The 57,671-nt window shown below is 68.5% G+C and carries 50 protein-coding genes (1 of these 50 running past the window's edge); 18 read left to right on the top strand and 32 right to left on the bottom strand.

Annotated features, from left to right (window positions below; genetic code table 11):
* Positions 1–439, top strand: the 3' portion of a protein-coding gene (fliP, locus tag J7495_RS11265) for a flagellar type III secretion system pore protein FliP (RefSeq protein WP_294056597.1). Its footprint begins 347 nt before the window's first position; the window shows 439 of its 786 coding nt (coding positions 348–786); its start codon lies off the left edge, out of view; the stop codon is at positions 437–439.
* 135 nt (positions 440–574) lie between these two features.
* Here the strand turns inward: fliP and J7495_RS11260 are convergent, their stop codons facing one another.
* The 15 genes from J7495_RS11260 to J7495_RS11190 form a co-directional block, all read right to left on the bottom strand.
* Positions 575–1,201, bottom strand: a complete 627-nt coding sequence (locus tag J7495_RS11260; RefSeq protein ID WP_294056596.1) for a PilZ domain-containing protein — start codon at positions 1,199–1,201, stop codon at positions 575–577.
* Between the two features lie 102 nt (positions 1,202–1,303).
* Complete coding sequence (locus J7495_RS11255; RefSeq protein ID WP_366811066.1) at positions 1,304–1,738, bottom strand: hypothetical protein; 435 nt, start codon at positions 1,736–1,738, stop codon at positions 1,304–1,306.
* A 25-nt stretch (positions 1,739–1,763) separates the two neighbouring features.
* Positions 1,764–2,618, bottom strand: a complete 855-nt coding sequence (locus tag J7495_RS11250; protein WP_294056594.1) for a flagellar motor protein MotB — start codon at positions 2,616–2,618, stop codon at positions 1,764–1,766.
* Between the two features lies 1 nt (position 2,619).
* A complete protein-coding gene (locus tag J7495_RS11245; protein WP_366811046.1) occupies positions 2,620–2,925 on the bottom strand; it encodes a hypothetical protein in 306 nt (101 codons plus the stop codon).
* Positions 2,926–2,954: 29 nt separating this feature from the next.
* Positions 2,955–3,482 carry a chemotaxis protein CheD gene (locus J7495_RS11240; protein WP_294056592.1) on the bottom strand — a complete coding sequence of 176 codons (528 nt, stop codon included), beginning with the start codon at positions 3,480–3,482 and terminating at the stop codon, positions 2,955–2,957.
* Positions 3,482–3,871: a response regulator gene (locus J7495_RS11235; protein WP_294056591.1), complete on the bottom strand. Its 390-nt coding sequence runs from the start codon at positions 3,869–3,871 to the stop codon at positions 3,482–3,484. The genes J7495_RS11240 and J7495_RS11235 overlap by 1 nt, the downstream gene beginning before the upstream one ends.
* On the bottom strand, positions 3,871–4,929 hold the full coding sequence (locus J7495_RS11230; RefSeq protein WP_294056590.1) for a chemotaxis response regulator protein-glutamate methylesterase: 1,059 nt from the start codon (positions 4,927–4,929) through the stop codon (positions 3,871–3,873). The genes J7495_RS11235 and J7495_RS11230 overlap by 1 nt, the downstream gene beginning before the upstream one ends.
* Positions 4,926–5,819: a protein-glutamate O-methyltransferase CheR gene (locus J7495_RS11225; protein WP_294056589.1), complete on the bottom strand. Its 894-nt coding sequence runs from the start codon at positions 5,817–5,819 to the stop codon at positions 4,926–4,928. Before J7495_RS11225 ends, J7495_RS11230 begins: the two co-directional genes overlap by 4 nt.
* Complete coding sequence (locus J7495_RS11220; protein WP_294056588.1) at positions 5,816–6,310, bottom strand: chemotaxis protein CheW; 495 nt, start codon at positions 6,308–6,310, stop codon at positions 5,816–5,818. The genes J7495_RS11225 and J7495_RS11220 overlap by 4 nt, the downstream gene beginning before the upstream one ends.
* Positions 6,307–8,520, bottom strand: a complete 2,214-nt coding sequence (locus J7495_RS11215) for a chemotaxis protein CheA (protein WP_294056587.1) — start codon at positions 8,518–8,520, stop codon at positions 6,307–6,309. Before J7495_RS11215 ends, J7495_RS11220 begins: the two co-directional genes overlap by 4 nt.
* Positions 8,517–8,882: a response regulator gene (locus J7495_RS11210; protein ID WP_294056586.1), complete on the bottom strand. Its 366-nt coding sequence runs from the start codon at positions 8,880–8,882 to the stop codon at positions 8,517–8,519. Before J7495_RS11210 ends, J7495_RS11215 begins: the two co-directional genes overlap by 4 nt.
* Positions 8,879–9,196, bottom strand: coding sequence for an STAS domain-containing protein (locus tag J7495_RS11205; protein ID WP_294056585.1), 318 nt, complete (start codon positions 9,194–9,196; stop codon positions 8,879–8,881). Before J7495_RS11205 ends, J7495_RS11210 begins: the two co-directional genes overlap by 4 nt.
* Positions 9,171–10,055, bottom strand: a complete 885-nt coding sequence (gene motA / locus J7495_RS11200) for a flagellar motor stator protein MotA (RefSeq protein ID WP_294056584.1) — start codon at positions 10,053–10,055, stop codon at positions 9,171–9,173. Before motA ends, J7495_RS11205 begins: the two co-directional genes overlap by 26 nt.
* Before the next feature lie 82 nt (positions 10,056–10,137).
* Positions 10,138–10,953, bottom strand: a complete 816-nt coding sequence (locus tag J7495_RS11195) for a class I SAM-dependent methyltransferase (protein WP_294056583.1) — start codon at positions 10,951–10,953, stop codon at positions 10,138–10,140.
* On the bottom strand, positions 10,953–13,373 hold the full coding sequence (locus J7495_RS11190) for an HAD family hydrolase (RefSeq protein WP_294056582.1): 2,421 nt from the start codon (positions 13,371–13,373) through the stop codon (positions 10,953–10,955). Before J7495_RS11190 ends, J7495_RS11195 begins: the two co-directional genes overlap by 1 nt.
* A gap of 114 nt (positions 13,374–13,487) precedes the next feature.
* Between J7495_RS11190 and flaF the strand changes: the two genes are divergently transcribed.
* On the top strand, positions 13,488–13,850 hold the full coding sequence (gene flaF, locus J7495_RS11185; protein ID WP_294056581.1) for a flagellar biosynthesis regulator FlaF: 363 nt from the start codon (positions 13,488–13,490) through the stop codon (positions 13,848–13,850).
* A 252-nt stretch (positions 13,851–14,102) separates the two neighbouring features.
* Here the strand turns inward: flaF and J7495_RS11180 are convergent, their stop codons facing one another.
* Positions 14,103–15,983: a methyl-accepting chemotaxis protein gene (locus J7495_RS11180; protein ID WP_294056580.1), complete on the bottom strand. Its 1,881-nt coding sequence runs from the start codon at positions 15,981–15,983 to the stop codon at positions 14,103–14,105.
* A 260-nt stretch (positions 15,984–16,243) separates the two neighbouring features.
* Positions 16,244–17,662 carry a methyl-accepting chemotaxis protein gene (locus tag J7495_RS11175; RefSeq protein ID WP_294056579.1) on the bottom strand — a complete coding sequence of 473 codons (1,419 nt, stop codon included), beginning with the start codon at positions 17,660–17,662 and terminating at the stop codon, positions 16,244–16,246.
* A gap of 291 nt (positions 17,663–17,953) precedes the next feature.
* Here J7495_RS11175 and J7495_RS11170 point away from each other — a divergent pair, with 291 nt between their 5' ends.
* Genes J7495_RS11170 through J7495_RS11160 form a run of 3 tightly spaced genes read left to right on the top strand, consistent with a single transcriptional unit; the run spans position 17,954 to position 20,682 of the window.
* Positions 17,954–19,612 carry a PAS domain S-box protein gene (locus J7495_RS11170; RefSeq protein WP_294056578.1) on the top strand — a complete coding sequence of 553 codons (1,659 nt, stop codon included), beginning with the start codon at positions 17,954–17,956 and terminating at the stop codon, positions 19,610–19,612.
* The gene (locus J7495_RS11165; RefSeq protein WP_294056577.1) at positions 19,609–19,977 is read left to right on the top strand and encodes a response regulator; all 369 of its coding nucleotides are present in this window, start codon (positions 19,609–19,611) and stop codon (positions 19,975–19,977) included. The genes J7495_RS11170 and J7495_RS11165 overlap by 4 nt, the downstream gene beginning before the upstream one ends.
* Before the next feature lie 51 nt (positions 19,978–20,028).
* Positions 20,029–20,682 carry a peptidylprolyl isomerase gene (locus J7495_RS11160; RefSeq protein ID WP_294056576.1) on the top strand — a complete coding sequence of 218 codons (654 nt, stop codon included), beginning with the start codon at positions 20,029–20,031 and terminating at the stop codon, positions 20,680–20,682.
* Here the strand turns inward: J7495_RS11160 and J7495_RS11155 are convergent.
* The 4 genes from J7495_RS11155 to J7495_RS11140 all read right to left on the bottom strand — a co-directional run bounded on the left by J7495_RS11155 (position 20,679) and on the right by J7495_RS11140 (position 24,351).
* Positions 20,679–21,626 carry a hypothetical protein gene (locus tag J7495_RS11155; RefSeq protein ID WP_294056575.1) on the bottom strand — a complete coding sequence of 316 codons (948 nt, stop codon included), beginning with the start codon at positions 21,624–21,626 and terminating at the stop codon, positions 20,679–20,681. The genes J7495_RS11160 and J7495_RS11155 overlap by 4 nt on opposite strands.
* A gap of 159 nt (positions 21,627–21,785) precedes the next feature.
* Complete coding sequence (locus J7495_RS11150) at positions 21,786–22,367, bottom strand: PadR family transcriptional regulator (RefSeq protein ID WP_366811040.1); 582 nt, start codon at positions 22,365–22,367, stop codon at positions 21,786–21,788.
* A 152-nt stretch (positions 22,368–22,519) separates the two neighbouring features.
* The gene (locus tag J7495_RS11145) at positions 22,520–23,227 is read right to left on the bottom strand and encodes a LytTR family DNA-binding domain-containing protein (protein ID WP_294056574.1); all 708 of its coding nucleotides are present in this window, start codon (positions 23,225–23,227) and stop codon (positions 22,520–22,522) included.
* The gene (locus J7495_RS11140; protein WP_294056573.1) at positions 23,224–24,351 is read right to left on the bottom strand and encodes a histidine kinase; all 1,128 of its coding nucleotides are present in this window, start codon (positions 24,349–24,351) and stop codon (positions 23,224–23,226) included. Before J7495_RS11140 ends, J7495_RS11145 begins: the two co-directional genes overlap by 4 nt.
* Before the next feature lie 106 nt (positions 24,352–24,457).
* Between J7495_RS11140 and J7495_RS11135 the strand changes: the two genes are divergently transcribed.
* Positions 24,458–25,144 carry a hypothetical protein gene (locus J7495_RS11135; RefSeq protein WP_294056572.1) on the top strand — a complete coding sequence of 229 codons (687 nt, stop codon included), beginning with the start codon at positions 24,458–24,460 and terminating at the stop codon, positions 25,142–25,144.
* Between the two features lie 169 nt (positions 25,145–25,313).
* Positions 25,314–25,820 (top strand): rhodanese-like domain-containing protein, encoded by a 507-nt coding sequence (locus tag J7495_RS11130; protein ID WP_294056571.1) that lies wholly within the window; start codon positions 25,314–25,316, stop codon positions 25,818–25,820.
* An 80-nt stretch (positions 25,821–25,900) separates the two neighbouring features.
* Here J7495_RS11130 and J7495_RS11125 read toward each other — a convergent pair whose 3' ends face one another.
* The 5 genes from J7495_RS11125 to hutI form a co-directional block, all read right to left on the bottom strand.
* Positions 25,901–26,743, bottom strand: coding sequence for an AraC family transcriptional regulator (locus tag J7495_RS11125; RefSeq protein WP_294056570.1), 843 nt, complete (start codon positions 26,741–26,743; stop codon positions 25,901–25,903).
* A gap of 143 nt (positions 26,744–26,886) precedes the next feature.
* Positions 26,887–28,542: a urocanate hydratase gene (hutU, locus tag J7495_RS11120; RefSeq protein ID WP_294056569.1), complete on the bottom strand. Its 1,656-nt coding sequence runs from the start codon at positions 28,540–28,542 to the stop codon at positions 26,887–26,889.
* Positions 28,543–28,671: 129 nt separating this feature from the next.
* Positions 28,672–29,466 carry an N-formylglutamate deformylase gene (gene hutG, locus J7495_RS11115; RefSeq protein WP_294056568.1) on the bottom strand — a complete coding sequence of 265 codons (795 nt, stop codon included), beginning with the start codon at positions 29,464–29,466 and terminating at the stop codon, positions 28,672–28,674.
* 124 nt (positions 29,467–29,590) lie between these two features.
* Entirely contained in the window at positions 29,591–31,096 is a 1,506-nt protein-coding gene (hutH, locus tag J7495_RS11110) for a histidine ammonia-lyase (RefSeq protein ID WP_294056567.1), read from the bottom strand.
* Complete coding sequence (hutI, locus tag J7495_RS11105) at positions 31,093–32,286, bottom strand: imidazolonepropionase (protein ID WP_294056566.1); 1,194 nt, start codon at positions 32,284–32,286, stop codon at positions 31,093–31,095. The genes hutH and hutI overlap by 4 nt, the downstream gene beginning before the upstream one ends.
* 187 nt (positions 32,287–32,473) lie before the next feature.
* Here hutI and J7495_RS11100 point away from each other — a divergent pair, with 187 nt between their 5' ends.
* The 3 genes from J7495_RS11100 (at position 32,474) to J7495_RS11090 (ending at position 34,931) form a co-directional block, all read left to right on the top strand.
* A complete protein-coding gene (locus J7495_RS11100; protein ID WP_294056565.1) occupies positions 32,474–33,814 on the top strand; it encodes a formimidoylglutamate deiminase in 1,341 nt (446 codons plus the stop codon).
* On the top strand, positions 33,811–34,509 hold the full coding sequence (gene hutC, locus J7495_RS11095) for a histidine utilization repressor (protein ID WP_294056564.1): 699 nt from the start codon (positions 33,811–33,813) through the stop codon (positions 34,507–34,509). The genes J7495_RS11100 and hutC overlap by 4 nt, the downstream gene beginning before the upstream one ends.
* A 110-nt stretch (positions 34,510–34,619) precedes the next feature.
* The gene (locus J7495_RS11090) at positions 34,620–34,931 is read left to right on the top strand and encodes a metalloregulator ArsR/SmtB family transcription factor (protein WP_294056563.1); all 312 of its coding nucleotides are present in this window, start codon (positions 34,620–34,622) and stop codon (positions 34,929–34,931) included.
* A gap of 159 nt (positions 34,932–35,090) precedes the next feature.
* Here the strand turns inward: J7495_RS11090 and J7495_RS11085 are convergent, their stop codons facing one another.
* From J7495_RS11085 to J7495_RS11070, 4 genes are all read right to left on the bottom strand, one after another.
* Positions 35,091–36,002, bottom strand: coding sequence for a 1-phosphofructokinase family hexose kinase (locus tag J7495_RS11085; protein ID WP_294056562.1), 912 nt, complete (start codon positions 36,000–36,002; stop codon positions 35,091–35,093).
* A 4-nt stretch (positions 36,003–36,006) separates the two neighbouring features.
* The gene (locus J7495_RS11080; protein ID WP_294056561.1) at positions 36,007–37,023 is read right to left on the bottom strand and encodes a bifunctional aminoglycoside phosphotransferase/ATP-binding protein; all 1,017 of its coding nucleotides are present in this window, start codon (positions 37,021–37,023) and stop codon (positions 36,007–36,009) included.
* An 87-nt stretch (positions 37,024–37,110) separates the two neighbouring features.
* A complete protein-coding gene (locus tag J7495_RS11075) occupies positions 37,111–38,148 on the bottom strand; it encodes a cupin-like domain-containing protein (RefSeq protein WP_294056560.1) in 1,038 nt (345 codons plus the stop codon).
* A 93-nt stretch (positions 38,149–38,241) separates the two neighbouring features.
* Positions 38,242–41,589 (bottom strand): TonB-dependent receptor, encoded by a 3,348-nt coding sequence (locus J7495_RS11070; RefSeq protein WP_294056559.1) that lies wholly within the window; start codon positions 41,587–41,589, stop codon positions 38,242–38,244.
* Positions 41,590–42,095: 506 nt separating this feature from the next.
* On the opposite strand from J7495_RS11070, the gene J7495_RS11065 reads away from it, so the two are divergent.
* The 5 genes from J7495_RS11065 to J7495_RS11045 are packed head-to-tail and all read left to right on the top strand — an operon-like array spanning position 42,096 to position 49,213.
* A complete protein-coding gene (locus J7495_RS11065) occupies positions 42,096–43,610 on the top strand; it encodes a tryptophan halogenase family protein (RefSeq protein WP_294056558.1) in 1,515 nt (504 codons plus the stop codon).
* Complete coding sequence (locus tag J7495_RS11060; RefSeq protein ID WP_294056557.1) at positions 43,607–45,115, top strand: tryptophan halogenase family protein; 1,509 nt, start codon at positions 43,607–43,609, stop codon at positions 45,113–45,115. Before J7495_RS11065 ends, J7495_RS11060 begins: the two co-directional genes overlap by 4 nt.
* Complete coding sequence (locus J7495_RS11055) at positions 45,112–46,662, top strand: tryptophan halogenase family protein (protein ID WP_294056556.1); 1,551 nt, start codon at positions 45,112–45,114, stop codon at positions 46,660–46,662. Before J7495_RS11060 ends, J7495_RS11055 begins: the two co-directional genes overlap by 4 nt.
* Positions 46,659–48,194: a tryptophan halogenase family protein gene (locus J7495_RS11050; protein ID WP_294056555.1), complete on the top strand. Its 1,536-nt coding sequence runs from the start codon at positions 46,659–46,661 to the stop codon at positions 48,192–48,194. Before J7495_RS11055 ends, J7495_RS11050 begins: the two co-directional genes overlap by 4 nt.
* Entirely contained in the window at positions 48,191–49,213 is a 1,023-nt protein-coding gene (locus J7495_RS11045; RefSeq protein WP_294056554.1) for a cupin-like domain-containing protein, read from the top strand. Before J7495_RS11050 ends, J7495_RS11045 begins: the two co-directional genes overlap by 4 nt.
* 52 nt (positions 49,214–49,265) lie before the next feature.
* Here J7495_RS11045 and J7495_RS11040 read toward each other — a convergent pair whose 3' ends face one another.
* Positions 49,266–50,420: an endo-1,4-beta-xylanase gene (locus J7495_RS11040; RefSeq protein ID WP_294056553.1), complete on the bottom strand. Its 1,155-nt coding sequence runs from the start codon at positions 50,418–50,420 to the stop codon at positions 49,266–49,268.
* Positions 50,414–51,625 carry a D-mannonate dehydratase ManD gene (manD, locus tag J7495_RS11035; RefSeq protein WP_294056552.1) on the bottom strand — a complete coding sequence of 404 codons (1,212 nt, stop codon included), beginning with the start codon at positions 51,623–51,625 and terminating at the stop codon, positions 50,414–50,416. The genes J7495_RS11040 and manD overlap by 7 nt, the downstream gene beginning before the upstream one ends.
* A gap of 153 nt (positions 51,626–51,778) precedes the next feature.
* Here manD and J7495_RS11030 point away from each other — a divergent pair, with 153 nt between their 5' ends.
* From J7495_RS11030 to J7495_RS11020, 3 genes are all read left to right on the top strand, one after another.
* Positions 51,779–53,935 carry an alpha-glucuronidase family glycosyl hydrolase gene (locus tag J7495_RS11030; protein ID WP_294056551.1) on the top strand — a complete coding sequence of 719 codons (2,157 nt, stop codon included), beginning with the start codon at positions 51,779–51,781 and terminating at the stop codon, positions 53,933–53,935.
* Entirely contained in the window at positions 53,932–55,611 is a 1,680-nt protein-coding gene (locus J7495_RS11025; protein ID WP_294056550.1) for a glycoside hydrolase family 43 protein, read from the top strand. Before J7495_RS11030 ends, J7495_RS11025 begins: the two co-directional genes overlap by 4 nt.
* Positions 55,612–55,751: 140 nt before the next feature.
* On the top strand, positions 55,752–57,617 hold the full coding sequence (locus J7495_RS11020; protein WP_294056549.1) for a glycoside hydrolase family 9 protein: 1,866 nt from the start codon (positions 55,752–55,754) through the stop codon (positions 57,615–57,617).
* The last annotated feature ends 54 nt before the right edge of the window (positions 57,618–57,671 follow it).

Below are 57,671 nucleotides of genomic sequence, written 5' to 3'. Positions count from 1 at the left end.
GATGGCGCCCACCTTCGAGAAGGCGTGGCACCAGGGGATCGAGCCCTATACCCAGGGCAAGATCACCGAGACCAAGGCGTTCGACCTGACCGCCGGCCCGTTCCGCGACTTCATGCTGCGGCAGGTGCGCGACAGCGACCTCAAGCTGTTCGCCGATCTCGCCGGCAAGAAGATCCCGAGCCGCGCCGAGACGCCGCTCTCGACGCTGACCCCGGCGTTCATGATCTCCGAGCTGCGCCGCGCGTTCGAGATCGGCTTCCTGCTGCTGCTGCCGTTCCTGGTGATCGACCTGGCGGTGTCGGCGATCCTGATGGCGATGGGCATGATGATGCTGCCGCCACCGACGATATCGCTGCCGATGAAGATCATCTTCTTCGTGCTGGTCGACGGCTGGGCGCTGGTCGCGGGCTCGCTGGTCAAGAGCTTCGGGACGGGCTGAGGCCCGTTCCCTTTCCATCCTCACAAACCGTCATCCCGGCGAAAGCCGGGACCCAGGGTCACGAGCGACATCGCCTGCTGCCCTGGGTCCCGGCTTTCGCCGGGATGACGTGTTTTCAGTGGTTTGCGGCCGGCCTCAGCGCCGGCGCTTGCCGTGGCCGTCGAGCCAGGCGGAGAGGTCGCCGAAGGTGAGCTTGTCGAGGAAGGAGAGGCCGATGCTCTCGCCGTCGGTCCAGCGGACGACGCAGGGGCGCTTGCCGAGCTGGGGCACCGCCAGCGAGACGTGACGGCCCGGCTCGAGCTGCTGGTCGCAGACGACGCGCGCGCCGCCCTGCGAGATATTCTCGAGCGTCGCCGGGAACAGCCGGCCGAGCACGCCCACCATCGCTTCCGAATCGGCATCGAAGCGGGGCGCACGCGCCGAGCCGGCGTCGTTCACGCCGCCGCCGCTCGAGATGCTGTGGAGCAGCCCCTCGACGTCGATCATGTCGTCGAACTGGACGCCGGCGCGGCCGTCGTTCGTCCAGGCGATGCGGCCGTTGAGCGGGCAGGCGCCGCGCACCTCGACGGTGATGCGATCGTTCTCCCGCAGCGCGGTGCGGACCTCGATCAGCATGCCGGTCGCCGACATGTTGCGGATCCGGCAAGGCGTGTCGACATGGCCGGGGCGAACCAGACGGCCGAGCAGCAGCGTCGTCACCGTGCGTTCGGCACGGGGCGGCACCTGCTCGATCGTTTCGGTACGTGGGGCCCAGTGTTCCATCGCTACGCCTCGTTTACTGGTCGGTTCGCCGATAACGTATGTTATCGGAGATCGATCCTTACCGAGGCGCCGAGACGCGCCTCCGTATAGATGCGGAGTGGCTCAGGACGGGACGGCGGCGGTGAGCGCGACACGCTTCACCATGCCGGCGCCGAACGCTTCCGAAGACGATGCTTCGACCACGCGGCGGAAGCCGTCGAGGTTGGGCAGCATCCCGTCGGGACCGCTGGCGAGCGGGGTGGCGAAGGTGCGCATGTTGACCGCGTGGAGCAGCATCGGGATGCGCGCCTTCACATAGTCCATCTTGTCCTCGTCCACCTGGAGCTGGACGTCGACCTTGACGTAGCCCGAGAGGCGGCCGTCGGCGCCGACCAGCGGCGCGAGCACGCTGCCCACCGGCACGAACTTGGGCTCGGGCGGCGGCTTGGGCGCTTCGGCGGCCGCGGCGGGCTTGGCGCCGAGCAGCAGGATCGCCGCGCAGCCCGCGCCGCCGCCGAGGCCGAGCCCCGCGAGCAGCACGATGACGAGCATGAACATCTTCTTCACGGGCTACGGTCCTGCGTCAGAATTGGAAGCTCGAGTCCGTCGGCAGCGACGGCGCCTCGGCCTTGAGCACGATCGTGATGCGGCGGTTCTCGGGACGTGCCGGCTGGTCGGGATAGACCGGCTGGGTCGCGCCCAGCGCCACCGTCTCGGCGAAGCGGCTCTCGGGAAGGCCGTCGCCGATCAGCGCGGTGCGCGCGGCCATCGCGCGCTCGCCCGACAGGCGCCAATTGGCGTCGCCGTTGCTGCCGAGGCTGTCGACATGCCCCTCGATCGAGAGCGGCGCGCCCGACTTGGCGAGCTTGGTGGCGATCTTGGCGAGCAGCGCCCGCGCATAGGGATTGAGCTCGGCGGTGCCGCTCTTGAACATCGCCTGCTGGTCGGTGTCCATCAGCGTGATGCGCAGGCCGTCGCGCGCCGGCTTCACGTCATAGTTGCGCGACGTCTGGTCGGGCGCGGCGCTGTCGAGCACGACCTGGAGCTCGGAGGCCATCACGCGCTGCGAGGCATCGGGGATGTTCGCGGTGCCGCCGCGCGAAGTGCCCTGGGTGGCGGCCTCGAGCGCGGGCTGGCCGGTGGTGCGCTTGTCGTCGGCATGTTCGCGGCGCGAATGGCCCATGCCCGAATCGGTGCCCGCCTGCGTGCCTTCGGCGCCGGTGCCGCTCTGCACGGTCGGCGAGAAATATTGCGCAAGGCCCTTCAGCCGCTGCTTGTCCGGATTGGCGATCAGCCAGAGCAGCATGAAGAATGCCATCATCGCGGTCACGAAGTCGGCATAGGCCACCTTCCACGCACCGCCGTGGTGGCCGGCGGCTACCTTCTTGACGCGCTTGATGACGATCGGGCGTTCGCTGTTCCCTCCCCCCATCGACATGTCAGCTGCCCTTCAGTGCCAGGCGGAGGCGATCCTGCACCGCGCCCAGGCGGACATGGCCGATCGCGCTCAGCGAATCCTCGCCGCCGGCGATGCGCTCAAGCAGGTTCACGCACTCCTCGGCGTGCTGGATCAGATAGTCGAAGGTCTGCAGTTGCTCGATGTAGCTCGCGGCGAAATGCTCGTCGCACACCAGCACCATCGACAGCACTTCCAGCTTGTCGCGCATCTCGCGGATCTCGCCCGCGATGACCGTGTGGAGCATCGACGCGAACGGGTCGTACCCCGGAAGCGGCTCAGCGGACACGGGCTGGGAGGGGATGGGCAGGCACGACATCAGAACAGCTCCAGTTCGCCGCCCGGTACGCTGGCGGGGATGATCGGGATGATCGGCTTCTCGGCCACGCGATCGGTGACGTGCGTGCAGCGGCTCCGCCCCTCATGGGGGAGGAACTCCACCTTGCGCGCGCTGGTCCCGCCCAGGTCGCAATGGCCGATCGCGATGCCTTCGGTCTCCATGAAGCGCCTCGCGAACGCCGCGTTGGAGGAGCCGATGGCGCCGAGGCCCGAGACGATGTTGGCGCCGCCATAGAGGTGGGCGCGCAGCCGGCTGCGGACCGCGCCCTTGCCCATCATCGCATTGATGAGCAGCTCCATGGCATGCACGCCGTAGCGTTGCAGATCGGTGCCCGAAAGTTTCGCCGAGGAATCCGGTTCGCCGAGGAGGAAATGGTTCATTCCCCCGATCCTGGCGACGGGATCGTAGAAGCACGCGGCCACGCAGCTGCCCAGCAGCGTCGTGATCATCACGTCCGGCTCTGCGATCGCCGCGAATTCTCCCTGGACGATGGGCACCCGGCGCATCAGGTGAGCTCGCCGAACACGCGTTCGATCTTCTCCTTCAGCGCCGCGGGCGCGAAGGGCTTCACGACATAGTTGTTGACGCCCAGCGCCGCCGCCTTCTGCACGATCTCGCGATCGCTCGAGCCGGTGAGCATGATGAACACGGTCTTGCCGATCACCGGATCGGCGCGGACCTGCTCGAGGAACTGGAGCCCGTCCATCTCGGGCATGTTGAAGTCCGAGATGATCAGGTGGACACGATCGGTCCTGACCGAGCTCAGCGCCTCGGGCGCGGTCGGTTTGTCCCGGATGTCCTTGAAGCCCAGGTCCTGCAGCGCGCGACGGATCATCGCTCGCATGGAGGCCTGGTCATCGACGACCATCACTTTGATTTGCGCGGCGGCAGGCATCAGACGCTCCCAAGCTTTCTCGCGCGGCAGGCACTCAGAATCGCTTCGGGCATGCCCAGAAGGCCGACCTCGCGCTCCACCCCGCCAACTTCCTTCGCGGCGCGGGGCATGCCCCAGACGACGCAACTATCCTGCGACTGGCCGAGGGTGTGCGCGCCTGCATTGCGCAGCGCGAGCATCCCATCGGCACCGTCGCGACCCATTCCCGTCAGGATCGCCGCGATCACCGAAGAGGCGACCGGGACGAGGGACCTGAACAGGACATCGACCGACGGGCGATGCCCGGTGATCATGTCTCCTGCCCGAAGGCGAATGCGGCCGTCGGAAACACCGCCCGACAGCTCCATGTGACGTTCGCCCCCAGGAGCAATATAGACGGTTCCCGGCGTAACCGGCGTGCCGTCCTGCGCTTCCACGACCTGGACGCGGCATTCGCCGTTCAGCCGCTCCGCGAAGCTCTTGGTGAACGCCGCCGGCATGTGCTGGACGATGAGCACCGGCGGGCAATCCGCGGGCAGCGCGGGGAGCAGCGAGAACAACGCTTCGACCCCGCCGGTGGATGCACCGATCGCGATCAGCCGGCCCTCGCCGCCGCCGCCGCCCACCGCGGGCTGCGGCGCGATGCGCACGGGGCCCGCGCGCGCGGCCGAGCGAGCGGCGGTCTTGACCTTCTCGCAGAGCAGGTTCGCGTCGCGCTCGATGTCCTCGGGCGTGCCGCTCGGCTTGGTGACATAGTCCACCGCGCCGAGGCGGAGCGCCTCGATCGTCACCGCCGCGCCGCGCGCGGTCAGCGTCGAGCACATCACGACCGGCATGGGCCTGAGCCGCATGATCCGCTCGAGGAACGAAAGCCCGTCCATCCCCGGCATCTCGACGTCGAGCGTCAGCACGTCCGGGTTGAGCGCCTTGATCATCTCGCGCGCCTCGAACGGGTCGGGCGCGGCGCCGATCACTTCGATGCCCGGGTCCGCCGAAAGCATGCGCTTCAGCGTCGCGCGCATCGACGCGCTATCGTCGACGATCAGGGTGCGGACGGGTCGATTGGCATGCATGTTCATGCGTCACCCCGCTTCTGGTAGATCGTGTGCCCGCACGAGCGCATCGCCTGCGCCGCGCGGCCGACCATCCGTTCGGAATGGCCGATGTAGAGGAAGGCCGACGGCGCGAGCTGGGCGACGAAGCGCTGCTCGAGCTCCTCCTTCGCATCGTCGTTGAAATAGATCATGACGTTGCGGCAGAAGATCACGTCATAGGCGGCCTTGAGCGGCCAGGGCTCGAACAGGTTGAGCACCTTGGCGGTGACCATCGAGCGCGCTTCCTCGGCCATCAGGAACCCGTCGCGCTCGGGGCGCATCCAGGTGCGGCGGTATTCCTCGGGCACACCTTCGGCGGTATTCGCGGCGTAGAAGCCCCGGCGCACCGATTCGACCACATGCGGCGCGATGTCGGTGGCGAGCAGCCGCACGTCGGCGCCCCGCAGCCACATCGACGAGGTCCGGTCGGGGCCCAGCAGGCACATCGCGATCGTGTAGACTTCCTCGCCCGAGGAGCAGCCGGCCGACCAGATGCGGATCGGCTGGCCCGCGCTGGCGCGGCGCTTCAGCTCGGGCATCACCGTCTCGCGGAAATGGTCGAAATGGTGCGGCTCGCGGAAGAAGTGGGTATGGTTGGTGGTGAGCGACACCACCATCGCCGAGCGCTCCACCGGATCGCTCTCGACCAGCGCGACATAGTCGCGGTAGCTCGAAAGCCCATGCTCGCGCAGCCGGCGGGCGAGGCGCGACTGGACCAGCGTGGTCTTGGCCTCGCTCAGCGCGATGCGCGCGTCCGACATCATGATCGCGGCGATCGCGGCGAAGTCGTTGCGGGTCAGCTCCGCGCTGTGGCTCGGGCCGAGGGCCGTGCCGCCCCCAGCTCGAGCCGAGGCGGCGCTGTCCATGTAGGTCATGCAGCGAGGTCCAGGTGCTTGGTGAGGCTCAGCGCGTCGAGGTCGAGCAGGAGCACCATCGTGCCCTTGTCCTCGCGCGTGCCGTCCTTGGCGCGCGTGGTGATGCGGACGAGACCGCAGATCACGCTCTGCTCGATCGTCTCGACTTCGGGCGCCGGCTGCACTTCGCTCGAGCCGATTGCGACGATGTCGTTGACTTCGTCGACGAGGAAGCCCGCCTGCTTGCCGGTGATGTTCACCACCAGCACGCACGAGCGTGGGTGGATCGCGCTCGGCTCCCAGCCCAGCCGCTCGGCGAGGCCGACGACGGGGATCACGTTGCCGCGCAGGTTGGTGACGCCCTTGATGAAGGTCGGCACGTTGGGGAGGGGGGTCGGCTCTTCCCACTCGCGGATCTCGATGAGCGCGCTCATGTCGATCCCGAAGGTCTGCTTGCCCAGCGAAAACGTCACGATCTTGCGATCGGTCGCGGTGTCCTTGTCAGTGCTCATGCTGCGATTCCTTTCGGAGCGAAACGGGTCGAGGGGGGCGCCGAGACCAGCGCTTCGATGTCGAGGATGAGCGCGATCGAGCCGTCGCCCAGGATGGTCGCGCCGCCGAGGCCGCGGATCGGGTGGAGGTTCTGGTCGAGGCTCTTGATCACCACTTCGCGGCGGTCGTCGATCGTGTCGACGACCAGGCCGACGCTACCCGCGGTCTCGCTCTCGACGATCACCACGAGCGAGTCCTCGATCGGGCGGTCGTCGTTGAGGCCGAAGATCTCGGTCGCGCGCTTCACGGGCAGGTACTGGCCGCGCATCTCGATCACTTCGGTGTCGGGCGAGGTGCGCTTCACCTGGCCGGGCTCGGGCTGGATCGTCTCGAGCACGTGGCTGAGCGGCAGCACGAAGCGCTGGCCGGCGAGACGCACGATCATCCCGTCGAGGATGGCGAGCGTCAGCGGCAGGATCATCGTGAAGCTGGTGCCTTCGCCGGGCACCGAGTGGATGTCGATGCGGCCGCCGAGCGCCTCGACGTTCGAGCGGACCACGTCCATGCCCACGCCGCGGCCCGAGATGTTCGAGATGGTCTCCGCGGTCGAGAAGCCCGGCGCGCAGATCAGCTGGTCGATCTCGTCGTTGGTGAGCTGCGCGTCGGCGGGGATGATCCCCTTCTCGATCGCCTTGGCCTTGACCCGCTCGCGGTTGATGCCGCGGCCGTCGTCCTGCACGCGCACCAGGATGCGCGCGCCGCGCTGCTCGGCCGAGAGCTTGATCGTGCCCTGCTCGGGCTTGCCCTTGGCCTTGCGTTCCTCGGGCCCCTCGATGCCGTGGTCGACGGCGTTGCGGATCATGTGGGTCAGCGGATCGCCGATCTTCTCGATCACGCCCTTGTCGACTTCGGTCGTCTCGCCGAAGGTCTCGAGCTGGACCTGCTTGCCGGTCTCGACCGAGAGGTCGCGCAGCATGCGCGGCACCCGGCTGAAAGCCTGGCGGATGGGCTGCGCGCGCAGCGACATCACATTGTCCTGGATCTGGCGCGTCAGGCGCGCGAGCTCGGGCAGCTCGACGCGCTGGCGGTCGGCAGGCGACAGCCGGTCGGCGAGGATCGAGTTGCGGATCACCAGCTCGCCCACGAGGTTGAGCAGCATGTCCAGCTTGAGCAGGTCGACGCGGATCGTCTGCGCGGCGGCTTCGCTCGCGACGGGCTTGGCAGCCGCGGTCGCGACTTCGGTCGGCGTCGGCGAGGCCGCGGCGATCGCCTCGACCATTTTCTGCATGTTCGCGGCGAGATCCTCGACCGTCGCGGTGACGGGCTCGAACGCGATCTCTTCCTCGAGCTTGGCTTCGATCGGCTCGAAGGCCGGCGCCGCGACCGGCGCGGCAGCGGCCGGCGCGGGCGCGGCCTCGGCGCTGCGGCGGTATTCGATCTTCGAGTCCGGCGCGACGAAGTCGAAGCAGTCGGCGATGTCGCCGTCGCTCACTTCGCCGGGCATGCTGAGCGTCCAGGTGAAATAGGCGTTCTCGGGATCGAGCTCGCGCAGCGGCGGGACCACTGCATCGACCGACTCCACGCGCGCGCCGAGCGCCTCGAGCTCGCGGATCACGAGCAGCGGCTCGCCGGCGTTCGCCATGGCGGCGCGAGACGGCGCGAAGACGATCGTCCAGGGCGCCGGGCCGTCGGCCGCGGGGCTGTCGAAATCGTCGAGGTCGAACGCCACCGGCTGGAAGCCGAAGGGGTCGTCGTCGATCGGCGCGGGCGCCGGGGCAGGCGCTTCGACCGCCGGCGTCGGCGTGGGCGCGGCGGCAGCGGCAGGCGCGCCGTCACCCGGCACGCCCTTGTTGGCCAGCACTTCGTCGAGCTGCGCGAGCATCGCCTCGTCGGCGGGGCGCGGGCAATTGCCCTTCGACGCCTCGACGTGATCCGAGAGGATATCGAACGCGCCGAGCATCACGCGCACCACGCCGGGCGTGGGGGCGATCTTGTTCGCGCGGATCTCGTCCAGGACGTTCTCGAAGCGGTGCGCGAAGGCGGTCAGGTCGGCGTGGCCGAACGCGCCGGCGCCGCCCTTGATCGAGTGGACCGCGCGGAACACGCCGGCGATCGTCTCGGCCGAGACATCGCCGTTCTGCATCGCGGACAGGCCCGCTTCGGCCGTCACCAGCCCTTCGGTGCACTCTTCGAAGAAGATCGCCTGGATATCGTCGAAATCATCGCTCACGGGCAGACGCGGCGGATCGCCGCCCCCAGTTTCGCGGCCTCGAAGGGCTTGGTGATCCAGCCGGTGGCGCCGGCGTCACGCGCGCGCGCCTTCTTCTCGTCCGAGAATTCGGTCGAAAGCACCAGGATCGGCGTGCCGCGGAAACCCGCCTCGGCGCGCACGGCCTCGATCAGCTGGAAGCCGTCCATCTTCGGCATGTTGATGTCGGTGATCAGCAGGTCGGGCTGCACTTCGTGCATGCGCTCCAGGCCATGCTCGCCGTCGTTGGCGGATTCGATGCGATAGCCCTGGGCAGTCAGCGTCGCCTTGAGCAGCATGCGCATGCTGGGCGAATCGTCCACGGTCAGGATCAACTTGCTCACGACTTGTCTCCTGCTTGGAGGCCGATTGCCTCTGCGAGCTGGCAGCGGGTCACACGATCGACGAAGGCTGCGCTGGGGTTGAGGATACGGAAGGGCTGGCCATTGGCCTCCGCCTCGGCGCGCGCGGCGACGAGCAGCTGGAGGACCGCCTGGCCGACGCTCTCCACTTCGGATGCATCGACTTCGAAATCGCCATCGGCGTCCGCGGCCATGACCAGGCGCACGCGAAGGTCTTCGGCAGTGACGGTGGTGCCGTGCACGGGGAGCCGCAGCGGGCCCTCCTGCGCATCAGGCAGCGGCAGGGGAGAGTCCATTCTTTGCCTCGTCGAGTGCGGTTTCGAGTTGCTGGAAGCTCGGCGCATAAGCCGAGGGCGTCATGCGGCGGGCGATCTCGATCGCCACCTGCACGGGCTGGTTCTGGGCATAGGCGACGATCGCGGTCTTCACGATCGCGAAGGGCTTGCAGTCGGAGTCGATCGTCTCGGCCAGCTTGCTGGCGAGCGGACCCACCACGCAGTAGCTCAGGAGCACGCCCATGAAGGTGCCGACGAGCGCGCCGCCGATCATCGCGCCGAGGATCTCGGTCGGCTGGTCGATCGAGCCCATGGTCTTGATGACGCCGAGCACCGCGGCGACGATGCCGATCGCGGGCAGGCCGTCGGCCATGATCTGCAGCGCGTGCTGCGGACCAGCCTCCTCATGGTGATGCTTCTCGATATCGGCTTCCATCGCCGCTTCGATCTGGTGCGGATCCTCGAAGTTCACCGTCATCATGCGGAGGTAGTCGCAGATGAACTCGACGAGGTGGTGGTCCTTCAGGATGCGCGGGTAGGGCGAGAAGATCGGGCTCTCCTCGGGCCTGTCGAGGTGCGGCTCCAGGCCCGTCGCGCCACCTTTCTTGAAGGTGGTGAGGAGCTGGAACAGCATCGTCAGCAGGTCCTTGTAGTCGCCCGGCTTCCACATCGGCCCCTTGAACGAGCGCATGAGCCCCGAGCCGGCCTTCTTCACCGTCGACATCGAGTTGGACACGATGAACGCGCCGATCGACGCGCCGCCGATCGCCATGAGCTCGTGCGGCAGCGCGTGCGCGATGATCTCGAACTTGCCGCCGGAAATGATGAAACTTCCGAAGACGCAGCCGAGAATGATGAGGAATCCGACACCGTTCAGCATGGCGGGGCGATTTCTTTCCCTGGTATTTTCCAGAATTATAGGACGGAATTCCGCCCCTCACGGGTGCGGAGCGCGATTTAGCTCAGGCCGCGGCGCGATCCTGCCACTCGATCACTTCCAGCCAGTTCCTCAGGCGGTTGAGCTCGAGCGAGGCGAGGAGCGGATTGTCGTGGTAGGGATGCACGATCTGGGCAATCGACGGCGCCCAGGGCGCATTGCTGTCGAACAGGATGCCCAGCCCGAACACCGCGGGGATGTTCGCGAAGGCCATCGGCCGCGCGTCGCTGCGCGTCTCGGCGAGGAAGTCCTCGACCGCGGTGAGCACGCCGTTGCGCGGGCCGCCCTCGTGCGTCGCCAGCGCGAACTGGCCCATGCCGCGGAAGCCGCGCTGCTCGAACAGCCGGCGATCGCCGATCTTCGCGCCGCCCTCATAGCTGTATTCGTGGCGATGCTCGGCCGGAATCCGGTCGGGCGCATAATACATGTCGCGGCGGCCGGTGGGCCAGCTCACGTCGTGGAGGAAGGCGAGCAGCGGCTTGCCCTCGGCCTGCGCCACCTGGTTGGCGCCGCGCAGCTCGTTGATCACGGTGTAGTAATTATGGTCGCCGTCGATCACCCAGGCGTCGACGTCGGTCATCTCGTGGATCACGTCGAGGCTCGCGGCCGCGACGTGGCGCACGTTGGGGCGCGTCGCCGCCCAGCCGGTGAACTCGGCGCGCGGCGCCGGGTCGATGCTGGTCAGCGTGCCGCCCTGGACTTCGCAATAGGCCGCGAGCATCTGCGAGGCGCCGCCGAACTCGGCGCCGATCTCGACGATGTTGCGCACGCCCGCGGCCTGGAGGCTGGCGAGGATGATGTCCGAGAATTCGGTCATCGAATGGATCAGCAGGTTGCTCATCAGGCGGCCTTCGACTGGAGGACAGCGGTAGCCGAGGGTGCGGCGGCAACGGCCTTCTGGCGCTCGGCGATCGGGCGAAAGACGATCGCGAGCATCATCGGCTCGTCGCCGTGGCGCGCGGGCGGCGGCACCATCATGAAGCTGTATTCGTCGACACAACGGAACAGGTGCGGCGCGACCTGCTCCATCCCCTCGAGCGAGGGCGAGGCGCCGGTCTCGTCGGCGCCGGCGCGCTGCTTGTCGCTGAGGAAGCGCTTGACCGGCATGAAGCTCGCGCTCTCCACCTGAACCCAGTCGAACAGCTGGCCGAACTGGACGCCCACCGAATAGCGGCAGTCGCCGATCGGGATCGGAGCGAGATAATAGCCGTCGTGCGTGGGCGTCGCGGTGACGTTGCCCGTTGTGACGTTCTGGCCGTCCGCGACGATCACCGGCAGCGAGATGCTCTGGTCGACGAAATCGGCATATTTCAGCGGCATGCCGAAGCGGCGCTGCGCGAGCAGGCTGAGCTTGATCGACAGGCCCTCGCCGTTGAGCTCGGCGGGCAGGTACATGCGCTCCGAGCCCTTCATGTAGAAGAGGCCGCGCTGGCGCAGTCCCTTGCGCGCGATCTCGGGATCGAACAGCGCGACGGTGTTGTCGACGCCCAGGTTGATGTCGTGCTCGAACTCGGCGACGACCTCAAGCTCCTTGGGCACCGGCAGGAACATCAGCCGGCCCATCACCGCCGCGGCGCCGAGGCGCCACATGTCGGTGCGCTCGGCGGCGCGGGCGCGGACCATCGAGGCCTCGACCGCGGCGCCGAAGCGCAGGCAGCCGGCCTGGACGCGGTCGCGGACCTCGCTCTGGCGCGCCTTGATGCTGTTGCCCTTGCGGATCGGCGTGCCGTCGGCCTTGTAGTCGACCACCGAGCCCTGCGCCGCGGTGCAGAGCTGCTCGAAGATCGCGACGTTGCCGCACAGCGCCTCGAGCGAGAAGGAGTCGTAGTGGTCGTGGCCGATGAAGCCGCGCTTGTCATAGCCGGTGAGCGACTGTTCGCGCAGCAGCAGGTAGCGACCGGCGACGTGGCAGCCGAACGCCTTGCGCAGCACCGGCTCGATGTCGTTCTGCACCGAGCCGTTGTAGCCCAGGTCGACGAGCATCAGCGTGTCGCCCCGCGCGGGGTTCACCAGGCTACGGACGTGCGCGACCATCCGCTCGGCGAAGCCGGCAGAATTCTTGAGGATGCGGCGCATGCGCTGCGGCTCGTGCACGCCGCGCAGGAAGGCGGCGGGGCGCGACTGGCCGGGCTTGAGGCCCTTGAGCATCTGCGTCGCTTCGGCCGCGCCGAGCAGCAGCTGGCGCGCGACGACGTCCAGATGCGTGCCGCCCAGCTCGTTGCGGAGGTAGCTGTCCACCGCGGCGGCGTCGACGAACGACGAGGCGACCGAGGTGAAGCGGCTGATCTCGATCGCATGTGCGGGCGCTTGATGGCCGCTCGCCTGGTGGACGAGCATCGGCAGATGGCCGTCGCGCATCAGGAACAGCCAATGGACCTTGCCGCCGTGCGCGGCCTTGAGCGCCTGTGCCTCGTCCTCGAGCCAGCGCTGGAAGCCGTGGAAGACCGGGCCGAGCGCAGTGAAGCCGAAGGACTCGACCGGATCGGCGATGTTCGGTTCGGCGAAGGCGATCGGCGCGCGGTGCGGCTGGTAGCAGCCGAGATTGTCGGCGTTGCCCGGGTGGAGGATCCCGCCCACCGAACATTCGAGCCGCAGCCGCTGCTCGGTCGCTTCGGTGAACTGCTTCAGATGCAGCGTGCGCACGCCGAAGGGCGCGACGCCGTCGACGTCGGCCTTCTTGTTGTCGCCGATGTGGAGGATCTGGTCCGCCGGCACGCCGAGCTCGGGGAGCACGAGCTCATAGAGCCCCTCGTGCTTCGACCGGCCATAGGTCGACGAGCAGAAGATCCGGCCGATCAGCGCGGCGACGTCTTCGCCCGCGGTCGCGGCGATCAGCGCGCGCAGCTGGTCCTTGTCGAGATAGGTATCGGAGACGATGATCGTCTCGATGCCGCGGCGCTGCGCTTCGCGCATCAGCTCGACGGTGGGGGTGAAGCCGAAGCAATGGCCGACCTCGGCCGCGATCTCGCGCGCGGCGGCGGCTGCGTGTTCGTCCGCGCCCGCGTTGGGCAGCAGCTCGGCGTAGATTTCGTTGATTGCGACTTCGTTGCGGCGATCCCGAATCGCGGCGGCGCCGCGCGCGCGGCTCTCGGCCCATTGGCGCTGCGGGATGTTGACGCCCGGCATCGCGGCGAACACGTCGCGCGGCGCGTGCGTATCGCGCCACAGCAGCGTGTCGAAACAGTCGAGCGAAAGCAGCCGGACCTCCGGCGCGCGATCGAGCGCAGCCGGCATCTGGTGCGGCAGAATAACGTCAGCCATCGGGGCTCCCTCGCAAAGGCGCCGCATCTTCAGGGCGCGCACCAATCTTATAGGAAGAACGCCACACGCCCGGCGCAAACTGTCTAGAATAGAGGTGTCAGGACAGGAGCAACCATGACCCTTAGCGCCTATCAGGCCGCCCGCGCTCGGGCGGAAACGCCGCGATCGGCCGAATATCGGCTGATGAGTGAGATTACCGGAGAGATGATGGCGGCCGAAAGCGCGGGTGCGCGCGGCGCGCTGCTGATGCCGCCGCTGCACCGCAACCGCGAGATGTGGTCGGCCTTCGTCAGCGACTGCGGCGCGACGGGCAACCGCTTGCCGCCCGAGCTGCGCGCCCAGATCATTTCGCTCGGCCTGTGGGTCGATCGCTTCACCAGCGACGTGATCGCGGGCCGCGAAGCGATCGGCGAGCTGATCTCGCTCAACCGCACGATCATGGAAGGCCTGCGCGGCGAGCGTCTCGCCGCCGCCTGAGGCTTTCCTCGCGGATCCTGGAAAAGGGCGCTGGAACTCGGTTCCGGCGCCTTTTTCCTTTTGGGCTTCGCCCGACCCCGCCCCCAAATCGTCATCCCGGCGAAAGCCGGAATCGAGGGTTGCAGAGGACGTCGCTCGTGGCCCTGGATCCCGGCTTTCGCCGGGATGACGGTGGCAAAGGCGGGTACGCCGCCCAAAGAAAAGGGCGCCGGAACCGGAGTTCCGACGCCCTCGATCCTGCGCTTTACGCGATCAGAAGCTGGTCCAGTCGTCCCCGCCGGCACTGGTCGTCATCGCCGCGACGGGCAGCGGCTGGACCGGCGAGACATAGCCGGTCGAGCGCGCCGCGCGCGGCTTGGCGGGGAGCGGCGTCGAGCGCGTCGCACGTGCGCCGGCATCGCCGGTGTTGAAGTGCGAGGCCTTGTCGGCGAGCTCGGTGACTTCGCTCGACAGGTTTCGCGCCGCAGCCGACGTCTCCTCGACCATCGCGGCATTCTGCTGGGTCGACTGGTCCATCGTGCCGATCGCGGCACTGATCTGGACGATCGCCGAGCTCTGCGCGGCATTGTCGCTGGCCATTTCGGCGAGCAGCTTGTGGACTTCGTCGACATCGCCCGAGATGTTCGCCAGCGCGCCGTCCACCTTCTGCACCATCTCCACCGCCGCGACGATGTCGGTCTGCGTCGCAGTGAGCTGGTCGCGCGCGCGGCCGGCCTCTTCCTCCGCACGCATCGCCAGCGCCGAGACAAGGTCCGCCACGACCGCGAAACCGCGACCCGCCTCACCGGCGCGACCGGCCTCGACCGCGGCGTTCATCGCGAGCACGCGAGTCTGGAAGGCGATCTTGTCGAGCCCTTCGATCACGCTGTCGATGCCCTTGGCACTCTCAGACACGCGGTTCATCGCACCCATCGCCTCGTCGGCGATGCCGCGGCCGCCCGAGACCGTCGAGATCGCCCCGTCGGCGCGCTCGACCGTGCGGCCCGCAGCGGCGGCAGTCGCCTTGAGGCGCGTCTCCATCTGCGAGATCGCGGCCGAGGTCTCCTCGAGGCTCGCGGCATTGCTCTCGGTGCGGCGCGCGAGGTCTTCGCTCGCCGCGGCGATCTCGCCCGAGCCGGTGCGGATGGTCTCGGCCGAAGTCATCACCGATCCGATCAGCCCGCGCAGGCTCTCGATCGCCTGGTTGAAATTGGTCTTCACCGTGACATAGCTCGCCGAGAAATCGGCGGTGATCGATGCAGTCAAATCGCCTTCGGCCATGCTGGCGAGGCCTTTTTCGAGCGAATCCACCACCAGCTTCTGCTCGGCGTCGGCGCGGGCCTTTTCGGCCTGGGTGATCTCCTGCGCCTGCGCCGCGTCGCGGAACACCAGCACCGCCTGCGCCATCGCGCCGACTTCGTCGCGGCGCTCGATGCCGGGTACTTCGACGCGGTTGTCGCCCTGGGCGAGCTCGCGCATCGTCGCCTGGAGCCGCGCGAGCGGACCGACGATCCCGGCGCGCGACACCAGCAGCCCGACGACGACCGCCACGATCGACGCGAGCACGCCGAGCACGATCCCGAACATCGAGCCGTAATCGGCGTCGGCCGCGAGCGTTTCGGCGACCTTCTCGGCGCCCTCGATGTTGGCGTTGTTCGTCTTCATCATCCGGTCGGTCAGCGTGTCGATTTCCCTGTCGACCGAGATGAGCGCGGCGCGTGCCTCGTCGTTACGGTCGGCGAGTCCGCGCGCGATCGCAACGCGCACCAGCTTGTGGATGCGATCGAGCCGCTCGCGCGCCTCGTCGACGATGGCGGCCTTATCGGGTTCGTTCGTCTTGACCTGGTCGAGCAGCTTGATCGCGGACGCATAGCCGGCCTGCTCGTCGGCGTCGGCGTCGCGCGCTTCCTTGCTGCTGCCCTCATAGGCAAGCGTGCGATAGCCCGAATAACCCATCGCCGTGGTGATCCGGCTCACCCGCGCGAGCCGCGTCGAATCTGGCAGCGACTTGGTGACGAGCACCGAATAGCGCGCGTCGATGTCGTTGAGCCGCTGCGACGCGAGCAGTGCCAGCGTGACGGTGACGACGCCGAGCATCAGCAGCAAGGCGAGGATCTTGGTCGAAATCTTGAGGCGCGAAAGCAGCGAAGCCATGGTGTGTCCCTTTGCATCGGGGGCCGGGCGGCCGGATGCTTGCATGGACTCTATAGAGCGCCTCGGGCGGGCGGCTTCGTTATGTTCCGCAAATTGCGGACGGGGAGTGTTGTTGCGAAGCGTGTTTAAGTTGTTGGCATAATGAAATTAAAATGCGTTCGTTACGGCAGCGGGTATGGACAATTCCCAAGCGCGGACGAAAGGAGGCGCCGCCTCGCGGCAGCGCCTCCCCATCGGTTGCGACCCGAGATCGAAAGACGTCAGAAGCTCGCCCAGTCGTCCCCGCCGGTCGACGCATTCGCCATCGCGGCGGCGGGCAGGGCCTTCACCGGGGAGACATAGGCGGCGCTGTTGCGCGCGAGGCGCGGCTTGGCGGGCATCGCCGGCACCGGGCTGGCTGCGCGCCGGGGCTGCGCATGCGATGCGCCGGTGTTGAACTGCGCGGCCTTGTCGGCGAGTTCGGTGACTTCGCTCGACAGGTTGCGCGCCGCGGCCGAGGTCTCTTCCACCATCGCGGCATTCTGCTGCGTGGCCTGGTCCATCGTGCCGATCGCGGCACTGATCTGGACGATCGCCGAGCTCTGCGCGGCATTGTCCGACGCCATGTCGGCGAGCAGCTTGTGGACTTCGCCGACGTCGCCCGAGATATTGGCGAGTGCGCCGTCGACCTTCTGGACCATCTCCACCGCGGTGACGATATCGGCCTGGGTGGCGGTCAGCTGGTCGCGGGCGCGGCCCGCTTCCTCTTCGGCGCGCATCGCCAGGGCGGAGACGAGGTCGGCGACGACCGCGAAGCCGCGACCCGCCTCACCGGCGCGGCCAGCTTCCACCGCGGCGTTCATCGCGAGAACCCGGGTCTGGAAGGCGATCTTGTCGAGCCCTTCGATGACCGAGTCGATGCCCTTGGCGCTCTCGCTGACGCGAGTCATCGCCTGCACGGCGTCGTCGGCGATGCCGCGGCCGCCCGAGACGGTCGCGATCGCGCCGTCGGCGCGCTCGACGGTGCGGCTCGCCGCGCCCGCGGTCGCCTTGAGGCGCTGTTCCATCTGCGAGATCGCGGCCGAGGTCTCCTCGAGGCTCGCGGCATTGCTCTCGGTGCGGCGCGCGAGATCCTCGCTCGCCGCGGCGATCTCGCCCGAGCCGGTGCGGATCGTCGTCGCCGATTCCATCACCGAGCCGATCAGCTCGCACAGCGCGTCGAGAGCCTGGTTGTAGTTGCCCTTGAGCGCGCCATAGGCCGGCGGGAAGTCGCTGTGGATCGCCGCGGTCAGGTCGCCCTGGCGAAGCTGCTCGAGCTTGGCGGCGAACTCGCGCACGACATCGTCCTGCTCGGCGGCGCTCTTCTGCTGCGCCACGGCGGCGTCGCGGAAGGTGAACATCGCGCGGGTCAGGCGGCCGACGCAGTCGGTATAGTCGGTGAACTGGATCGGGCTGGTCAGGTCGCCCGCGGCGAGGCCTTCCATGCGCACGACCGTTGTGACGTAGGGGTCGCAGATCGCCTTGCGGAACCAGGCGCCGGCGATCGCGCTCAATACAGTCGTGCCCGCGGTGATCGCGGCGGAAACATAGGAGCCCATCGCCAGCTCGATCAGCGCGCTCAGCGCGATGAAGCCGGTGAGCATGCCGAACGCAATCAGCGTCTTCTGACGGATCGGCGCATTCGCGACGTACCAATTCATGTTGCGACCTTTCAATCCAGGCTCGGTTTGGACTTGGACCAACTGCGCAACACGGGTGTCCCTCCGGGCCGTCGCACTGCCCCTCAGCAGCACTCCGATATTGTCCTTATAGGGAGGGCCGCAGGTGCCGACCGGATTCAGTCCGAAATGGTTTTATCCCGACGCGGACAATCGGATCGGTTTTGTCCGCTTACGTATTCATCCTAAATGGGAAATCTCCCCGAAAAAAATCAGCCTGCGGCGATAGGAGCGAAGACGATTTCGACGATACGGCAGGGTCTCTCGCGGCTTTTGGCGAGCGAGGCGGCGCGGTTCGGCGCAGTCGCCCTGCTGTGCCTGGCGGCGGTGGCGATCGGCCATTGGGCGACCGCCGCGGCACTCGCGCTGTTCTTCGCCGTGGTTGCTGCCGTCGTCGCGCGGCGCGAGGGACCGCCGCTGCGCCAGGCCCGCGCGCAGCTGATCGCCGCCGAGGCGCGCTACCGCGCGGTGTTCGAGCATTCGATGGTCGGCATGGTCCGCGCGACGCAGGAAGGCATCTACCTGGAAGTCAACGACCGGTTCTGCGCGATCCTCGGCGCACCGCGCGAAGCGATCGTCGGGCACAGTTTCAAGGAGTTCACGCACAGCGAGCACGTCGCGACCGACAGCGCAGCGGTGCGCGAAATGGTGTCGGGCGAACGCCGCAACTACCTCAACGAGAAGCGCATCGTCCGCCCCGACGGCAGCGTCGTCTGGGTGATGGTCGCCTCGATGCTGGTCCGCGACGACGCCGGCCGGCCCGACCATTTCATCGGCGTCTACGAGGACATCACCGACCGCAAGCGCGCCGAGGCGGCGCTGCGCGAAAGCGAGGCGCGCTTCCGTCTCGCGCAGGAAGCCGCGGGCGTCGGCGTGTGGGAGATCGACCTCGACCGCGACGTCGCGATCCACTCGCCGGTCAGCCAGCGGATGAACGTGCTCCCCGAGCGCGCCGACGGCGTCTACACCCGCAGGGAGCTGGAGGCGCATTTCGGCCCCGAACTCTCGGCCGAGGTCGCGGCGAACCTGGCCGACGCCATCCAGGGTTCGAGCTACGACTCGACCTATCGCCTCAATCCGCCGGACGGGATCACCCGCTGGGTTCGCGCGATCGGCCGCCACGAGCCGGACGAGGACGGCGGCCGCGGCCGGCTGATCGGCGTGTCGGTCGACGTGACGGCGTTCCATGAATCGCAGACCGAACTGATCGCAGCGCACGAGAAGCTGCTCGGCGTCTCGCGGCTGAGCTCGATGGGCGCGATGGCCTCGACGCTCGCGCACGAACTCAATCAGCCGCTTGCCGCCGCGACCAACTATGCCGAAGTCGCACGCGCGATGCTGCGCATGCGCCGCGATCCCGCCGACGCGAAGCTGCTCGAGATGCTCGACCAGACCGTTGCCCAGGCGTTGCGCGCCGGGGACATCATCCGCAAGATGCGCAGCTTCACCGTCAGCGGCGAGATCGAGCCCGAGCGCGAGGACGTCGAGGCACTGGTCGCCAATGCCTGCACGGCCATCGAGGAACGCAGCCGTGCCGCAGGCGTTACAATCATCACGGACGTGGACCCCGGGGTGGGAGAGGTGATGGTCGAGCGGATCCAGATCGAGCAAGTGCTGGCCAATCTGCTGCGCAATGCGATCGAAGCGATGCAGGGCTGCGAGGATCCGCACATCACGGTCAGCGCTCGCCGGCGCCCCCATGACGTGCTGCTCTGCGTTGCCGACACCGGCCCTGGCATCCCGCCCGAGGTGCTCGGCCATGTGTTCGAGCCGTTCCGCTCGTCGAAGGAGAATGGCCTGGGGCTGGGCCTGTCGATCTGCCGCACCATCGTCGAGGCGCATGGCGGGCGGCTCTGGGCGGAATCGCCGCCGGGGAGCGGTGCGATCTTCCATCTCGCGCTGCCGAGCGCGCGGGAGGAGGCCGCGGCGTGACGCGCGGGCATGTGGAGCTCGTCGACGACGATGCGGCGATGCGCGATTCCACCGCGCTGCTGCTCGGCATGCTCGGCTATACCGTGCGGACCTGGGCCGAGGCGGCGGAGTTCCTGTCCGTCGCAGAGGACGGTGCCCAGACCTGCGCGCTGATCGACCTGCGCATGCCGAAGATGAACGGCTTCGAACTGACCCGCGGCCTGCGCGGCCGGGGACTCGCGATCCCGATCATCCTGTTCACCGGCCATTGCGACCAGGCGATCCGTGACGAGGCCGCTCTGCTCGGCATCGCCGCGATCCTGGAGAAGCCGTTCTCGGCGGACGAACTGATCGACGCGGTGGTGCAGGTGATCCCGACAGCCTGATCCGTCGCCTGGACAATTCCATTTCGGCGCGACCCGCGATATCTGCGCGCCATGCGTCCGATCCTCCTAGCGCTGTTCGCGCTGCTGCTCGCCTCCAACGCTGCGCCGTCCCTGCCGCAGGGCGGGCCGATCCCCGGCATGGTGCGCGTGCGGATCGAGACGAGCGCCGGCGCGATCGTGGTCGCGCTCGACGCGAAACATGCGCCCCGGACCACCGCCAACTTCCTCGCCTATGTCGACGACGGCCGGTTCGAAGGCACGACCTTCTACCGCGCCGCGCGGCGCAAGGGCGCGCCGCAGTTCGGCTTCGTCCAGGGCGGGATCGGCACCGACCAGCGCCGTACGCTCGGCTGGATTCCGATCGAGCCGACCAATGTCACCGGGCTCAGGCACCTCGACGCGACGCTCTCGATGGCGCACGGCCCCGATCCCAATTCGGCAACGGGCAATTTCTCGATCATGGTCGGCGCCAATCCGGGGCTCGACGCGCGCGGCAATTCGAAGGGCTTCGCGGCGTTCGGGCGCGTGATCGCGGGGATGGACGTCGTGCGCCGGATGCTCGCCATGCCGACGGGCGGCGGGCGCGACGACATGAAGGACCAGATGATCCTCAAGCCGGTGACGATCCTCGGCGCGAAACGGCTCGACGGCACGCCCCGGCCGACCGGCATGCCCAAGGCCTGGCAGCTGGTGCCGAAGCGCTAGGCCAGCTCGCGCGCCAGCATCTCGCGATCGCCGGTGACGCGCACCGTGCGGCTCGCGACCACGCCCTTGGCGGCGTCGCCGCGCAGATGGTGGGTGCGCCAGAAGGTCTTGCCCGCGCGCCGCACGACATGGCCGCGCACCGCGTGGAGCCGCGGCGCGCCGCGCAGGCCGGCGCCGCCGCTGCTACCCGCACCGTGCCCGCCCAGGTTCAGCCGCAGCTCGACATGATCGAGCAGCGCCGGCTTGCCCGACCGCAGGCGCGCGCGATTGATCCGGTCGATCCCCTGGCGCGGTTCGGCGGCGGTGCAGTCGAGACTGAGGAGCAGCAGGAAGGCGCAGAGCAGCCCGAAGTCGGGCGCTGCCGCGCGCAGCATCTGCTCGAGCCCGGCGCGGGGAAGCCCCCCCTCGGTGCGGAAATAGGCGAGCCAGCGATGGTCGATGCGCGGCACGGCGTGGCGGAACAGCCGCTCGGCCGCCGCGGCGTCGCGCGCATCGTCGAACCCCATGCCGAGCAGCGGCGCGTTGCCCGCGATCGGGCGGTCGAAGTCGAACTCGAAGAACAGCTGCAGCGCCCAGGGCTCCCCGGCGCCGTCCTGGCTGAAGCCTTGCATCGTGCCGCTCCGCCCGTCGTCCGACGCCGTGACCAGCATCCCCGCGCGCTGGGGTGGCGTGCCGGCCAGCGGATCGCCGCGCGCGATCCATTCGATCCACATCCGGCCGTGCGGCAAGCGATAGCAGGCGTCCTCGAGACGGATCACCTCGGTGCGCAGGCACAAGAGTTCGAGGCAAAGGTCGCGCACAGCGGCGTCGAGCACGTAGCGCGTCGGGCAGTCGCGCACTTCGCGCGCACGTTCGGCGGGGCAGGGGACGCGATGGATTCGCCCGCGGCGATCCTCGACCAGCGATTCGTCCCCGCTCTGCGCCACCAGGTCATAGAGATACATGCTTGCCTCACGAAAGGAGACAATATTGCTATTCGCAATATAAGCGCCAGCGAAAGCGGAAACCGCTGCGCGAAGCGCGCGGCTGGAGGGACGAGTTGGTGCGTCGTGCGAAGATGCGCCTCACGGCCTGGCGGTGCCGGCACCGCCTAAAACGGGCTTTTAGCTCTGCGAGATCTCGAGCAGCACGTCCTGCAGCCAGCGGCGCCGCGCCTTGGTGGCGACCGCGGCGCCCTGGCTCGCAAGCTCGAGGTTCAGCCCCTCGTGCGCCTTGGCATATTGCTCGAGCTCTTCCAGCTTCGCTTCGAGCGCGCGGCTCGCCTCGAGCAGGAAGCGCATCTGCTCGGGCTTGGTGAGCAGGCTGAAGAACAGGATCTTGCTGCGCAGCGGATCGTGCGGGAGCAGGTCGACGTCCGAGACGCTGCCCACCCAGCGTGCGGCGGCGGCACGGCCGGCAGGCGAACAGGAGAGGACCTCGGTCCGCCGTGGCGATCCCTTGACCGGCGCCGCCGTGAGCAACCCGCGCTCGCGCAGCCGCTTGACGATCGGATAGATCGCGCCGGTCGAACCCGACAGCGAGCTGACGGGCGAGCGCGAAAGCGCCTTCATCACGTCATACGCCGAGATCGGCTGGTTGACGGCGACCTGCGCCAGCACATGCGCTTCCAGCTCGGTGAGCGCGACGGCGGGTTCGTCATCCGGTGTCGAGCCAGGCTCGCGGAGCATCGCCGAATTCATTGCCACTCGCTATTTCCCCAAACGCGATAATGCAATTCGCAGGATACCGGTTTAATGTCCCATATTGCGGCGCGGAAGTACCAAAATCTGGCAGCCCACACCGGATTGCCGCCGTGATCTTGCGGGGACATGGCTGGGATGTGTCCGGAATGGTGGGATCAATGTCCCTGGAGCGCGTCCTCCACCTCGCGGCGGAACGAGCGCGACACCCGGAGCGATTCGCCGGTGCGCAACGTCAGCGTCCCGTCACCATGCCGGTCGCGGCTCAGCCGCTCGATCCAGCGCACCGAAGCGATCGCCGAGCGGCTGATCGGCACGAAGCCGTGCCCCGCGAGCCGCTCCTGCATCTGCTTGAGCGTCGAGCGGACCATATAGCCGGCGTTCTGGGTGAGGATGCGCACGTAATTGCCCTCGGCGAGCACGGCCATCACGTCCTGGGGGAGCAGCGTGACCAGGTCGCCGGCATCGCGCGCGGCGACCCAGCTGATCTCCGGCGGCGCCGGGCGGCCGAGCAGCTGCGCGCGGCGGCAGGCCTGGCGGAGCCGCTCGAGCGTATAGGGCTTCACGACATAGTCGGCGACGTCGAGGTCGAGCGCCTCGACCGCGAAGTTGATATGCGCCGTCACCAGCACCACCGCGGGCCGCGAATCGGGGGGCGCGGCGCGGATCATGTCGAGCCCGTTCACCCCGGGCATGTTGATGTCGACGAAGGCGATGTCGGGCCGCGTCGCTTCGAGCAGCTCGAGCGCGGCCGCGCCGTCCGCCGCTTCGCCGACGATCGTCAGCCCGCCCACTTCGGCGAGCATCCGCGCCAGCCGCTCGCGCGCGGGCGGCTCGTCGTCGACGATGATCGCGCGCGCGCTCACGGCCGGGCCGCCGGCACGATGAGCTGCGCCACGGTCCAGCTGCCCTGGACGAACAAGGTCACCGAGGCGCCTTCACCGAACAGCAGCGCGAGACGCGTGCGGAGATTGTCGAGCGCGATCCCCGAGCCGCGCGTCTCGCCCGGCTCGATCCGTCCGCCGCTGTCCCGCACGCGGATGCGCACGCCCTGCGGCGTCGAATCGGCTTCGATCGCGATGGTGAACCGGCCGGGGCTCTGCTCGAGCCCGTGGCGCACGGCGTTCTCGAACAGCGTCTGGATCGAGAAGGGCGGCACCTTCACGCTGTCGCGCGGCACGGCGATGTCCCATTGCAGCTCGAGCCGGTCGCTGAACCGTGCCTGCTCGATCGCGGCGTGCGCGCGGACGATGTCGAGCTCGGCGTCGAGGCTGACGAGATGGCCCTCCAGCCGCTCGGTGCTCTCGAGCAGCTCGGCGAGGTCGCCGAGCACGGCCTTGGCGCGCCTGGGCCGCGTCGCGAGCTCGCTCAGCGCCATGTTGAGCGCGTTGAGCACGAAGTGCGGGCGGAGCTGGCGGCGCAGCGCTTCGAGCAGCGCGGTCGAGCGGCGGCTGTCGACGCGATCGCGCCAGGTGCGCGATGCGACGGCGCGGGCGTGGTTGCGCCAGGTGATCGAAGCGGCGACGATCATGCCGTAGATCGCAAGGTCGGTGTCGACCAGCACCACCAGCTGGCTGATCTTCGCGGGCGGCCAGCGCACCCCGAGCGTGACCGGCGCGATGTCGAGCGCCTCGCGCAGGTTGAGCGCGCCCCAGAAGAGCAGCGCATGGGCGAGCCATAGCGCGAGGCCGATCGCGAGGTGGATCGCCAGCCGCGGTGCCAGTCGGCCTGCGGCGAGCGGCCAGCGCTGCGCCGCCCACCACGCGATCGGTGCGAGCGGTGCCCACAGCCAGAACATCGCGAACAGCCGCGTGACGATCTCGATCGCCGGATGCGGGATATGGTAGCGCGCGACCGCGAGCAGCGCGTTGGTGATGTAGAGCCCCGCCGCGAAGGAGCCGATCGCGATCGTGCCGGCCATGATCCGGATCGCCGAAGGTTCCTCGGGCGCGGCCTCGGCGCCGGGCGGGTGGAGGGCGAGCGCCTTCATCGGCGCTCCAATCCGCAGCGCCGGGCGCGGCAACAAAGAAGTGGCGTCTGCATTGCTATTCGTATTATGATCGCGCTTTCGTCGGGGCGCAAGGATGCGGAATTGGTTGCGGAACGCCGGAATCGGCGTGGGTGCGGTGCTTGCGGTCGCGATGATGATCACGGTCCAACAGTGGATCATCATTCCCAAATTCACGCTCGAGAGCGCAGGCGTGGTCTTCCTCGACGCCGTGATCGACTGGACGATCTGGCTGCTGTTGACGCCGCTGATCGTCCTTGCCGCGCGCAAGCTGCCCATGTTCCGCCGCGGGCGGCCGCAATGGAATATCCTGGTCCATTTGCTCGTGGGCACTGCGGCGACGGCGATCTGGTCGGTGCCGATCGCGGGGATCACGATGGTGTTCACCTATTACGGCTTCGACGGGATGAAGCCGATGACCTATGGTAGCGCCTATCTCTACGAGCTGCAGGGGCGCAGCTTCTACTACACGCTGTTCTACTGGCTGGTCGCGGGGATCGTGACGGCGCGGCTGCTCGCGCGCGACGCGCAGGAGGAAGCGGCGGAGGCGGCGCGGCTCGAGCGCGAGGCGCTCGCCGCCGACCTGGAAGCGGCGCGCGTCCATTTCGATCCGCGCGGGCTGGCGCGCGAATTGCGCGAAGCGGCCGAACTCGCCGAGGCGGAGCCGACGCGGGCCGAGGAGCAGATCCTCGAGACCGCGGGCGAGCTCCAGCGCAGCCTCGCGCTCACCGCGCGGCTGGCGGCGCGGACCCGGCTCGCGGCGACGGCGGACTAGGTTTCGGCAACTTTCTGTCGCGGCTGGCGCGCCCGGCGTAACAAGCGGAGCCAGTTCGGTCCGTTTCGGTCCCGCTTCGTCCCCGGGCATCCCCGTCTCGTCACTTCAGACTTGAGACGCGAACCCCGTCCATGGCCAAATTCAAATGGTTGGGTGGAGGATTAGCGTCATGGACGTGGTCGGTCAGGGAGGTGAAGCCGAGTTCGTCGGGCTGGCCGGGCTGCCGGCCGAGCTGCCGCGGCCCGAGCGGCGGAGCGTGGGCGCGTCGCCCGCCGTCGCTGCGCTGCCCGCGGGGATCGCGGCGCTGCTGCTCGCGCACCGGATCGAGCTGGAGATCGACGCCTGCGAGCTGTTCGACGCCCAGCTGCGCGAGGCCGCCCCGCCGGTGATCGACGCGCGCATCCTCCGCGCCTGGCGTGCGGGGCATATCCCCGGCTCGGTGCACCTGACCGCCGAGCAAGTCACGCGTTGCGCGCTGATGGCGCTGCCGGCGGCACCCTATGTCGTGGTCTATGGCGCCGATGCCACGCGGCTCGACGCGGTCCGTTGCGCGCATGCGATCGCCGAGCTGGGCTTTCCGGTGAAGCTGCTGACCGGCGGCATCGCAGCCTGGGTCGCGCAGGGCTTCCCGCTGGGGATGCCGGCACGAAGCGAAGGGCGCATCGCGGCGCTTTGAGTTCGGCCTCGACCATCGCCGTTCTTGGCGCTCTCCCGCTTTCGCGGGAGAGGGCTAAAGGGGAGAAGGGCGAGCTCCGCCTAAACCGCCTCCCGCCGGCTCCGTCGGTACGCCGCCGGCGTGGTCATCGTCTGCAGCTTGAACGCCGAGGTGAAGTGCGACTGTGCCGCATAGCCGCAGTCGCGCGCGATCCCGGCGATCTCCTGGTCGGTCTCGGCGAGCAGCGCCATCGCGCGCTCGATCCGCTTGCGGCGGAAATAGCGGTATGGCGGCTCGCCGAGCGAGCGGCGGAAGGCGCGCGCGAAATGCGTCGTGCTCAGCCCCGCCAGCTCGGCGAGCTCGGCCAGCGCGATGTCGCGGTGCAAGTTGCGCTCGATATGGTCGATGCACGCGCGCAGCCGGTGCCCCGCGAGCCCGCCGCGCAGGGGTTGCACCGTGTCGAGCCTCACGTGCCGCTCGGCCAGCCGCACCGCCAGCGCGCCGCCCAGCCGCGCGGCATAGTCGGGCCCGTGCAGCCCGCCCTCGCGGCATTCCTCGCGCAGCGCCGCACCGATCAGCCAGGCGACGTCGTCGCCCCCGTCGGCGAGGCGGCGAAAGGCGAGGTTGGGGTGCCAGCTGCGCCCCGCGGCATCGAGCAGGAAGGCGAGGTCGAGCGAGACGAGGAGCACTTCGGCCGAGGCCGGCAGCGGCAGCAGCGGTGGCGATTCGAGCCCCGCCCCGACCAGCCGCCGGTTCGCCGGCGCCGCGCTCCACTTGAGCCGCGCGTCGCGCATCGCGAAGGCGGCGACGAAGGCGCGGTTGGCGGCGGGGGGGTGCGCGGCGAGCATCTCGGCCCGGCCCAGCTGCGCCTCGCCCCCGGGCCAGCGGAGGCGATGGCCCGGGGCGAGGGCCTGCAACGGTCGGGGTGGATCGTGCAGGGTCATTCGGGATTGATATTGCTAAACGCAATATCAATCAAGCCTTTCTCTTTTCGGTCGTCATCCTGACGGAAGCCGGGGCCCTGGCTCACGAGCGGTGTCCTGCTGGCCCTGGGTCCCGGCTTCCGCCGCGATAACGGTTTTTGGGGCTAGAGAATCCCCGGTAGATCAAGCCCCTGCTCGCGCGCGCAATCCAGCGCTTGCGGGTAGCCCGCGTCGGCATGGCGCATCACGCCCGTTGCGGGGTCGTTCCACAGCACGCGCTCGAGCCGCGCCGCCGCTTCGGGAGTGCCGTCGGCCACGATCACCATCCCGGCGTGCTGCGAATAGCCCATGCCGACGCCGCCGCCATGATGGAGCGACACCCAGGTCGCGCCGCTCGCGGTGTTGAGCAGTGCGTTGAGCAGCGGCCAGTCCGACACTGCGTCCGATCCGTCGCGCATCGCTTCGGTCTCGCGGTTGGGGCTCGCGACCGAGCCGCTGTCGAGGTGGTCGCGCCCGATCACCACCGGCGCCTCGAGTTCGCCGTTCGCGACCATCTCGTTGAACGCCAGCCCCAGCCGGTGGCGGTCGCCGAGCCCGACCCAGCAGATCCGCGCGGGCAGCCCCTGGAAGTGAATCCGCTCGCGCGCCATGTCGAGCCAGCGGTGGAGGTGGACATTGCCGGGGGTGAGCGCCTTCACCCTGGCGTCGGTCTTCCAGATGTCCTCGGGATTGCCCGAGAGCGCCGCCCAGCGGAACGGCCCGACGCCGCGGCAGAACAGGGGCCGGATGTACGCCGGCACGAAGCCGGGAAAGGCGAAGGCGTTCTCGACGCCTTCGTCCTTGGCCATCTGGCGGATGTTGTTGCCGTAATCGACCGTCGGCACGCCCCGCGCGTGGAAGGCGAGCATCGCCTCGACCTGCACCGCCATCGACTTGCGCGCGGCGGCCTCGACTTCGTGCGGCGCGGTCTCGCGTTTCGAGAACCACTCGTCGAGCGTCCAGCCGAGCGGGAGATAGCCGTTCACCGGGTCGTGCGCCGAGGTCTGGTCGGTCACCGCATCGGGACGCACGCCGCGGCGCACCAGCTCGGGGAACACCTCCGCCGCATTGCCGAGCAGCCCCACCGAGACCGGCGTGTCCGAGCCCTGGATGATCGCCAGCGCTTCGTCGATGGTCGCTGCCCGGCGGTCGAGATAGCCGGTCTTCAGCCGCATCTCGATCCGGCTCGGCTGGCATTCGACCGCGAGGCACGAGGCGCCCGCCATCACCGCCGCGAGCGGCTGCGCGCCGCCCATCCCGCCGAGGCCGGCGGTGAGGATCCACTTGCCCGAAAGGTCGCCGCCGTAATGCTGGCGGCCCATCTCGACGAAGGTCTCGTAGGTCCCCTGCACGATCCCCTGGCTGCCGATGTAGATCCAGCTGCCGGCCGTCATCTGGCCGTACATCATCAGCCCCTTGCGATCGAGCTCGTGGAAATGCTCCCAGGTCGCCCACTTCGGCACGAGGTTCGAATTGGCGAGCAGCACGCGCGGGGCATCGGCATGGGTGCGGAAGACGCCCACGGGCTTGCCCGACTGGACCAGCAGCGTCTGGTCGCCCTCGAGCCGCCGCAGCGCCTCGACGATCCGGTCGTAGCTTTCCCAGTCGCGCGCGGCGCGGCCGATGCCGCCGTAGACCACCAGGCTCTCGGGCGCCTCGGCCACTTGCGGATCGAGGTTGTTCATCAGCATGCGCAGCGGCGCTTCGGTGAGCCAGCTCTTCGCCGAAAGCTCGGTGCCGTGCGGCGCGGCGATGCGGCGGCTGTTGTCGATGCGGGTCATCTGAAGCTTCCGAATTGCGTCATCCCGGCGAAAGCCGGGACCCAGGGCAGCAGGCGATGTCGCTCGTGACCCTGGGTCCCGGCTTTCGCCGGGATGACGGTTGGGGGGGAGCGGCGGTGTCTGGCCACCTCAGCGCTCGGCAAAGTCGACCGCGGCGGCGAGGATGTGGCGCAGCACTTCGCGGCAGGGTTCGGCGCGGGCCTCGTCCCAGTGCGGCGGCCAGTCGACGGTCAGGCCCTCGTCGCAATAGCCGCGCATCGCCAGCTCCATCTGGATCGCGTGGACGCCGTCGCCCGGGCAGCCGTAATGGCGGGTGATCCAGCCGCCCTTGAACCGCCCGTCGACGACATGGCTGGCGCCGCTCGCCCGGCATATCCGCGCAACCGCGTCGGCGAGTTCGGGCGCGCAGCTCTGCCCGCCGTTGGTGCCGATGTTGAACATCGGCAACTCGCCCTCGAACATCCGCGGCACGCGGCTACGGATCGAATGCGCGTCGTAGAGCACCACGCGGGGGTGGCGCGCGCGCAACCGGGCGATCTCTTCTGCGAGCGTCGCGTGATACGGATCGAACCAGGTCGCGCGGCGGAAGCCGATCTCGGCGGCGTCGGGCTCGGCGCCGGCGCGGTACAGCGGCTCCCCGTCGAAGGTCTCGACCGGGCAGAGACCGGTGGTCGCCTGGCCGGGATAGAGCGACTTGCCGCTGGGATCGCGGTTGACGTCGATCACGGTGCGCGAGGTCTCGGTGCGCACGATCGTCGCGCCCAGCGCGCCGGCGAAGGCATAGAGCCGCTCGACGTGATAGTCGGCATCGAACCGCCCGCGCTCGGCGGAGATCAGCTGCTGCGCGATCTGCGGGGGGATGTCGGTTCCCGCGTGCGGAATGCTCACGATCAGCGGCGCATCGCCGCGCTCGATGCGGATCATGTCTCTTTCTCCCCCGCACCCTCGTTTCCGTCATCCCGGCGAAAGCCGGGACCCAGGGCAGCAGGCGAAATCGCTCGTGGCCCTGGGTCGCGGCTTTCGCCGGGATGACGGTGGAGGGGAGCGTTCAACCCGAAACCCCCGGCAGCTCGAATCCATCACCGAGCCCGCGCACCAGACCGGTCGCCAGCGCCATGTCGGGCGCGAAATGGCGATCCTCGTCGAGGTGCGGCACCTGCGCGCGCAACGTTACCCGCGCGCGTTCCAGCGCTTCGCTCGAGGCGAGCGGCGCGTGGAAGTCGCAGCCCTGCGCGGCGGCGAGATATTCGATGCCGAGGACGGCGGCGAGATTGTCCGCCATCGCCAGCAGCCGCCGGGCGCCATGCGCCGCCATCGAGACGTGATCCTCCTGGTTCGCCGAGGTGGGGATCGAATCGACGCTCGCCGGATAGGCGCGCTGCTTGTTCTCGGAGACGAGCGCGGCGGCGGTCACCTGCGGGATCATGAAGCCCGAATTGAGCCCCGGCCGCGGCGTGAGGAACGCCGGCAGGCCCGAGAGTGCGGGATCGACCAGCATCGCCACGCGCCGCTCGGCGAGGCTGCCGATCTCGCAGAGCGCCAGCGCGATCATGTCGGCGGCGAAGGCGACGGGCTCGGCGTGGAAGTTGCCGCCCGACAACGCCTCGCCCGTCTCTGCGAAGATCAGCGGATTGTCGGTGACGCCGTTCGCCTCGGTCTCCAGCGTCGCGCCCGCCTGGCGCAGCAGGTCGAGGCAGGCGCCCATCACCTGGGGCTGGCAGCGCAGGCAATAGGGGTCCTGCACGCGCTCGTCATTGTCGCGGTGCGAGGCGCGGATCGCCGAGCCGGCCATCAGCTCGCGCAGCGCATCGGCGACGTCGATCTGGCTCTTGTGGCCGCGCAGCACGTGAATGCGATGGTCGAAGGGCGTGTCCGAGCCCTTGGCCGCCTCGGTCGACAACGCGCCGGTGACGAGCGCAGCGCGGAACAGCGCCTCGGCCTCGAACAGCCCGGCGAGCGCGTGCGCGGTGCTGAACTGGGTGCCGTTGAGCAGCGCCAGGCCTTCCTTGGGCCCGAGCGTCAGCGGCTCGAGCAGATTCGCCGCGGGTCGCCGCTCGCCGCCGACGATCACCTCGCCGACGCCGATCATCGCCGCGGCCATGTGCGCAAGCGGCGCGAGGTCGCCCGAAGCGCCGACCGAGCCCTGCGACGGGATCACCGGAATCACGTCGCGCGCCAGCATGTCCTGCAGCATCGCGATCGTCGCGGGGCGCACGCCCGAGGCCCCCTGCGCGAGGCTCGCGAGCTTGAGCCCGACCATCAGCCGCACCACCGGCACCGGCACCGGCTCGCCGACGCCCGCGGCATGGCTCAGCACGATGTTGCGCTGAAGCGTCTCGAGGTCGGCGTCGCCGATCTTGACGCTCGCGAGTTTCCCGAAGCCGGTGTTGATCCCATAGACCGGTTCGTGCCGCGCGAGGATCGCCTCCACCGCGGCAGCGCTGGCGGCGACTGCCTCGGCGCAGCCGGGATCGAGCACCGCGGTCGCGCCGCGGTAGATCGCGCGCCAGTCGGCGAGGGTGGCGCGGCCGGGGAGGAGGGGAAGGGGGGTCATCGGCCTCCGAAGATGCGGGCGTGGAGCGGATTGGCGCCGATCCGGTAGACGAGCTCGGCGAGCGTCCCGACATCCCAGATCGCGAGGTCGGCGCGCTTGCCGGGCTCGATCGTGCCGATGCTGTCGGCAAGGCCGAGCGCGCAGGCGGCGTTGCGCGTCACGCCGAGCAGGCATTCCTCGACGGTCAGCCGGAACAAGGTCGCGCCCATGTTCATCGCGAGCAGGATCGAGGCCATCGGCGAGGTGCCCGGGTTGCAGTCGGTCGCGATCGCGATCGGCACGCTCGCGGCACGAAGGGCTGCGACCGGCGGCAGCCTGGTCTCGCGCGTGAAGTAGAAGGCGCCGGGGAGCAGCACCGCGACGGTTCCCGCCTCCGCCATCGCCGCGACGCCCGCCTCGTCGAGCCATTCGAGGTGGTCGGCGGACAGCGCGCCGTGCTTTGCCGCGAGTGCCGCGCCCTGCTGGTTGGAAAGCTGCTCGGCGTGGAGCCGCACCGCCAGGCCATGCGCCTTCGCCGCGGCGAAGATCCGGTCGACCTGCGCGGGGCTGAAGCCGATCGTCTCGCAATAGGCGTCGACGGCATGGGCGAGGCCTTGCGCGGCGGGGATGATCTGCTCGCAGATCAGGTCGACATAGGCGTCGGGATCGGCCTTGTGCTCGGGTGGGACCGCGTGCGCGGCGAGCAGCGAGCGGACCGTGCGCACGCCGAGATCTTCCAGCGCCTTCGCCGCGCGGAGCATCTTGAGCTCGTCGTCGAGCGTCAGGCCATAACCCGACTTCACTTCGACCGTGGTGACCCCTTCGCCGATCAGCTGGCGGAGGCGGGGGAGCGCGCTCGCGACCAGCTCGGCCTCGCTCGCCGCACGCGTCGCAGTGACGGTGGAGAGGATGCCGCCGCCCGCGCGCGCGATTTCCTCATAGGTCGCGCCTTCGAGCCGCGCCTCGAACTCGTTCGCGCGGCTGCCGGCGTGGACGAGGTGGGTGTGGCAGTCGATCAGCCCCGGGGTGATCCAGCGGCCCACGCAGTCGATGGTCCGGCCCGCTTCCGGCGCGTCGTTCGCCGATCCCACGAAGACGATACGATCGCCGACGACGCCCACCGCGCCCTGTTCGATCACGCCCAGCCCGGCCGCGTCGGCGCGCATCGTCGCGAGCCGCGCGTGGGTCCAGAGCGTGTCGCAGCGCTGCATGGTCACTCCGGAAAGGGGTGGCGACTCCGTCGCAATGTCTATACATAATTGGAGCGTGACGGGCTTGTCCAGCGTGTCCCAACGGTCATCCCGGCGAAAGCCGGGATCCAGGGCAGCAAAGGTCATCGCTCGTGGCCCTGGGTCCCGGCTTTCGCCGGGATGACGGTCAGACGTAACGGAGAGCACCATGCCGCTCTGGTTCGAATCCGCGCTGCTCGACACCGGCTGGGCCGACGCCGTCCGCGTCACGATCGCCGACGGCCGGATCGCGAGCCTCGAGACCGGCGCGGCGATCGGCCCGGGCGACGCGCGCCACGGTCCCGCGCTCGCCGGCCTGCCCAACCTCCACAGCCACGCCTTCCAGCGCGCGATGGCGGGGCTCACCGAAGTCCGCGGCCCCTCGGCCGACAGCTTCTGGACGTGGCGCGAGGCGATGTACCGCTTCGTCGACCGGCTCGACCCGGATGGCCTCCGCGACGTCGCTGCGCTCGCCTATGCCGAGATGCTCGAGGGCGGCTTCACGCGCGTCGGCGAGTTCCACTATCTCCACCACGCTCCCGACGGCGCGCCGTACGAAGCGCCTGCCGCCACGGCCCAGGCGATTGCCGAAGCCGCGAACGAGACCGGCATCGCCGTGACGCTGCTCCCGGTCTTCTACAACCACGCCGATTTCGGCGGTGTCCCCGCAACCTCAGGCCAACGCCGCTTCGTCAACGGCCTCGATGCCTATGCCCGTCTCTGGGATGCGTCGGCGGCGGCGATCGCGGGCCTCCCGCGCGCGAACATCGGCGTCGCCCCGCACAGCCTGCGCGCAGTCACGCCCGAGGAACTGGAGGCCGTCGTCGCGCTCGCCCGAGGCGGGCCGATCCACATCCACGCCGCCGAGCAACTCGCCGAAGTCGAGTCCTGCCTCGCCTGGTCGGGCGCGCGGCCGGTCGAGTGGCTGCTCGATCACGGCGCCGGCCCCGGCTGGTGCCTGGTCCATGCCACCCATATGACCCCCGAAGAGACGCTGTCGCTCGCGCGCAGCGGCGCGGTGGCGGGGCTCTGCCCGATCACCGAGGCCAATCTCGGCGACGGCATCTTCCCTGCCGACGATTATCTCCCCGCCGGCGGGCTGATCGGGATCGGCAGCGATTCCAACGTGCTCATCGACGCAGCGCAGGAGCTACGGATGCTCGAATACAGCCAACGCCTCGCCAAGCGCGCGCGCAACGTGCTCGCGGCGGGCGAGGGAGCGTCGACCGGCGCCAGCCTTTACGCCGCGGCGCTGCGCGGCGGCGGTGCGGCGCTCGGCGTGCCCGCGACGCCGCTCGCCCAAGGCGCGCCGGCCGACATCGTCGCCTTCGCCCCTGGCCAGCCGCACAAAGGCGATACGCTGCTCGACGCCTGGGTCTTCGCCAGCCGCAGCGGCATGGTCGACTCGGTCTGGGTGCATGGCCAGCAGCAGGTCGCGGACGGTCGCCATCGCCTGCGCGACGCGATCGAGCCGCGCTACCGCGCGCTGCTCGCCGAGCTGCTCGAATGAGTCCCGCGCTCCACAGCCTGATCCGCCGCGACATCGAGCGGCGCATCCTCTCGGGGGAGTGGCGGCCGGGCCACCGCATCCCCTATGAGCACGAGCTGATGGCGCAATATGGCTGCGCGCGGATGACGGTGAACCGCGCGGTGAGCGCGCTCGTCCAGGCCGGATTGATCGAGCGCCGCAAGCGTGCGGGCAGCTTCGTCGCCGCGCCGAGCGTCGATCGCGCCGCGTTGGCGATCCCCGATATCCGCCGCGAAGTGATCGACAAGGGCCGGACCTATGGCCTCCTCCTCCGCCGCCAGGAGGTGCGCAAGGCGGGGCGCGCCGATGCGGCGCTCCTCCGCGGTGCCCCGCGCGTCCTCGCGCTCGAATGCCTCCACACCGCCGACGGCGCGCCGCATGCGCTGGAGACGCGGCTGATCAACCTGGACGTGGTCCCCGAGGCCGCCGACGCGGATTTCGCGCACGAGCCGCCCGGCTCCTGGCTGCTCGAACACGTTCCCTGGACCGAGGCCGAGCACCGGATCACGGCGGTTTCCGCCGATGCGGCAGTTGCCGAAGCGCTGGACCTCGCGCTCGGCACCGCCTGTCTCGCCCTGGAACGCCGCACCTGGCGCGGCGGACAGGGGGTCACCTGGGCGCGCCAGCTTTTCCCGGGCGAAGCGGGGGCACTCGTCGCCCAGTTCAGCGCGCGATGAAAAACCGACCGTCCGGTCACATGCACATGTTATGCGCACGGAATGTTTTTCCTGTGATCTCCGCACGATAGCGGTTGCAACCGGCGCAACTCCCGCATAGCTGTGCACGCGTGACTGATACCATGATTGTTGTGGCCGAACGCGCCTCGGTCTTCCTCAAGGCGCTCTCCGGCGAGAGCCGGCTCCTGCTCCTCTGCCACCTCTGGGACGGTGAAAAGTCGGTGGGCGAGCTCGCTCGTCTCGCCGGGGTCCGCGACACAGCGGTGTCGCAGCAGCTTGCGGTGCTTCGCCGCCGCGGCATCGTCGAGGCGCGCCGCCAGGGGCAGACGATCTTCTATTCGATCGCGAGCGATGATGCCCGGCGCGTGCTTTCGGTGCTGCACGACATCTTCGCGCGCGCGCCCGAGCCCGCCGACGCCTGAGAGTCCGTTTGGAAACTCGCAGAAGAGCGAGTTTCCAGGCGGTACCGGCCCGCTCCCCCTCCCGACCACCCAACGCCAGTGTATTCTATGGGTGGTCGGGAGGGGAAGCGGGCCGGTACCGCCATGCGCCGTGAGGCGCATCCAACGAACTCTGACCCCTCAACCGGCGTAGAAGCGCTCGACGTCCTCGCGCCGGGCGAGTTCGCTCGCGGGCGTGGTGAGCGTCGCCGCAGCGGCGGCCATGCCGTAGCGCACCGCATCCTCGATCGGCTTGCCGTCGGCGAGCGCGACCACGAGCGCGGCGACCATGGTGTCGCCTGCGCCGACGGTGCTCAGCGGCTCGACCGGGATCGCCGGGAACCGCCGCTCGACGCCGTCGGCCACCAGCAGCGCGCCGCGCTCGCCGAGCGAGAGCACGATGGTCTCGGCGAAGCCGCGCGCGACGAGGTCTTGGCAGGCGCCGGCTTCCTCGGCCTCGGGGATCGCGCGGCCGGCGAGCTCCTCGAGCTCGCGCTCGCTCGGCTTGAGCAGCCAGGCGTGCGCGCCTTCGCAGGCGGCGAGCGCGGGCCCCGAGGTGTCGATCACCAGCCGCGCGCCGATCCGTCGGCAATCCTCGGCAAGCCGCTTGAGCACCGCCGGATCGCAATCGGGCGGCAGGCTGCCGCTTGCGACGACATAGGCGGGCGTGAGCGCCTCGATCGCGCCGAGCAGCGCTTCGAGCTCGTCGTCGCTCAGCACCGGGCCTGGGAGGACGAAGCGATATTGCAGCCCGGTCGCATGCTCGTCGACGGTGAAGCTCTCGCGCGTCACGCCCGCGATCGGCACGGCGCGCACCGGCACCTCGGCCTCGCGAAGCAGCGCCTCGATCCGCGCGCCGTTGGGCCCACCGCTCGGAAACAGCGCGAGCGTCTCGCCGCCCAGCGTGTGCACCACCCGCGCGACGTTGATCCCGCCGCCGCCGGCCTCGTAGCGCGGCGCCTCGCAGCGCAGCTTGTGGGTGTGGTCGACCCGCTCGACCGCAGTCGACACGTCGAGCGCCGGGTTGAGCGTGAGCGTCGCGATCAAGGTCACGGGCTCAGCGCAGGTCGCGCTCGAGGAAGCCGCGCGCCGCGGCGACGATCAGCTCGATCGGGCGGTTGACCCGGATGCGGTGCCAATGCGCCAGCTCGCCCACCGAGCGGCGCGACTGTTCGCGCACCACCTCGGCGGTCGCGTCCGACGCGTCGTTGAGCCGCTCGTTCACGCGCGCGATCCGATCGCGCTCGGGCGCGTCGAGCCAGATGCCCGAGAAGGGCACGCGCAGCCGCGCCGCCAGTGCCTCGACGACGTCGCGCTCGCTGCGGCTCATGAACACCGCGTCGAGGATCACGCTCGACCCGCAGCTGAGGTGCTCATAGGCCGATTCGAACAGCGCCTCATAGGTCTCGGCATCGTTGCGCAGCGTATAGTGGCGTGGCGGCAGGCGTGTCTCCGGTCCGACGCCGGCGAGCCGCTTGCGCAGCACGTCGCTGCGCAGCACGCGTGCGCCGGGTAGCCGGCCGAGCCGCGCGCCGATCAGCCGCGCGAGCGTCGACTTGCCGGTGCCAGAGAGCCCGCCGATCACCACCATCCGCGGCGGCGCATCGGCCAGTGCCGCCGCGGCGAAGCCTTCGTCGCCGGCGAGCGAGGCGCGCAGCGAGATGTAGAAGGGCAGCATCGCCCAGCCGCTCGCGCCCTGCGGCGCGACGTCGAGGTAGCGGTTGGCGAGCATGTTCGCCTCCGCCTTGCGGCCGCTGCGCAGCAATTCCATCAGCGGCAGCGCGAGGTCGAACAACACGTCGACGCTTTCGCCGGCGAGGCGGCGCATCCGGCCCATGCCCGCGCGCACCTCGAGCTTGTCGGCATGACGCGCCAGCTCGGCGCTCTGCTGCGGCAGCCGCGCGACGCTGGTCAGCGCGGCGCGGAAGCTCGCGATCTGCGCGGGCGTGGCGGGATCGGCCATGGCGTGGAGCGCGGCAATCCGATCGGCGAGCGCGTGCACGGCAGCCGCGTCGAGTCCGCCGTCGACCAGCGCCTCGAAGCTTGCCCCGCCGTTGCTGGCTGCCGTTGCCACCGTTTCACTCCCTGCTCCGAGGGTCCCCTAGCACGGCGAAGCTGAACGGGGAGGTGAATCACCTCGGTTTCAGGCCGTTTCGGCGCATCAATGACGCGAAATCCCGCGCTTCACGAAGTTGCGCATCCGCTCGCGCAGTCCGGGGGTCTGCTCGGCCAGGATCCCGCGATGTTCGGGCGGCAAATGCTCGGCCGGGTGGCGATCGGTCTGGAAGACGTAAGTGTCGTAGAACGCCCGCCACGCCGCGCGCCGCGCCGGCGGCAGCGCCGCGACCGCGAGGATCGAATGGATCATCGCGTCGAACGGCGAGTCGCTGCCCAGCGGCGGATCGACCCAGTAATTCACCAGCATGTTGAGCGGCGCGAGCGACTCGACGTGGTGCCACCAGAGCGTGGGGATGTAGATCGCGTCGCCCGGCTCCAGCTCGGCGGACATCGCCGCGGCCATCGCTTCGCGGAAGCGCGGGAACCGCTCGAGGTCGGGTTCGGCGAGCGATACCATGCTCGCGGGCTGGCCGGCCATCGTATGGTCGAGTGGGCCGACGTAGAGGTTGCCGAGCTGCTCGGGCGGGAAGAGCGTGAAGCGCCGTCGCCCCGCGACCACCACCGCGATATTGTCCGACAGGTCGAAATGGGTGGTGACGGTCGAGCGGTTGCCGATCCAGGCGCGCGGCACCGCGCTGCCCTGGGCGAAGAGCGGCATCGGATTGGCCTGGTCGAACCCCGGCAGCGCCTCGGGGATCGGCGCCGCGCCGATGTAGAAGCCGGTGGGGTTGGGCGCGTCCTGCATCTGCAGCAGGATCTGCAATGCCTCGCCGATCCGCCCGCGGATGCGCTGGAAGTTGAACCCCTGCATGTCGGCGCCGTAGAAATAGCGCCCCTGGATGTCGGGCGGCCCCGCGAACGCCTCGACCGGCGCGCCGCGATCGAAGCCGGCGAGATAGGCGGCGAACGCGGGCGCAGCGGTCCGCGCCGCCGCCACCGCCGGCCAGTCGCGCGCCAGCCCGCGCAACACGACGGGCCGATAGCCCGGCTCGATCTCCGCCGCGAACGCCGCCGCGTCCACGCCGGCGCGCTCGGGCAGGGCGGCGGGGGCGGGAAGTGGGGAGGTGGGGCTGTCGGCCATCGTCACTCGCTTATGCACGCCGGCGCGGGAACAGGCATCAAAAACAAAAGGGCCCCCCGTTTCCGGGAGGCCCTGAGTGCTCGGTCGGCGCCGTCAGAAATTGGCGCGTACGATGAACGAATAGCGGCGGTCGTTCATGAAGTAGGACCGCGGCCCGAGCTTGCCGTCCGGCGTGAACATCTGGAGCGTCTTGGTGACCTCGTTGAGCAGGTTCACACCCTGGACGCCGATCTTGATGTTCTTCGCGATGTTGAAGAACGCCGATCCGTCCAGCGTGCCCGTCTTGTCGTTGAAGATCGGCGTGAACGGATAGATCACGTCGGCCGACGTCAGCAGGAACCGCGACCGCCAGTTGTACGCCGCACGCAGCGAGATCGGGCCCTTTTCGTAGAAGACGGCCAGGTTCACATTGTGCTTCGACATCTGCTCCAGCGGAAGCCGGGCGAACTTGAAGTTGGTGCCCGGGCCGTCGGCGGGCCGGTTCATCGGCAGGCCCTCGCTGTCGATGAACGTATAGCTCGCGTTCACGCCGAGGCCGCTCAACAGGCTCGGCAGGAAGTCGAACGTCTGCTGATAGGCGACTTCGAAGCCCTTCACCTTGCCGCTGCCGTCGAAATTGGCAGGGCCGCGGATATCGACCGTCTTGGTCACCCCGTTGTTGGTGATCGAGCGCTCGGTGACCGCCTGGTAGAAGAAATTGTGGATGTTCTTGTAGAAGCCGTCGATCGTCAGCGATCCGACCTTGGCGAAATACCATTCGAGCGTGACGTCGAACTGGTCGGACATCGCCGGCTTCAGGAACGGGTTGCCCGCGGTGGCGAGCAGCCGCGCCGCATCATCCGGATTGGAACCGATGGTGATGTAGTTGCGGATGTCCGCCATGCCCGGCCGCGCCATCGCCCGCGACGCCGCGAAGCGCGCGATGAGGTTGTCGGTAATCCCCAGCTTCAGGTTCAGGCTCGGCAGGAAATAGCGATAGCCGTTGAGCGCGGTGTTCGGGAAGTTCGCGCCGTTGGCGAACGTCTGGAGTTGCGCATAGCCGGCCGCGCCAAGGTTGCAGACGCCGCCCGGCGGCTGCGCCGGCGGCGCTCCCGGCGGGGGCGCCGCCGGCGGATCGCAACGACCCTGGACGCCGCCCGTGGTGAGGTACGGCTGGGTCACGCCCAGCTGCGCCTGGGTCGGAATGGTGAAAGCGCCTTCCGAGCTGACCTTGGTATCGACGTACCGGACGCCGATGTTGCCGGTCAATCCGACGTCGCCGAACAGATCGTCGTCACCGAAGCTCACCATCACATAGCCGTTGATGGTACGCTCGCTGACGTTCTGGATCTCGCTCGGCAGGAACGCCGTGCCCGGAACCACACCCGGACGCCCGGCAGCGGGATTGAAGGCGCCGGTGGCACCGCCCGTCGCTTCGATCTGCTTGAAGAAGCTCGCCGCGCCAGGATAGCCCTGGATCAGGTCGGCGTTGTAGAACCAGCCGCCCACCGGACCGGGGATCTGGCCGCGGAAGAAGTCGGGGAAGTCGTAGAAGCTCTGCTTCCCGGCGCTGACCGGGTTGTCCATCCACACCTGGCCCGTGCCGGCCCAGGTCTCGCTGAGCACGCCCCAGTTGTACGAGGTGTAGCGGATGTGCTGGTCGCGGTCCGCATAGCGGGCGCCGAACTTGATGCGCTTCAGGAAGCCGTCGTTGTTGAAATTATAGGCGACATCGCCCTTCAGCGCGACTTCCTCACCGATGCTGTGCTCGACGTGATCCATCGCGGCACGCCAGTAATAGTTGCCGACCGACTGGAAATATTGCGCGTCGCTCTGCGCGATATGCGCGTCGAGATACGGCGTCGGCTGTCCGGTGCTGCTCCAGCCGCCGCCGAGGAACAGCGGCTTGTGGTTGACCAGGACCGGAAGATCGCCGGTCAGGTCGAGTTCCTGGTCGGCGAAGGTCGAGCCGAAGACGCTCACGTCCAGCGTATCGTGCTGCGCGCGGACATACTGGCTGTCGAGATTGATCTGCCAGTGATCGTCCGGCGTGAACTTGAAGTTCAGGCCGTAGTCGTCGACGATGTTCTCATCGTCGACCTGACGCCGCGACAGCGACTGCTGCATGCCGCCCGTGGGGGTACGCCACGAGCCGCCCGAGTCGTTGTTGCCCGCACGCCAGCCGGTGCCCGGGAAGGTGATATAACCCTTCTCGAACACGCCGTCCGCATCGTAGCTGTAGTTCTTGAACGTGCCGACGGGGCATTCCGCGCGAGTGGTGCTCGTCGGGTTGCTGCCTGCCGGCAGCGCGCCGGGACCGTTGCCGTTCGGCTGGCAGCCGTACGGATAGGTGTTGTAGTCCGAAAGGTCCGGTGCGCTCTCGAAGGTGTGCTCGCCCCACTTCTGGGTCGAGTCGGTGCGCAGGAACTGCGCAGTCACCAGCGCGCGGCGGTCGAGGCTTTCCCACTGCGCGGCCAGCGCCAGGCCGGTGCGCTCGCGGTCATAGTCCTGGGTGCGATACTGGCCGCCGAGCGGAGCCCAGCGCGGACCCGAGGCATAGTCGGCCAGCGTGTCGGAGCCGGCCGTACCGGCCGCGCCGCACGCCGAGCCGCCCGCGGGCAGCGTGGTCGTGTCGGTATCGCCCGGAAGCGGGTTGCGGCAGACCTGGACAGTGGTCGTGTTCGCACCCAGCGCGAGCATGTTGTCGCGCTGCTGGAAGTTGGTGACCTGGATGCCGTCCGAACGGCTGAGAATCTGCGAATAGGAGAGGTTGGCCAGCACGCCGATGCGGCCGATGCCGGTGTCCCAGGTGTCGCTGATCAGGATCGAGCCGGTGGGCGACCACTTCTTCTTCATGTCGCCGTAATTGCCTTCCAGGTCCACGCTGAGGTGGAAGCCCTTGTTCTGGAAGGGAACGCGGCTGTTGAGGTTGACGGTGCCCGAGAGCCCGCCCTCGGTCATCTCGGCGGTGAGGTTCTTGTAGACCTCGACCGAGCCCAGCAATTCGGCGGGCACGTCGGAGAAGTTGATCGACTGGCCGTAGACGCCGGTCGAGAAGGTGTCGCGGCCGTTGAACTCCGAGCGGACGAAGCTGAGGCCGCGGACCACGACGCCCGAGCCTTCGACCGAGAAGTGGTCGGGGTCGTTCGAGCCGGCGAAGCGGTTCATCGAGACGCCCGGCACGCGCTGCAGCGCTTCGGTCACCGAACGGTCGGGCAGCGCCCCGATGTCCGACGCGGTGATCGCGTCGACAACGGTGTCGGAATTGCGCTTGATGTTCTGCGAATTCGCAAGGCTGGCGCGGATGCCGGTGACGACGATGCCGGGCTCGGTGCTGCCCTGGTCGTCCTGCTGGTCATCCTGCGCGGCGGGCGCCGGATTGTCCTGCGCCAGCGCAGGCGCCGCGGCCGCCATGACGCAAAGTGCAACCACCGAGACGCCCGATCTCAGCAACTGCCCCACGCCGTTTCGACGCGCAGACTCTGTCGCGATCCCAATCATGCAGATTTTCCTCCCCATTTCAGCGCCATCCCCTAGGCTGACAGCGCATGACATTCTTGTTTGATGTTAGCGGTACCGGAATGTCGGACCGACTGCAAGGGTTGCGTGCTTGGCGTGCAACCGGGGTTGCGTCAAAAAACTGCAATCTGTGGCATCCGGGCAACGTTCGGTGCGGAATCGGGGCCTGAAACTCGAGTCTCTCTGGGGATTTTGGATTTCGAGGCTGCAATATTCCGTCCTGCAGCGATGCAACGACCCCTCGAAATCCGACGCTCCGGTCTATTTTGGGTGCGTTTGCGAAGGGTTTTCGGCATCGCCGAACCCCGTTCAGGCCGCCACTTTGTCCCACGATCATGTTAGCGGTAACGTAGGTTTTCCCGAGTCGGTGGGGCGACGACGGCCAGTTTGACTGGCGCGTGCGAGCCCCTTAACCCCGCCGTGGGAAGGAGAGGGGAGCGGTTGATGGGATGAACGCCCAGGGTGTTCAGCGCGTCGTGGTGGTCGGCGGGGGCACGGCCGGCTGGATGACAGCGGCGGCGCTGGTGAAGTTGCTTCCCCGGAGGGTCTCCGTCCGTCTCGTCGAGTCCGAAGCGATCGGCATCGTCGGCGTCGGCGAAGCGACGCTGCCGCACATCCGTGCGTTCAACGAGCGGATGGGCATCCGCGAGGCCGATTTCATGGCCTGGACGCGCGGCACCTTCAAGCTCGGCATCGAATTCGCGGACTGGGGCGCGCTCGGCGAAAGCTACATCCATCCCTTCGGCACCTTCGGCTATGGCGCCGGCACGATCGATTTCCACCAATATTGGCTGAGGCTACGCCAGTCCGGCGTCGCGGTGCCCGACCTTCAGGCGTTTTCGGTCGGCGTCCAGATCGCGCGCCGCAACAAGTTCCAACTGCCCGATCCGGACCCGCGCACGCTGGGTTCGACCTTCGCCTATGCCTATCAGTTCGATGCGACGCTGTTCGCGCCGTACCTGCGCCAGATCGCGGAATCGCTCGGCGCGCGGCGGACCGAGGGGCGCGTGGTCAAGGTCAACCTCCACGGCGAGAGCGGCGACATCGCCTCGCTGCTGATGGAGAACGGCGAGGTGATCGAGGGCGACCTGTTCGTCGATTGCTCGGGCTTCGTCTCGCTGCTGCTCGGCCGTGCGCTGGAGGAGCCGTTCCAGGACTGGTCGAAGTGGCTGCCGTGCGACCGGGCGGTGGCGATGCCGTGCCGTACCGAGACCTCGCTCACGCCTTTCACCAGCGCGACCGCGATGGAGGCGGGCTGGCGCTGGCGCATCCCGCTCCAGCACCGCACCGGCAACGGCTATGTCTTCTCGAGCGACTTCATCTCCGAGGACGAGGCCGCGACGCGGCTGGTCGGTGCGGTGGAGGGCGAGAAGATCGCCGATCCGCGCGTGCTCAAGTTCAAGGCAGGGCGGCGCGAGCGGAGCTGGGTGAAGAACTGCGTCGGCGTGGGCCTCGCCAGCGGCTTCCTCGAGCCGCTCGAATCGACGAGCATCTACCTGATCCAGCAGGCGATCACCTTCCTGCTCGAACTGTTCCCGGAAAAGCATGTCCGCGACGTCGATCGCGACGAGTTCAACCGGCTGATCGACCTCGAATATGATCGCATCCGCGACTTCCTGATCCTCCACTATCACGTGACCCGGCGGACCGACACCGAGTTCTGGAACTATGTCCGAACGATGACCGTGCCCGATACGTTGCACGACAAGATCGAGCTGTTCCGCCGGAGCGGTCGCGTGGTCAAATATCGCGAGGGCGTGTTCCTCGATGCCAGCTGGATCGCGGTCTACCTCGGCCAGGGGATCGTGCCCGTGGGTCACGATCCGCGTGTCGACGGTATCGCGGCCGAGACGCTGGCCGCGGGGATGGAGAAGCTGGTCCGCGACATCGACGCGACCGTGGCGGCGATGCCCGATCATCGCGCGCATCTGGAGGCCTATTGCCCGATGGCGGAGGTCGCGTGAGCGCGGACCTGCGGATGCGCAGCCTCGTGGTGGCGGGAAGCGGGCTGGTCGGCTGGTCCGCCGCGGCGATGCTCCAGCGGCGGCTGCCCGGCGTGCGCGTGATCCTCACCGGCGACGCGCCGGGCCCCGACGCCGTCGCCGAGCGGATCGCGAGCAGCCTGCCGTCGATCGGCGGTTTCCATGGCGACATCGGGCTCGACGAAGGGCAAGTCGTGCAGGGGATCGGCGCGAGCTTCCGGCTCGGCACGCTGTTCGACGGCTGGGCAGGCGACCGCCCGGCCTATGTCCACGCCTACGGCGAAGTCGGTCGATCGCTGGGCCCGACGTCGTTCCACATGCTGTGGACGCGCGCGGCGCTCGAGGGGCGCGCGGCCCCCTTCGAATCGCATTCGCTCGCTGCGGCGCTGGCGCGGGCCGGACGGTTCGTCCATCCGGCCGACGACGCGGAGTCGCCGCTCGCCGGCTTCGAATATGGATTGTCGCTCGATCCGCGGCGGTACCGCGAGCTGATGCGTGCCTATGCGCTCCATCTGGGCGTTGCCGAACAGCGCGGCGCCGTCGCCGACGTGCGGCTGGCAGGCGAGACCGGCTTTGTCGAGGCCCTGGTGCTCGCCGACGGACGCGAGGTCGCCGGCGATCTGTTCGTCGATTGCACGGGGCCCGCCGCGCTCGTCCGCGCGCGACTGGACGACCGGTTCGAGGAGTGGGGCCATTGGCTCCCCTGCGACCGCTTGCTGTTCGGCGAGGCGCCCGGTTCGCCCGACCCTACGCCGCTCGATACCGTCGCCGCGCATGCCGCGGGGTGGCGCTGGCGGACGCAATCGCGCGCGCTCACCCAGCACGGGCTCGCCTATGCCTCGGCGCATCTGAGCGATTCCAGGGCCGAGCGCGTGTTTCGCGCCGGCGCCGCGACCGAGCCGTCGGAAGCGCCCGTCGCGATCCGTGCCGGCCAGCGTCGCGATCCCTGGTTGCGCAACTGCGTCGCCGTCGGCGACGCCGCGGTGATGCTCGAGCCGCTCGAATGGACCAACCTCCATCTCGCGCATTCGGCGCTCGACCGGATCGCATCCAAGCTGCCCGACCGCGATTGCTCGCGCGTCGAGCTCTGGGACTATAATCGCGAGACGATGGCCGAGGCGGCGCGCGCGCGCGATTTCGCAGTGCTCCACTATGCGATCTCGGACCGGCCCAGGGATGCGATGTGGCGCGACGCCGCTGCCGCGCCGTCCCCGGATACGCTCGCGCACAGCCTCGCGCTGTTCCGCGAGCGCGGGCGGCTGCCCTATTACGAGGAAGAGACGTTCACGCGCCACAGCTGGACGACGGTTCTTTTCGGCCAAGGCGTGATGCCGCGCCGCGCCGATCCGTTGATCGACACCGTTTCCGACGAGGTGGCCGATCGCGCGATGGCGCAGATCCGGGAACGGATCGCTGCGACGGTGCCGGGCTTGCCCGGCCAAGGTGAGTATCTGCGGCATCTCGCCGCACAGGGGGCAGGACGATGACGTCAATCGATAGCGATCACCGGATTCGCAAGGTGGTGATCGTCGGCGGAGGCACGGCGGGCTGGATGGCGGCAGCGGCGCTCGGCCGCTACCTCAACAACGGCTATACGCAGGTCGTGCTGGTCGAATCGGAGGAGATCGGCATCGTCGGGGTGGGAGAGGCGACGATCCCGCCGATCCTGACCTTCAACAAGATGCTCGGGCTCAACGAGAACGAGTTCCTCGAGGCGGTGCACGGGACGTTCAAGCTCGGCATCGAGTTCGTGAACTGGGGCCGGATCGGCGACCGTTATTTCCATCCCTTCGGCACGCATGGCCATGACGTGCACGGCGTGCGCTTCCACCAGCTCTGGCTGCGCGAGCGCGCGCGCCGGCCGGTGCCCGACATCTCCAACTATTGCATGAGCGCGGTCGCGGCGATGCACGGCAAGATGGCGCGCCCGGGCCCCGGCGCGCAGACGTCGCTGCGCGAGATCCAATATGCCTATCATTTCGACGCGAGCCTCTACGGCAAGTTCCTGCGCAACTATGCCGAGGCCGCGGGCGTCCAGCGCATCGAGGGCAAGATCGTCGATGCTGCGCTCGACGCCGGGAACGGCTTCGTCGACAGCGTCCAGCTCGAGAGCGGACAGGTGATCGACGGCGACCTGTTCATCGATTGCTCGGGCTTCCGCGGGCTGCTGATCGAACAGGCGCTGCAAACCGGCTATGACGACTGGACGCACTGGCTGCCGTGCGACCGCGCCTTCGCGGTGCCCTGTGCCAATCCGCCTGCGCTCGATCCCTATACCCGCGCGACGGCGCATTCGGCCGGCTGGCAATGGCGCATCCCCCTCCAGCACCGCACCGGCAACGGCCATGTCTATTCGAGCAGCTTCATGAGCGATCAGAAGGCCGCCGACATCCTCCTGGCCAACCTCGACGGAGAGGCGCTCGACGATCCGCGCCAGCTGCGCTTCACCACCGGACGGCGCAAGCTCTCCTGGAACCGGAACGTCATCGCGATGGGCCTGTCGAGCGGCTTCATCGAACCGCTCGAATCCACCAGCATCCATCTGATCCAGACTGCGATCGCCTGGCTGATCGCGGTCTTCCCCGATCGCCGGTTCCTCGCTGCGGAGCGTGACGAGTTCAACCGGATCATGCGGGAGAAATACGAGGACATCCGGAACTTCATCGTCCTCCATTACAGTGCCACCGAACGGAGCGATTCCGAATTCTGGAACTATTGCCGGACGATGCCCGTGCCCGATACGCTGACCGAAGTGCTCGAGCTGTGGAAGGCCAAGGGGCGGAGCTTCCGCGAAGGCTATGATCTGTTCGGCATCACCAGCTGGGTCGCGGTGCTGCTCGGCCAGCGGATCGAGCCCGAGGGCTATGACCCGATCGCCGACGCTTTCGATGACGGGCGGATCGCGACGGCGATGGAGGAGATGCGCCAGGGCTATTTCCAGACAGCCCAGGCGATGCCCAGCCAGGGCGAATTCCTTGCGCAGATCCTGACCTATCACATGCCGCAGCCCGCGCCCTGGAACGGCGCGCGATGAGGCCCGATCAGATCCGCAAGGTCGTGGTCGTCGGCGGCGGCACCGCCGGCTGGATGAGCGCGGCGACTCTGGCCAAGATCATGGGGGAGATGCCGGGACTCGAGATCGAGCTCGTCGAATCGGAAGCGATCGGCACGGTCGGCGTCGGCGAGGCGACGATCCCGCAGATCACGCTGTTCAACCAGATGCTGGGGATCGACGAAGTCGATTTCGTCAAGGCGACCAACGCGACCTACAAGCTCGGCATCGAATTCGTCGATTGGGTGCGGATCGGGCATCGCTACGTCCATCCCTTCGGCACCTACGGCATCGACATGCGCGGGGTGGAATTTCTCCATCACTGGTTGAAGGGCCGCACGCTCGGCGACACCACGCCGCTCGACGCCTATTCGATCGGCGCGACGGCCGGGGTCAATTCGCGGATGATGTGGCCGCGGCGCGATCTGCCCAATTCGCCGGTCTCGAAGATCGTCTATGCCTTCCAGTTCGACGCGGGACTCTATGCGCGCTACCTGCGCCGCATGGCCGAGGCCGCCGGCGTGCGCCGCACCGAGGGGCGGATCGTCGAGGTGGTGCAGAACCCCGAGAGCGGTTTCGTCGAGGCGGTGGTGCTCGAGGGCGGCAGGCGCGTCGAGGGCGAGCTGTTCCTCGATTGCTCGGGCTTCCGCGGGCTGCTGATCGAGCAGACGCTGCACGCCGGCTTCGAGGATTGGTCGAAGTGGCTCCCCAACGACCGCGCGATCGCGATTCCCTGCGAAAGCAGCGACGACGAGCAGCCGCTTACCCGCGCCACTGCCCGACCGGCAGGATGGCAATGGCGCATTCCGCTCCAGCACCGCGTCGGCAACGGCTATGTCTATTCGAGCGCGCATGTCTCCGACGACGAGGCGCTGACGACGCTGCTCGCCAATCTCGACGGCGCGCCGCTCGCCGAGCCCAATGCACTGCGTTTCACCGCGGGCTTCCGCAAGCAGGCATGGGTGAAGAACGTCGTCGCGATCGGGCTCGCAGGCGGTTTCCTCGAGCCGCTCGAATCGACCAGCATCCACCTTATCCAGGCAGGCATCGCGCGCCTGATGAACCTGTTCCCCACGCTTGCCTGGACCGAAGCGGAGCGGCGGCGCTACAACGAGCGGACGCTTCGCGACTATGTCGAGATCCGTGACTTCCTGGTGCTTCATTATAAGTCCACCGAGCGTGACGACAGTCCGTATTGGGACTATTGCCGCACGCTGGAGCCGCCCGAGGGGCTCGCCGAGCGGATCGCGATGTTCCGCGCCAACGGGCGGGTATTCCACGAGAGCGAGGAGCTCTTTGCCGACACGAGCTGGCAGGCGGTGCTCATGGGACAAGGCGTGGAGCCGGGCGGCTATCATCCCGCGGCCGACCTGCTTTCGGACGAAGAGACCTTGACCCGGCTGCGTCATATCCGCGAAGTGCTCGGCGCGACCGTGAACGAGATGCCGACGCAGCGCGCGTTCCTGGCGATGAACAACATGACCAGCGACGTGAGCCTCAGAAGGGCATCGTGACCGACCTTCCCGCACCGACTCCAATCCGCGAGTTCCACGACGCCGACCGCCGCATGCTCGACGCGGAGATCCGCCCGCTCGGCCAGCCCGCGGTGCTGCGCGGGCTTGCGGCGCATTGGCCGGTGGTCCGGGCGGGAAAACAGTCCGAAGAGGCGGGGCTCGACTATTTCCGCCGCTTCGGTCAGGATCGCGAGATCGAAGCGTTGCTCGGCGCGCCGGAGATCGAGGGGCGCTTCTTCTACAGTCCCGATCTCAAGGGAATGAACTTCCTGCGCGGCCAGGTGTCGCTGCGCGATTTCTACGACCGACTGTTGCGCGATCGCACCGCCCATCGGCCCTATTCGCTCGCGCTCCAGTCCGAAGTCATCCCCAACCTGCTGCCCGGCTTCGTGGAAGAGAATCCGCTCGCAATGGTCGAGCCGCGCGTCCAGCCGCGGCTGTGGATGGGCAACACGATCCATGTCGCGCCGCACTACGACCTGATGGAGAACCTGGGCATCGTCGTGATGGGCCGGCGGCGCTTCACGGTGTTCCCGCCGCACCAGCTCGACAACCTCTACATGGGGCCGATCGAGCTCACGCCTGCGGGCACTCCGGTCAGCCTCGTCGACATCGCCAACCCCGACCTCGTCCGCTTCCCGCGCTACGCGGAGGCCGCGAACCATGCGCAGTCGACGATTCTCGAGCCCGGCGACGCGATCTACCTGCCATTCCACTGGTGGCACGCGGTCGACTCGCTCGAAAAGGTCAACGCCTTCGTCAATTATTGGTGGAACGACGCGCGTCCGGGGATGGGAAACCCCTATGATGCGCTGATGTACGGCCTGTTTGCGCTCCGCGGCTTGCCGCCCGAGCAGCGCGAGGCCTGGCGTCTGATGTTCAACCGGCTGGTGTTCGAAAGCGACGGCGATCCGGTTGCGCACCTCCCCGAGGAGGCCAAGGGCGTGCTAGGCCCGACCACCGACAAGAAGCTGGCGATGATGCGCGCGACGCTGCGGCAGATCATGGCGCGGTTGTAGGGGCGACCTGAAGAATCCCCTCCCTTCCAGGGAGGGGAGTGCTGGTGAATCGCTAAGCCGAAACCCGAAGCGGCGCCGCCGCCAGGGCCCTTCCGATCGCGTCCACCATCGGCTTGGCCTTGAACGCCGCGTCGTAAGGCGAGCAGCGCCTCAGTTCCCCGTCTCCGCGCGGCTTGTTGAAACCCTGCAGCCAGCTGTACTTGTCGCACATTCCCCAGACGAGCACGTCGGTGACCTGCGGGAAGCTCAGCGTCACGTCGAGATAGCCCTTGGCATAGTCCGCTACTGCCTGGTCGCGCACCGCATGATCGGTGGGGAGCGGCCCGTCGTTCACGTCCATCTCGGTGATGACCAGCTTGTAGCCCATCGCCGTCACCGCCTCGAGGAACTTGCGCCACGCGCCTTCCTGGTTGGAGACCATTATGTCGGCCCGCCCGGTGCCGTAGATGCCGATATGCGACTGGAGTCCCAGCGCATCGCAGGGCACGCCGCGCTTGCGGAAGCCCTCGAGCAGCTTGAGCACGCCCGCGCGGTGCACGTCGTTGCCTGGCTCCCAGCTCATATAGTCGTTGTAGACGAGCTGGACTCCGGGCGCCGCGGCGCGCGCGGTGTGGAAGGCGAAGTCGAGCAGCGCCTCCGAGCCGCCGATCGCCTTGGTGACGTTCGATTCGCGCAGGCCCCCGGTCTTCTCGTCGACGATCTCGTTGACCACGTCGAAGCTGACGACGCGCTTGCCGAAATTCTGCCCGGCGATGCGGATGTGCTGGCCGAGGACGCGCTCGGCTTCCTTCACGGGCGTCGCGCCGAAGTCGTAATCGAGCAGCCATTTCGGGAAATACTGCGTCTTCGCCCAGAACAGCGTGTGCCCGCGCATCGCCATGCCGTGCGTGTCGGCATAGTCGAGCATGTCGCTGAAACGGTCGAAGGCGAAGGTCCTGGCATCGGGACGGAGCGCCTGCCATTTGAATTCGTTCTCGGGCACCAGGATGCCGCAGTCGCGCTCCAGCAGCGCGGCATAGGCCGGGTTGGCAAACGAGCCGCGATCCGCGCCCGGCGGTGCCCAGGAGACGCACGAGCCGAAGCGCAGCCCGCGCAGCTTCGCGATCGCGTCGAGCCCCGGCGCGGCGTCCTCGGCCAAGACCGGGGCGGCGAGTGCGGCAGCGCCGAGCGAGGCAGCCCCCGCGAGCATTTCACGCCGCGTCACCATGAGAACATCGTCCCATCCTCCAGTCGCGCCACCGGCAAATAGGCGGGCTTGTATTCGTGTTTCGCGGCCAGTTCCTCGTCGAGCTCGACGCCCAGACCCGGCGCCTCCCCCGGGTGCATCATGCCCTCGGCGAAGCTGTAGGCGTGGGGAAAGACCGCATCGGTCTCGGCGGTGTGGCGCATATATTCCTGGATGCCGAAATTGGGCACCGCGAGCCCGAAGTGGAGCGCCGCCGCCATGCAGATCGGCGACAGGTCGGTCGCGCCATGGCAGCCAGTGCGGATCTGGTAGATCTCCGCGAGGCTCGCGACGCGGCGGAGGTGCGTGATGCCGCCGCCATGGACCACCGTCATCCGGATATAGTCGATCAGTTGCTCCTCGATCAGCTGCTTGGCGTCCCAGATGGTGTTGAACACTTCGCCCACCGCAAGCGGCGCGGTGGTGTGCTGGCGGATGAGGCGGAAGGCGGACTGGTTCTCCGCCGGCGTCGCATCCTCGAGCCAGAAGGGGCGGTATTGCTCGAGGTCCTTGCCGAGGCGCCCCGCTTCGATCGGCGTGCAGCGGTGGTGGATGTCGTGGAGCAGATGGACGTCCCAGCCCAAGGCCTCGCGCGCCTTCTCGAACAAGGGCGGGACCGAGCGGAGATATTTTTCCGTCGACCAGAGGCTCTCGGTCGGCAGCGCCGCGTCGGCGGGCTCGTAGAAATATTTGTCCTTAGACACGCCATAGGTCGCGGCCAGCCCGGGCACGCCCGATTGCAGCCGGATCGCCTTGTAGCCCTGCTCCTGATAGTGGAGCGCGTTGTCGATCGTCTCCTCGATGTCCTTGCCGTTGGCATGACCATAGACCATGCAGCCCTCGCGGCAGGCGCCGCCGAGCAGCTGGTAGAGCGGCAGCCCGGCGATCTTCCCCTTGATGTCCCACAGCGCCATGTCGACCGCCGCGATCGCGCTCATCGTCACCGGGCCGCGGCGCCAGTAAGCGCCCTTGTAGAGATAGTTCCAGACATCCTCGATCCGGTGCGCGTCGCGGCCGATGAGGAGCGGTATGACATGCTCGCGGAGATAGGCCGCGACCGCGAGCTCGCGGCCGTTGAGCGTCGCGTCGCCGATGCCGGCAACGCCGTCGCTGGTCTCGATCTTGAGGGTGACGAAGTTGCGCCCGGGGCACGTCACGATCACGCGGGCGGAGACGATCCTAGCCATGCGCGCGCGCTTCCGCTCCGCCCTGCTTGCGCGCTGCCCCCATGATCCTCTCCGATTCAACTTGTCTGAGTTTCCAGTGATAGCGCTACCAAAAGCGCCATGCTATCGGCTTGTCAACGGCTGGATTCATGTTGCCGACGGAGAGGGGTTCGAATGGTCCTGCGTGCGTTGCTGTTTCTGTGCCTGGCGGTCGCCTCGATCGCGTCGGCGCACGCCGAGACCGGCTACGACCTGTGGCTGCGCTACCAGCCGGTCGAGGCGGAGTGGCACAAGCGCTACGACCCGGTCGCGGCGCAGCTGGTGGTGCAGGGCAGCGGCGAGACGATCGACGCCGCCGCGGGCGAGCTTCGTCGGGGGCTCAAGGGGCTGCTCGGCCACAAGCCGGTCACCAGCGACTCGGTGGCGGTCGACGGCACGATCGTCGTCGGCACGCCCGCGGGCTCGCCGATCGTCGCGGGGCTGAACCTCCCGCTCGCGGGGCTCGGCAGGGAAGGCTATCTGATCCGCTCGCTCATGATCGGCGGCAAGCGCGCCACGGTGATCGCGGCGAACGGCGACGCGGGCCTGCTCTACGGCGTCTTCCGGCTGCTCCGCGAGATGCAGCTCCGCCGCGCGATCGACAGGCTCGACCTCGCCGATGCGCCGAAGCTGCAGGTGCGCGTGCTCAACCATTGGGACAATCTCACCCGGCACGTCGAGCGCGGCTATGCCGGCCTGTCGCTGTGGGACTGGCAGACGCTGCCGCGCTACAAGGACCCGCGCTACGCCGATTACGCCCGCGCCAACGCTTCGATCGGGATCAACGGCGCGGTGATCAACAACGTCAACGCCAATGCGCTGATCCTCACCCCCGAATGGCTCGCGAAGGTGAAGACGCTGGCGGATGCCTTCCGCCCCTGGGGCGTGAAGCTGTACCTCACTGCCCGGTTCAGCGCTCCGATCGAGATCGGCGGGCTCAAGACCGCCGACCCGCTCGATCCCGCGGTCCAGGCCTGGTGGAAGGCGAAGGTCGACGAGATCTACACCTATGTCCCCGATTTCGGCGGCTTCCTGATCAAGGCCAATTCGGAAGGCCAGCCCGGCCCGCAGGACTATCACCGCAGCCACGCCGAGGGCGCCAACATGTTCGCCGACGCGCTCAAGCCGCACGGCGGCATCGTGATGTGGCGCGCCTTCGTCTATTCGGCCGAGAACACCGAGGACCGCGCCAAACAGGCCTATTCGGAGTTCGTGCCGCTCGACGGCACGTTCCGCGACAATGTGCTGATCCAGACCAAGAACGGCGCGATCGACTTCCAGCCGCGCGAGCCCTTCCATCCGATGTTCGGCGCGATGCCGAAGACGCCGCTGATGATGGAGTTCCAGGTCACCAAGGAATATCTCGGCTTCGCGACGCACCTCGCCTATCTCGGCACGATGTGGGAGGAGGCGCTCAAGGCTGACACCTACCGCCCCGCCAGGGGCAACAGCGTCGCCAAGGTGATCGAGACGCCGGTCGATACGGGCGCGGTCACCGGCATGGCGGGCGTCGCCAACATCGGCAACGACGTCAACTGGACCGGATCGCAGTTCAACCAGGCCAACTGGTACGCCTATGGCCGCCTCGCCTGGAACCCCGACGATACCGCCGAAGCCATCGCGCGCGACTGGGCGGCGATGACCTGGGGCGACGATCCCGCCACGGTCGACACGATCGTCGCGATGATGATGGAGTCGCACGAAGCGGTCGTCGACTACATGACCCCGCTCGGCCTCGCCCACCAGATGGCGACCGGACATCACTATGGCCCCGGCCCGTGGGTCTCGGACCTCGCCCGGCCCGAGTGGAACCCGACCTATTATGCCCGCGCCGACGCGAACGGCATCGGCTTCGACCGGACCCGGACCGGCACCGACGCGGTCTCGCAATATGCCCCCGAATTGGCGAAGCAATTCGCCGACCCGAAGAAGGTGCCCGAGAAATTCCTCCTGTGGTTCCAGCACTTGCCCTGGGATACGAAGATCAAGTCTTCAGGTCGCACGCTTTGGGACGAGCTCGTGATCCATTACGACCGCGGCGTCGACGAGGTGCGCGAGATGCAGGCGCGCTGGGCGACCCTGGAGGGCAAGGTGGACAAGCAGCGCTATGCCGAAGTGAAGAACTTCCTCGAGATCCAGCTCGACGAGGCCTTGTGGTGGCGCAACGCGTCGATCGCGTACTTCCAGTCGATCTCGAAGCGCCCGCTGCCCGAGGGGCACCCTGCGCCGCCGCACGATCTCGACTGGTACGAGGCGATAAAGACGCCCTACGCCCCGGGGCAAGGCCAGTGAGGGCGCTGCTCCTTGCAGCTCTCGCGCTGCTCGTCGCGCCGCCCGCGGCTGCGCAGGAGAAGGCGCGCTTCGACTGGTTCAGCTACACCGGCAGCAACCCCGCCGACGGTCACGCCCGAGCCGGCGCAAGGGACTATCGCAACCCGATCCTCGGCGGCTTCTATCCCGATCCCAGCGTCACGCGGGTGGGCGAAGACTACTACCTCGTCACTTCGACCTTCGGCTGGTTCCCCGGCATCCCGGTGTTCCACAGCCGCGACCTCGTCCATTGGACCCAAATCGGCAATGCGATCGACCGCAGCGAGCAGCTGAACTTCGGCAAGCTCGGCCTCTCGCGCGGGGTTTTCGCGCCGACGATCCAGGCCAAGGACGGGGTGTTCTACATCCTCAACACTTGCGTCGATTGCGGCGGGAACTTCGTAATCACTGCGAAGAATCCGGCCGGTCCCTGGTCGGCACCGGTGTGGCTGCCCGACCTCGAAGGCGGGATCGACCCCTCGCTGTTCTTCGACGACGACGGACGGACCTGGATCGTCAACAACGGCCCGCCCGAAGGCAAGCCGCTCTACGAGGGCCATCGCGCGATCTGGGTGCAGGAGTTCAACCCGCGTGGCCTCCAGACGATCGGCCCGCGTACCCTGGTCGTCAACGGCGGCGCGGACATCGCGAAGAAGCCGATCTGGATCGAAGGGCCGCACATCCTCAAGAAGGACGGCTTCTACTACCTCATCTGCGCCGAGGGCGGCACTTCCGAAGGGCACAGCCAGGTCGTGTTGCGTTCCAGGAACGTCACCGGCCCCTATGAGGCGTGGCGCGGCAATCCGATTCTCACCCAGCGCGACCTCAAGCCCGGCCGTCGCTTCCCGATCACCTCGTCGGGCCATGCCCAGCTCGTCCAGACGCAGAAGGGTGACTGGTGGGCGACCTTCCTCGCCACCCAGCCCTATGAGGGCGACTATTACAATACCGGCCGCGAGACCTTCCTGCTGCCGGTGACCTGGATCGACGGCTGGCCGCGGATCACCGGTCCGGGCCAGCCGATCGCGCGCGTCCACGGTCGCCCGAACCTGCCGCTCGCGCCGGCGGCGGGGCCTCGGCTGGGCGGCGGCGGTTTCACCGTGCGCGACGAGTTCGACGGGCCCGACCTGCCGCTGAACTGGATGATGATGCGCAACCCGCAAGGCCATTGGTACGCCTTCGATCGGGGCGCGCTGGTGCTCACGCCGCGCGCGGTGGGGCTGGGCGACAATGGCAACCCCGCCTTCCTCGCGCGCCGCCAGCAGCACATGGACGCGAGCGCGACCACCGTCGTCCGCTTCGCGCCCAGGGGCGAGGGCGACCGGGCCGGCCTCGCGGCGCTCCAGAACGACGATTACTGGATGTCGCTCGCCGTGACGATGCGCGGCGGCAGGCGCGTGGTGCTGCTCTCGACGCGCGAGGGGCCGAAGCAGCCGGCCGGCGGCGTCGACATCAAGTCGGCGGTGATCGGGGGCCTCGGGGACGCGCCGGTGTGGCTGCGGATGACTGCTGCGGGCGGGCGCTATCGCTTCGACTATGCGGTGACGGCAGGCCGCTGGCTGCCGCTCGCGGCGATCGACGGCAAGCTGCTCAGCACGAAGGCGGCGGGCGGCTTCGTGGGGACGATGATGGGGGTTTACGCCCAGAGCATGAACTAAGCGCTCGACCGTCATCCCGGCGAAAGCCGGGACCCAGGGTTACGGAGGGAATCGCTTGCTGCCCTGGGCCCCGGCTTTCGCCAGGGTGACGGCATAGGGTCGGAACGATAGATCAAAGGGGGTTGAGGATGCGGCATTTCATGATCGCGCTCCTGCTCGGAGCCGCCACGCCCGCGCTTGCGCAGCAGGCCGAGCCGGTGCCGCCGATCCAGCTCAACCAGTTGGGCTTCGAGACCTTCGGCCCCAAGCGCGCGATCGTCGTCACCGACGCGGCAGCGCCGCAGGACTGGGTGCTGCTCGATGCCCGGGGCAAGACCGTGGCCAGCGGCAAGACGATCCCCTTCGGCCCCGACAAGGCGTCGGGCAAGACCGTCCAGGCGATCGACGTCTCGAGCTTTCACACGGCAGGCGGGGGCTATCGGCTCCGCGTCGGCGCGTTCGAGAGCCGGGCGTTCGCGATTCAGCCGCGCTCGCGCATGGCGCTCCGGCTCGACGCGCTGCACTTCTTCTACCACCAGCGCGCGGGCGTGCCCGTCGAGGCGCAGTTCGCCGGCGCGACCTGGGCGCGGCCCGCCGGCCATGCGAAGGAAATCGTCACCTGCGTCTCGGGCGCCGATCCGCGCGGGACGGTGTGGCCGAGCTGCCCGTACAGCCTCGACGTCACCGGCGGCTGGTACGATGCCGGCGACCAGGGCAAATATGTCGTCAACGGCGGCATCGCGGTGTGGACGCTGCTCAACGCCTGGGAACGCGAGCATCGCGCGGGCAAGACCTGGCTGTTCGCGGACGGTTCGATGAAGATCCCCGAATCGGGCAACCATGTCGACGACCTGCTCGACGAGGCGCGCTACGAGCTCGAGTTCCTGCTCAGCATGCAGGTGCCCGACGGCACGCGCCTCAAGCTGCCGGTCGGCAAGCAGCCGCCCTGGACGCCGCCATCGCCGGGGATGCCGCCCGGGCCGCCGCCGCCGCTCGCGCTGCCGACGCTCGACGTCGATGCCGGCGGCATGGCGCACCACAAGGTCGCCGACCGCAACTGGACCAAGCTGCCCACGCCGCCCGCCGAGGACCGCGAGGAACGCATCCTCTTCCCGCCGACCACCGCGGCGACGCTCAACCTCGCGGCGGTGACGGCGCAGTGCGCGCGGATCTGGAAGGGGATCGACGACGCCTTCGCCGAGCGCTGCCTCGCGGCGAGCGAACGCGCCTGGGCTGCGGCCAGGCGCAACCCCGAGGTCTTCGCGCTCGCCGCCTTCACCGGCAGCGGCGGCTACGGCGACCGCGAGCTCTCCGACGAATTCTACTGGGCCGCCGCCGAACTGTTCGCGACGACGGGCAAGGCCGAGTATCTCGACTTCGTCCGCGCCTCGCCCTGGTGGGAGAAGCCGGTGCAGGAGCCCAATTGGGGCGGCACCGCGACGCTGGGCACGCTAACACTGGCGCTGACCAGGGCGCTGCCAGAAGCCGATCGCGCGCATGTCGACGCGGCGATCCTGGAGGCGGCGGACCGCTTCCTCGAGGACAGCGCGAAGACCGGCTATCATCTGCCGTACGATCCGCCGGGCTGGCCCTGGGGCTCGACCTCGTCGATGCTCAACCGCGCGATCGTCCTGGCCTATGCCCATGACGCCGCCAAGGCGCCGAAATACCGCGAAGGCGTGGTCGACGTGATCGACTATCTGCTCGGCCGCAACTCGATCGACCAGTCCTTCGTCAGCGGCTACGGCGCGCGGCCGCTCAGCAATCCGCACCATCGCTTCTGGGCCCACTCGCTCGACCCGAAGCTGCCGGGACCGCCGCCGGGCGTCCTCTCGGGCGGGCCCAATTCGACCTCGACCGGCGCCGATCCGGTGGGGGCGAGGCTCGCCGGGCATTGTGCGCCGATGGCCTGCTACGCCGACGACATCCAGGCCTTCGCGCTCAACGAAGTCGCGATCAACTGGAACGCGCCGCTGGTGTGGGTCGCGGCGTGGCTGGATGCGACGGAGGGGGCGTCGGCCCACTGACAGTCATCCCGGCGAAAGCCGGGACCCAGGGTCGCGAAGGTCATCGCTCTTGGC

This window comes from Sphingomonas sp., from assembly GCF_017745215.1.
Classification (GTDB): Bacteria; Pseudomonadota; Alphaproteobacteria; order Sphingomonadales; family Sphingomonadaceae; genus Sphingomonas.
This window is presented reverse-complemented; position numbering and strand designations above follow the sequence as displayed.

Bases quoted from the DNA above. Each gene is read 5' to 3' on its own strand.
- J7495_RS11260 (WP_294056596.1), bottom strand. From the start codon at position 1,201: ATGGAACACTGGGCCCCACGTACCGAAACGATCGAGCAGGTGCCGCCC.
- J7495_RS11255 (WP_366811066.1), bottom strand. From the start codon at position 1,738: ATGTTCATGCTCGTCATCGTGCTGCTCGCGGGGCTCGGCCTCGGCGGC.
- J7495_RS11250 (WP_294056594.1), bottom strand. From the start codon at position 2,618: ATGTCGATGGGGGGAGGGAACAGCGAACGCCCGATCGTCATCAAGCGC.
- J7495_RS11240 (WP_294056592.1), bottom strand. From the start codon at position 3,482: ATGCGCCGGGTGCCCATCGTCCAGGGAGAATTCGCGGCGATCGCAGAG.
- J7495_RS11235 (WP_294056591.1), bottom strand. From the start codon at position 3,871: ATGCCTGCCGCCGCGCAAATCAAAGTGATGGTCGTCGATGACCAGGCC.
- J7495_RS11230 (WP_294056590.1), bottom strand. From the start codon at position 4,929: ATGAACATGCATGCCAATCGACCCGTCCGCACCCTGATCGTCGACGAT.
- J7495_RS11225 (WP_294056589.1), bottom strand. From the start codon at position 5,819: ATGACCTACATGGACAGCGCCGCCTCGGCTCGAGCTGGGGGCGGCACG.
- J7495_RS11220 (WP_294056588.1), bottom strand. From the start codon at position 6,310: ATGAGCACTGACAAGGACACCGCGACCGATCGCAAGATCGTGACGTTT.
- J7495_RS11205 (WP_294056585.1), bottom strand. From the start codon at position 9,196: ATGGACTCTCCCCTGCCGCTGCCTGATGCGCAGGAGGGCCCGCTGCGG.
- motA (WP_294056584.1), bottom strand. From the start codon at position 10,055: ATGCTGAACGGTGTCGGATTCCTCATCATTCTCGGCTGCGTCTTCGGA.
- J7495_RS11195 (WP_294056583.1), bottom strand. From the start codon at position 10,953: ATGAGCAACCTGCTGATCCATTCGATGACCGAATTCTCGGACATCATC.
- J7495_RS11190 (WP_294056582.1), bottom strand. From the start codon at position 13,373: ATGGCTGACGTTATTCTGCCGCACCAGATGCCGGCTGCGCTCGATCGC.
- flaF (WP_294056581.1), top strand. From the start codon at position 13,488: ATGACCCTTAGCGCCTATCAGGCCGCCCGCGCTCGGGCGGAAACGCCG.
- J7495_RS11180 (WP_294056580.1), bottom strand. From the start codon at position 15,983: ATGGCTTCGCTGCTTTCGCGCCTCAAGATTTCGACCAAGATCCTCGCC.
- J7495_RS11175 (WP_294056579.1), bottom strand. From the start codon at position 17,662: ATGAATTGGTACGTCGCGAATGCGCCGATCCGTCAGAAGACGCTGATT.
- J7495_RS11160 (WP_294056576.1), top strand. From the start codon at position 20,029: ATGCGTCCGATCCTCCTAGCGCTGTTCGCGCTGCTGCTCGCCTCCAAC.
- J7495_RS11155 (WP_294056575.1), bottom strand. From the start codon at position 21,626: ATGTATCTCTATGACCTGGTGGCGCAGAGCGGGGACGAATCGCTGGTC.
- J7495_RS11140 (WP_294056573.1), bottom strand. From the start codon at position 24,351: ATGAAGGCGCTCGCCCTCCACCCGCCCGGCGCCGAGGCCGCGCCCGAG.
- J7495_RS11130 (WP_294056571.1), top strand. From the start codon at position 25,314: ATGGACGTGGTCGGTCAGGGAGGTGAAGCCGAGTTCGTCGGGCTGGCC.
- J7495_RS11125 (WP_294056570.1), bottom strand. From the start codon at position 26,743: ATGACCCTGCACGATCCACCCCGACCGTTGCAGGCCCTCGCCCCGGGC.
- hutU (WP_294056569.1), bottom strand. From the start codon at position 28,542: ATGACCCGCATCGACAACAGCCGCCGCATCGCCGCGCCGCACGGCACC.
- hutG (WP_294056568.1), bottom strand. From the start codon at position 29,466: ATGATCCGCATCGAGCGCGGCGATGCGCCGCTGATCGTGAGCATTCCG.
- hutH (WP_294056567.1), bottom strand. From the start codon at position 31,096: ATGACCCCCCTTCCCCTCCTCCCCGGCCGCGCCACCCTCGCCGACTGG.
- hutI (WP_294056566.1), bottom strand. From the start codon at position 32,286: ATGCAGCGCTGCGACACGCTCTGGACCCACGCGCGGCTCGCGACGATG.
- J7495_RS11100 (WP_294056565.1), top strand. From the start codon at position 32,474: ATGCCGCTCTGGTTCGAATCCGCGCTGCTCGACACCGGCTGGGCCGAC.
- hutC (WP_294056564.1), top strand. From the start codon at position 33,811: ATGAGTCCCGCGCTCCACAGCCTGATCCGCCGCGACATCGAGCGGCGC.
- J7495_RS11075 (WP_294056560.1), bottom strand. From the start codon at position 38,148: ATGGCCGACAGCCCCACCTCCCCACTTCCCGCCCCCGCCGCCCTGCCC.
- J7495_RS11065 (WP_294056558.1), top strand. From the start codon at position 42,096: ATGAACGCCCAGGGTGTTCAGCGCGTCGTGGTGGTCGGCGGGGGCACG.
- J7495_RS11055 (WP_294056556.1), top strand. From the start codon at position 45,112: ATGACGTCAATCGATAGCGATCACCGGATTCGCAAGGTGGTGATCGTC.
- J7495_RS11050 (WP_294056555.1), top strand. From the start codon at position 46,659: ATGAGGCCCGATCAGATCCGCAAGGTCGTGGTCGTCGGCGGCGGCACC.
- J7495_RS11040 (WP_294056553.1), bottom strand. From the start codon at position 50,420: ATGGTGACGCGGCGTGAAATGCTCGCGGGGGCTGCCTCGCTCGGCGCT.
- manD (WP_294056552.1), bottom strand. From the start codon at position 51,625: ATGGCTAGGATCGTCTCCGCCCGCGTGATCGTGACGTGCCCCGGGCGC.
- J7495_RS11030 (WP_294056551.1), top strand. From the start codon at position 51,779: ATGGTCCTGCGTGCGTTGCTGTTTCTGTGCCTGGCGGTCGCCTCGATC.
- J7495_RS11020 (WP_294056549.1), top strand. From the start codon at position 55,752: ATGATCGCGCTCCTGCTCGGAGCCGCCACGCCCGCGCTTGCGCAGCAG.